The sequence below is a fragment of the Paenibacillus sp. J2R1T-4 genome (assembly GCF_059692235.1).
Window position 1 is genome coordinate 115,344 of record NZ_JCAUBA010000002.1, and the last position, 57,671, is coordinate 173,014.

Sequence of the window (57,671 nt, forward strand, 5' to 3'; positions counted from 1 at the left end):
CCCCGTTATCCAGCGGGCTTCCGAACGCGCGCTTAAGCACCGGATATCCATCCTGGATTGTATAAGCGCAGCTCGCCAAGCACGGGAAAGAGGAGTTAAAATCCCGTTCATCTTATTCACTTACTATAATCCTGTACTTCGACTAGGCTTGGAGCGCTTCTTCGATTTGCTGAAAGAAAACGACATCAGCGGGATGATCATCCCGGATCTCCCGATTGAAGAAGATGCGCCGGTTCGCAAGCTAGCGATTCAATATAACATTCACCTGATTCCATTGGTGGCACCAACATCCGAAGCTAGGATTGAAAAGATCGCTGCAAGCGCCACAGGATTCGTATACTGTGTTTCCTCACTCGGTGTTACAGGTGTTCGTTCGGAATTCTTCGCTGGGATCGACGAGTTCCTGAACACAGTGAAACGTTCCACATCGCTGCCAATTGCGGTCGGGTTCGGGATTTCCAATCGTGAGCAGGTGGCTCAATTCGCCAAAACCTGCGACGGTGTTGTCGTTGGCAGCGCCATTGTCCGTTGTATCGAGGACGCTATACCTTTATTAAGTGAACCTTCAACTCGCAAGCAAGGTCTATTGCAAATTCGCGAATTTGTGAGAAAATTAAGGGACGAGTAGGCGAGTCGTATGAAAATGATGGTCGTGATGAGATAGCAGGAGCGTAGAACGTCAATAACAGCTGGAAAGTTTACGTGCCTCATTTGAAAAGGTGTCGTAACCACCCTTCAATCAAGGGACACCTTTTCAAGAGAGGCTGGAAGCGTTATTGACGTTCGGAGCGCGGCTATATCATTACGGATGTTTTCTACTATGAAAGTATGATCACAATCCCGTTCAAGAGGTGAAATTGAAGTGAGACCAAAGCAAAATATAGTTCATTTACCAGTATACCAGCCAGGAAAACCGATTGAAGAAGTTAAAAGAGAGCTAGGACTGAAGGAAGTAACAAAGCTCGCATCGAACGAGAATCCGTTCGGCTGTTCGCCAAAGGCGAAGGAAGCCATCATTGCAGAAGTAAACAACACGAGCTTGTATCCGGACGGCGGCGCTGTCGAATTAACAAAAGCCGTTGCGGCTCATTTCAACGTCGAGACGAATCAAGTAATATTCGGAGCAGGCTCCGATGAAATTATTCTTATGATCGCACGGGCCTATCTGGTACAAGGCGATGAGAATATTATGGCGACGCACACATTCCCTCAATACAAACATAATGCCGAAATTGAAGGTGCAGTGTGTATCGAGGTTCCATTGATAGACGGTACTCATGATTTGCAGGGAATGCTTGCTCGCGTAACAGAAAAAACGAAAATTATCTGGGTATGTAACCCTAATAATCCTACAGGTACAATCGTTACGCATGATGAGCTGTCCACTTTCTTGAAACAAGTCCCTTCAAATGTGCTAGTCGTGTTGGATGAAGCATATGCAGAATACACTGTGGCAGGTGACTATCCTGACGGATTCGAGCTTATTCGTCAGTATAAGAATGTGATCCTTCTTCGAACATTCTCCAAAATTTATGGACTTGCATCCTTGCGCATTGGGTATGGCATCGGTCATCCTGAAGTCATTCATACGATCAATCAAGTGCGGGAGCCGTTTAACACGACTCGTTATGCGCAATCGGCAGCAAAAGCAGCGCTGGCTGATGAAGCCTTCATAACGGAATGCCGGACAAGAAACGCGGAAGGCATTCAATATTTGAAAGGCGAATTCAATCGACTTGGGCTTTCTTACTACCCTGCACACGGCAACTTCGTTATGGTTGATGTGCAGCGTCCTGCCAAGCTTGCATTCGAAGGTCTGCTTCGTAAAGGCTTCATCGTACGAGGAGGGCATAATCTGGACTTCCCAACCAAGCTTCGCGTTACGGTCGGCAGCCAGGAGCAGAATGAACAATTTATCAAAGCGCTTGAGGCCGTACTTGAGGAAGTTACAGTCCAGGCCTAATCCCACACTAGAAGAGTGAGTAGAAGAGTGAATCGAATGACTAAGATTTCTATTTTTGGAGTGGGTTTGATGGGGGGCTCCCTTGCGCTTTGCTTCAAGGGCAAGCCCGGCTTCCAAGTAATCGGCCATACACACGATCCTCTAGAAGCAGATAAGTTCATAAAGCGCGGTGTTGTAGATAGGGTTACTACATCCATGGAAGAGGCGGCTGAAGACGCCGACTTCATATTCCTTTGTGTACCTGTAGGGATACTGGAAGATTATTTTCTGCGAATTGCGGAATGTAAGCTGAAGCCAGGCTGTATTATATCCGATGTCGGGAGTACAAAGGCTTCAATAGCCCAATGTGCTGCACGTCTTGGTCGAACGGATATTCATTTTATCGGCGGACACCCGATGGCGGGTTCTGAACGATCAGGGGTCGAGGCTGCAAGCTCTCATTTATATGAGAATGCATTCTACGTTCTTACACCTGCTGAGGGTACGCCTGCTGAGATATATGACCGACTGGTCGAGCTTCTTCAACATACCAAAGCGCAGATTGTTCGGGTCGATGCCATGGAACATGATCTGATTGCAGGTGCGATTAGCCATTTGCCTCATATTATTGCTGCCGCGCTTGTGAATCAGATTGCCGACTATAAAGACACGAATCCGTTATATGAGAGTCTCGCCGCAGGAGGGTTTCGCGATATTACACGAATCGCTTCCAGTCATCCGGAAATGTGGCGTGATATTCTGCTGAATAACCGGGAAGTTATGTTGAAGCTGCTCGAGGACTGGAACGAACGGATTCATAAATTCCAAACCTTGCTCGAAGAGGATAATGGAAAGGGCATCGAAGACCAGTTCAGACGTGCTGCTGAGTTCCGCAGCCAGCTCCCTGAGCGTCGCAAAGGCATAATCACAGCCATCTATGATGTGTACGTGGATGTTCCGGATCATCCTGGTATTATCGGACAAATAGCATCCTTATTAGGCAATCATCGGATTAATCTAAGTAATATGCATATTATCGAGAGCCGTGCTGATGTTCCAGGTATACTTCGACTTTCCTTCCGAAATGAGAAAGACCTGGATGCCGCGATTCATGTATTAAAGAGCAATCAATATGAAGTGCGATTATAAAATTCAGTCGTGGAGCAAGCCTTGTGAATCAAGGGTTGCTCCATTTATTCCACTAAAAGAAACCGCTTGCAAATAAACATTGACAAAATGAAAACGGATACATTATAATCAAAGTACAGTATGGTTTCTCTCCACTCCTATCCGAATAATGGCACTATGTGCAGCCGCCGGTTTCCGGCGGTTATTTTTTTATTTAATTTTCCCGCCTTTCCAATATTTACATTTCGCCCCAGTTGGTCTATGGTAGGTAAGGAAGACTAAGCTGATTCAAAATGGAAACTTTTGGGGAAGGGTATTTGATAATAGACTTTTGTCGAATGAAGCAGGATTTTACCCTATATACTCAGAATTGTAATAGATAATAAGCCCTAAATATAAATGAAGTAGACTATAGATCGTTTTTTTTCATTAATATCGCAACTTTTCGCTCCCACGTCAGTAATAATTAGCAAACGTTGACTGGGAGACGTTTTCGGAAGCAGCAAGGAGGCCTCTTGCAATGACCGATTCCCAGTTAATCCGGGAGATCAAGGACGGCAACGTACAACTATATGAGGAACTCATGCGCCGCTACGAACGTAAAATTCTTGCGTTTATTTTCCACATGCTGAAGAGTTCTCGTATGGAGATCGTCGCGGAAGATTTATGCTCCGAAACTTTCTATAAAGCTTACCGCAGTCTGCACTCCTTCAGGGAAGTAGAGGCTTCTTTCTCAACCTGGCTATACACGATAGCTCGGAATACCGTGCTTAGCGAATTGAGACGGAACAAGGCGGTACATGTTTCATTGGAGGAGAACGGCCAAATATCGCATACATCTCTTGAAGCTACTCCTGAGCAAGCGATTTTGCGAAATGAGAAAGCATCCATGGTGAGGAATGCGATTAACAATCTGCCTGAGAAGCAACGATCGGCATTAATTCTAAGAGAATACGATCAATTGGATTATCAGGAGATTGCCAATATATTAGATCAGACTGTAAGTTCGGTGAAGTCGCTTCTTTTCCGAGCGAGAGCGAGCGTGAAGATGCAACTGGAGCCTTATTTAAGTGAACCGATTTTTCAAGAGTACGAGGGGATGAAGCAGCGATGAAGTGCACGGACATACAAGATGCGCTTGCCGGGTATTGGGACTTGTCAGATGAGGATGAGCGGCGGAAGAAGATAGACACTCACTTGGCGTCATGCGAATCGTGCATGGAGGAGTTCTCCATATGGCAGGAAAGCGCTCAGCTTATTCGAGATACGGTAGGCACATTGGAACGCCCTCCCCAATACGAGCCTATGACCAAGCAAGTAATGAATCGGATCTATGCCGGAGAGAATTGGCGGATGCCTGTTGCAGACAGGATGTATTCCATCTCCTATGTACTGCGAAGAAACGCATCGATTGCAATTGCATTCTGCATGACTTTATTCGTTGTGGGGCTGCTTCTTTCCATATTCCAGACTTCCCCGGCCAGCGATACATACTCAGCAGAAAGTAATGCAATCTACGGCTTAAAGCCCGTAGCAAGTGCAACTAGCGGAGCTGTATCAGGACCGGGTTCATCCGTATCGAAGTCCATGTCCTTATCCTCCGGAGCAGTAGCAACCGCAAGCATCAAAGAACCATCTATGATACGAATGGGTCCAATCCGGACGTACCCCGATTATTTCGTAGTCTTGTCATTACTTGGATTAACTAGTACACTGTTAATTATGAATTGGCTTTCCCGCACGAAGGCTTAGCATCCAATGAACGAATAGGAATAGCTTAGCTCTAAGCCTCTTTTTAAGAGGCTTTTATTATTTTATCTGGCAAGGTGGGATTGATTGTGGAATGGGGTTTCGTGCGTCACGGCAGTACAGATTGGAATGCAACAGGCAGGCTTCAGGGCCAAACGGACATTGAATTGAATCCAACCGGGAGAGAGCAAGCGCGAAGACTGGCTAAAAGGTTGAAAGGTGAAGGCTGGGAGGCCGTTGTGAGCAGTGATCTGAAGCGAGCTTATGAGACGGCATCCATTATTGCAGCAGAGATTGCTATTCCAGCTGTTCATATCGATGCCCGATTAAGAGAACGCACGCATGGTCGATTGGACGGTACCACAATGGCAGAACGTATTGCCAAGTGGGGTGAAGGTTGGAAGGAGTTGGATCACGGTGCAGAATCCGATGAACAATTGTTCGCTCGGGGCAAGCTTAGTTTGGACGAGCTGGAGAGTCTGTACGGTGCATCCAAAATACTTATTGTTAGTCATGGAGCATTCATCGGCACGATGCTGAACGGTCTGTTAGACGAGATGCCGCCAGGCTTGCTGCAGAATACTGCACTTAGCATACTTCGGAGAGAGACTGACAAATGGAATTGCACCATATATAACTGCACAGCTCACTTGCAATAATTAATTTGTGCAGCTTGTAAACTTTTTGCCGAAAAACGGAGACCAATCTATGCTTCTTTGCACATGATATAGCAAGCACTTAAGTTGCTTATACTCCGGAGATGACTAACCTGGAAGGTGTAATGCCTAAGAGAACGTTTCACATTCGCTTAGTTGATGCTTTCGATGTGCGAGTGTGTCACATTCGCTAAAGGAGGTATTTACCATGTTAGAACAAAGCTACAATGTACTGGATCGTCTGCGTTTGCCCCACGGATTGTATATTGCGAGCCCGTCGGAGCATTATTCCTATGTTTGGTTGCGAGATAGCGTTTACATGTCATTGCCTTATTTGAGACGCAATGGCGATGATTATGAGCGTGCTTACGCTAGAATGCTCGATTTGTTCCGACAGCTGGAATGGAAGCTGGATATTCTTTGTCAGGCCAAGCCGGTCTGGGAATGGGAATACATCCATGCTCGTTATAGAGCACATGATGTATCAGAGATTCATGATCAGAACTGGGGACATGTGCAGCATGACATGATTGGGGCTTTCCTGTTCGGTATGGGCGCGGGAGATAAAGCAGGGAAACAGATGTTTCGTGATGATAAAGATCGGGAAATTGTACAGAAGCTGGTCCGATATCTAGAAAATGTAGAGTACTGGCATGATCCGGACAACGGGATGTGGGAAGAGGGGAGAGAGGTTCATTCCTCATCGGTAGGAGCTTGTGTGGCTGGACTGAAAGCCATCCAACATCTTGTGCAAGTGCCGGAAGCACTGATTCAAAAAGGGCTGAAGACGGTTTTGAGTTTATTTCCTCGTGAGAGTGAGAATCGACCAGTTGATTTAGCGCAGCTGAGTCTTATTTATCCCTACCGGTTGTTCACAGGTGTACTGGCTGAAACCATCGTGCGTCAGGTAGAGCATGAGCTGCTGAAGGAACGAGGTGTCATCCGCTATGCAGGAGACAGCTATTACAGCTCACTGGAGGAGGTACACGGGCGCGGACATCCGCTAGCATTCTATTACGGGTATGAAGCGGAATGGACATTCGGTCTGCCATGGCTCGCCCTATGCTATCTGGAATTAGACCGACGCGATCAGGCAGAGCGATATATCAGGTGGACGGAGGATGTTATGCTTGAACCCGGTATATTACCTGAGCTCTACTTCAGTCGAACGAAAGAACCTAATCCGAATACTCCCCTCGGCTGGAGCAGTGCTATGTATATCCTTGCCAAAGAAGCCTATCGGAATAATTGAATAGTTGCTAATAAATTTCAATAACTCCGCATGTTCTCCAAGAGCAATCGCGGAGTATTTTTTCCACCAAACGGGAGAAGACGTTTATTTTTCTGGAAAATACCGATACTGGTTCTTAGATAAAACTCACATTCTTTCACTAGGAGGGCATCTATGAATCTGGCGGATATGTTGTGTTATGCCGATATTCAGCAGTTGAGCAGCATTGCCAACACGTATGACTGCCAATGTAACGGACACTCCAAGAACGAGCTCATCCAATCGATTCTGTCCAAAGTGAACCGAAGAGATGTGTTTGAACAGCAACTTACGAAGTTAAGTATTGAAGATATCCGGTTTTTGAATTCTATCGTTTTTGATAAGCGCGACCTATTCAGTCTCGAAGAATTGGTGGCCAGGGCACGATTATCGAACTTTGCAACAGCCGTTGTCGGGCAACCTGCTAATCAAGCTGCAGACTCATGGAATCCCAGAGAAATGATCTCCAAGTTCAAACATAGCGGTTGGCTTTTCAATGGATACTCCCAGCAAACGCGTTATTTATTCCAATTCCCGACTGATATGAAACACCGGTTCACAGAAACGTTAGTCAAACAATTTCAATCCGAGCTCAGCATTATGGATGAGCCATCAGCTTATAGGGATGAACAAGGATTGATTACAGATGACATCTATCATTTTCTTCACTATATGTACAATCAGGATGTACCTATTACGGCCGAAGGGTTCATGTACAAAAGACCGCTTCAGCAAATAATAGAGCGAATGTCTGTTATAGAAGAGCTTCCGAAAGGCGGATGGAGATTCGGTTATGGCCGCAATTTCAGAGATCATCCGAATCGATTTTCGCTCATTTATGACTATTGCTTTTACAATGATTTGCTCTATGAAGGTGACGGCTTGCTGCTATTAACAGACAAAGGCAAGCAAGCGGTCCTTTCGGGTAAACGAGAAGATCTTTCTCATGTGTACCGGCTATGGTTCAAATTATATAAGAATCCGATACCAAATCTGCAATCCATTGTGTATTGGATCGACCGGCTGGCTAGGGACTGGATTCAAGTCGATGCGTTGTCCAGGGTGCTTTGTACTCTAATACGCCCGTTTTATTACGACACTTCTGAATCGGTTTTTGAACAACGGATCCTTCAAATGATGATGCATCTGGGATTGCTTCGCCTGGGTGAAGATGAGGTTCAGGGGCGTGTTGTCAGGATGACTAAGCTCGGCAGCGGAATCGTATCGGGGACCTATGTGCCAGAGGAAGAAAAGATTGTCTTGCAGATTGACAATCCCCCCTTCCCTTGCTAAAATCACTCCTCAAAAGATGTAAATTTGTGGAACGGAGTGATCGCTTTGAATCATCCATACAATCAGATTCTTCCTTACGTTCATCCATCCGTTTTTACTGCCGCTGGTGTGCAGTTGATTGGAGATGTTCATGTGGAAGAGGATTGTTCTCTGTGGTATAACGCAGTGCTGCGAGGTGACCTGGCTCCCATACGAATTGGTGCTCGGACTAACATCCAAGACGGCTGTATCGGGCATGTAAATACGAATCAACCGTTAATCGTCGAGTCAGAGGTTTCAGTTGGACATGGGGCAATCATTCACGGCTGTGTTTTAGGCAGAGGCACATTAATCGGAATGGGGGCTATTGTACTTAACGGAGCAAACATCGGTGAATATGCTTTAATAGGAGCGGGTTCGCTCGTTACGGAGAACAAAGTCATTCCTCCTTACACTCTTTCACTGGGGTCACCGGCTAAGGTGATTAGGGAATTAACCGAACAAGATCTGCAGCGAATGAAACGTACAATGGAAAGCTACGTTCATAAGGGAAGAGAGTACAGGCAGGAACAAGCATAACGGCTGGCTGTCCTGAATGGGAGGGCACGTTACTTTAAAAGAAACACATATCCTGGAAGCTTAAGGCACTGCGGTGCCTCAATGGTAGGAGGTATGTCTTATGGAGAAGATGGACGTTTCTGGTTATTCGGCTATGTTAGGTCTTTTTGCAGAAATGATATTGGACGATGCTGTGCGAAAGCATAGAAGGCAAACCCTGTATCGGGAAATCGATAATGCGCTTGTCCGAGGAGACGAAGCTTCATTCCTTGATCTGACTAATGAACTAAGAAAGCTCACGTCTTGACTTACACCGGGTGCAGAACCCGGTTTTTTTTTGTGAATTAGTGACCTTTCATTTGCTAATTTGGCACATTTACATAGGTTTGAAACCGATCAAATAAGGTGAATTTTGTTATAATGAGGAAGACAGCATGGATACTTGTTCAATCTAACTTAGAAAGAAGGCCGGAAGGGCGTTATGAAGTTCAGCGAAATCGACCGTAAAGAATGGTTCAAACTTAAACCTTATCTGGATACTTGCTTGCTACCTGTAACAGGACTAGATGGTTCAGAAGAACCATGGGAAGCGGTACAAGAATTAGAATTTTTGCGTAACTTGCTTGATTTTATTGAGATTCCTTACAAAGGGAGAACCGTTACCTATCCAGCCTTTCATTATGTGGACTATGATTCGCCAGCCCCGGTGGCTATTGATCGGGTGTGTGCACGCTTGAAGCAATCCGGATTCCGTTACGTAATCGTGATGACAGGACAAGACGGTGCTATCGGGGGTCCGCTAGAGCATGCCGATCTGGTACTCAGTGCTATGGATGAGGAAGGACGAACAATGAACAGCGAAGCCTTCAAGGCGAGTGTGGATCAGAATGTGCAAGCGTTATGGAAATCAACAACAGTAACTGCGTCTGAAGCTGGAGAGGTATAATCCAATTGCGTGTATTAATGGAAAATAAATTGTAAACGATATAGAGGATGTCTACTGCAAGATGTGACAAATTCGCAACAAAGAGAGTCTCAAATTCGCAAGGGTTGTGAATTGTGTTCCATCCATTCTTGACGCCCTAGATGACGTAGGCTATTATAGTTATGTCCTAGTAATACGTGCGAAGTAATGTCGAATACGACTGTGATACAACTGTATAAAGGGGGTAGAAGACTCATGAATGAAGACAACAACCATACCGAGAAACCACGGACTCGGCGCGAGATGTCCCGCCGACAATTTCTTTCCTATACCCTCGGTGGAACTGGAGCGTTCTTGATGGCTGGACCGGTCATACCAATGATTCGATTCGCGGTAGACCCGATCCTCAAGTCGAAAGGCGAAGGGGCATTGGTGAAAGTTATTGAAGAGAGCAAAATTACAGCAGAACCGAAATCTTTCAAATTCCAAGTTCATCAGGTGGATGGCTGGTACGAAAGTGAAGTGGATCTGGAAGCATGGATCATGAAAAATGATAAGGGTGAGGTTTACGCATTATCACCTACATGTAAGCATTTAGGCTGTACGGTTAACTGGAACGCTGATTCCAGATTTCCGAATGAATTTTTCTGTCCATGTCACGAAGCGCATTATACGAAGGAAGGCAAGCAGCTTGCGATTGCTCCTGCGCCGCTAGACGAGTTTGATGTAGAAATCAAAGAAGGTTTCGTCTATCTTGGGAAAGTGAAACCGAACACGATTGTTGTGAAATAAGGAGGCGTTTCGATCAAATGTTGAAAAATATGTATAATTGGATTGACGAGCGTCTGGATATAACACCAATGTGGAGAGACGTCGCTGACCATGAAGTGCCAGAGCATGTTAACCCGGCTCATCATTTCTCAGCTTTCGTATATTGTTTCGGTGGATTGACGTTCTTTATTGTCGTCATTCAGATCTTGTCAGGTATGTTCTTGTCGATGTATTACACGCCGGATATCATCAACGCTTATCGCAGCGTCGACTACTTGCAGCATCAAGTTGCATTTGGTGTCATCGTTCGCGGTATGCATCACTGGGGAGCCAGTCTGGTAATCGTAATGATGTTCCTACATACGCTTCGCGTATTCTTCACAGGGTCTTATAAAGCTCCTCGTGAGATGAACTGGATTGTAGGGATGTTGATATTCTTCGTTATGCTCGGCCTAGGATTCACAGGATACTTGTTGCCTTGGGATAACAAAGCTTACTTTGCGACTAAGGTGGGTATTTCCATTGCTGCTTCCGTTCCGTTTGCTGGAGAATATATCAAGGCTTTGATGCAAGGTGGAGATATTGTAGGCGCAGAAACGTTAACACGCTTCTTCGCAATTCATGTGTTCTTCTTGCCGGCAGCATTGCTTGGCTTGTTGGGCGGCCATTTCTTCATGATCCGCAAGCAAGGTATATCCGGACCGCTATAATGAAAGGAGGAACCATTCGTGGCACACGGTCATAAGTCGAATGAAAAGATAGTGTATGTTGGGGATTCCCGTGTTCAGAAGAAGACGGAGACTATGATTCCTCGTGATTATTCCGCTTATCCAGGTAAGTCCGAAGCCTTCGTACCGAACTTCCTCCTTAAGGAATGGATGGTTGGTGCGGTAGTTCTTGTAGGAATCTTGGTATTAGTTATGCAGCATCCAGCGCCATTGGGATATCCTGCTGATCCATTGAACACGGCATTTATTCCGATGCCGGACTGGTACTTCCTGTTTATGTATCAGTTGTTGAAATACCCATATACATCCGGAAATTATGTAGTATTAGGTACTCTTGTGTTACCGGGATTGTTGTTCGGTGGTTTGATGTTGGCTCCATTCTTGGATACAAGCAAACACCGGAGATTCTACCGTCGTCCTATCGCTACCACGATCATGATTCTAAGCTTGGTGGCAACGATTCACTTGACTGTTGCTTCTTGGATGCATTATCAGCACGAGCTGGAAGATAAGAACATCATCCCTGAGCATATCAAGCGCGCAGAAGAATTGCATGCAGCCAAGGGTCAAGGCGGAGGAGCCGGGAAACCTGCGGGTGCTGCTCAGTTAGTTGCACAAGAAGATCCAGGATTCGAGATATACAAAAAATCTACTTGTGTTGCATGTCATGCTGCTGATCTAAAAGGTAAAAGCGGCCCAACTCTTCGAGGAGTCGGTGATAAGCATTCCAAGGATGAGATTATGAAGATCGTAAAAGAAGGTATTGGAATGAATATGCCTAAACAATACGAAGCTAATAAAGGCGCAGGATTATCCGACGCAGATATTGACACTATGGTGACATGGTTAGCTAAGCAGAAAGCACAAAAATAGGTAAGATACGAGTAGTACAACCTGGCCGGCTAACGGTCAGGTTTTTTTAAAAGGAACAGAGAGGGGAGTCTTGCTTGTCCGACTTGATCGTTTGGTCTAGAACGCTTCTGTACAGCCGTTCCATGATCGTTCTTCTGTTCATCGTGAACTTCCTGGGCACCATCGGGGGTTACATGTGGTATGGAGACCAGCTGGTTAGCACATTAGAGACACACGGGTTCTGGTACTTACCTTTTGTGCCAGACAGCCCTACGGCTTCTTTGTTCTTCACCATTGCGCTTCTACTATTGTTAATACCGGACCGAAGATTGAGGGATTCTTTTCTCGGCGGGTTAGCTGTAGCCTTTGGAATGATTACTTCGGTGAAATATGGCATTTGGGCTGTTACGATGATCTTCGCTGGAGCGGCACAAGGAGATATTCTGGTGTGGCAGGATTGGATGCTCGTCGTCTCTCATCTGGGGATGGCATTCGAAGCATTGTTGTTTGTTGGATTATTTCTTTTACGTCCGCTGCAAGTTGTCCTTGTGGCAATCTGGATGCTAATCAACGATCTTCTGGATTATCACCGAGAGATTTACCCCTGGCTTCCAAAAGTTCTAAGAGATGACCTTGGCTCCATTGAAGCATTCACATTATCCTTGAGCTTCTTTAGTCTGGTTGCGATTGTGATCGTACATAGATGGTCTAAAAGTGGACAATCCCCCATACGTTAATGGTAGTAGAACTTAAGCCATAATGGGGTTGTCCTGACGGACAAGTATTCGGTAGAGGGCATCCCCAAGATTCTTTATTAGGGGGATGCCTTATGTTTTTCAAGACGCGGAATGTGACGGTCTTATTTGTACTAGCTCTAACATTATTAGTAGTGTTATGCAGCGGCTGCTCAAAGGAAAAGACTCCGGAAACAGCTGCATCGGTTCAGCCGGAAGTGTTAAAGCAAGCAGAGCAGTTAAATACTGCAGCGGATGAATTATATACCAAAATTATGCAGGATGATGTAAACGGAGCCCGAACGAAGTTGAATGAACTAGGCGATCGCCTGACCCAAATGAGATTTGATGGAATGACTACGGTCGAAGGTGTACAAGCCTTGGCAGATTCTGTGGTTGCTGCTAAGCGAGAGCTGAATGCAGTCGCTTATTCCAAGTCGGAAGGACAAGCGGCTATTGCCAGAATACGTCTGGCGACCGATGCACTTACCCATAAGAACGAGCCAATGTGGTTGCAGTATTATAAAGGGATGAAGGAGAACATAAGCGTTCTGCAGCATGCGGTCCAAATGGCCAAAAAGGAAGAGGCGCAGAAGTCGTTAACGGCACTTTCCGACCAATATGATCTTATCCGGCCATCGGTTGTGATAAGCCGTAATGCTTCTGAAGTAGAACAAATGGAATCCTTATTTCGATTCATGAAGACACAGTTAAGCGAACCTAAGTGGGACACGAAAAATATTAGCAGCGGGATTATGAATATGAACGCTACCCTGGATCTAATCTTCCAAAAGAAAGATACCGAGGCCTTTTTACCGATTATGGAGCAACCTAATCCAGTCTTGTGGATCACAGGAATAGGTTCTATCATCATCGCGGTACTAACGTTTGCTTCGTGGCGAATATTCCGTGTGGAGCGGGACTTCGTCGGTGGAGGTAAAAGAGGGCGAAATAATGGCCGATTCCGATCTTAAGGCTTGGAGTCAACACGGAAGCCTTCTCCCAGAACATCATGGACATCGGTAATGATAATAAATGCGAGCGGATCAATGGCTTTCACAAGCGATTGCAACGCTCGCATTTCATGTCTCGCAACAACACTGTATACGACTTCTTTATTCGTCTGCGAATAAGCTCCTCTTGCAGCGAACAACGTTACACCTCGATCCAACTGCTTCGTTATCGCTTCTGCAACCAGAGGAGCATGGTCGGTAATGATTGTGAAGGCCTTGGCTGCATAGGCGCCCTCCGTAATAAAGTCAATGATCTTGGACGCTATAAACACCGCCACAAGCGTATATAAGACCTTCTCCTTCGGAATGTACAAGAGGGACAGTCCTATGACGGCAACGTCGATCATTAGTACGACCTGACCCATACTCCAGCCTTTTTTCATTGAAATAAGACGAACGATTATGTCCGTCCCTCCCGTAGTAGCCCCAAATCTTAATACAAGCCCAAGTCCCGTCCCAAGTGTAACTCCTGCATACAAAGTAGCCAGAAAATAATCTTGCTTCGACTCAAAGGGAACTAACCAATGTTGAGCAACAGCCATCTCCAGCAGCCATAGAAACAAAATTAGCGATAACGTGCCAATAATCGTGTAGATCATTCCTTTTCCGCCGAAAGCCCGCCAGCCTACAATAAAAAGGGGGATATTTAACACAAGGGTGGTCGCAGACGGAGGAATATCCAGAGCATAGTTTAGTAAAAGCGCTATTCCGGTTAACCCTCCTTCCATAAGCTCATTAGGAATCACAAAATAATAAAGCCCGAACGAGTAAATAGCAGTTCCGATAAATATCGGAAGCAGTGTTCTTAACTGTAACTTCGCTTGATTATACATGCCGGCACCTCATCTGACAGAAATGGTACGAACGATAGAAAAAAACTGTTACTTTCATTATATCGCTTTTCCCTATTTTCCATAAAAGTTGAACGTAAAAAAGATTTGTGTTCAAAACTCCGATGCGTTAACATGTTAAATAGAAAAAAACGATAACAGACTGGGGGGGGCTTATGGCGGATAAAACATTAAAAGACATGCAAGGTGAAGTCGATGCTTATATATCCCAGTTCAAGGAAGGGTACTTCAGTCCGCTAGCTATGCTCGCCAGAATGTCAGAAGAAGTAGGCGAGTTAGCGCGTGAGGTTAACCATACTTATGGGGAAAAGCCCAAGAAGTCGACTGAAGAGGCCAATTCCATTGAGCTCGAGCTCGGGGATATTCTGTTCATTACGATCTGTTTCGCCAATTCGCTTGGTATTGATCTGACGGAAGCTCATGACCGAGTCATGCATAAGTTCCAGACGCGGGATGCCGACCGTTGGACAAAAAGGAACACCGAAGATGGATAAGCGCCATATGCTATAGAGAGGTGAGCATATGAATGGGGAGCATAAAATAAGGCAGGCTTACAGATCAATTCTGCAGCATGATTTTGAGCAAGCAATAGATTGGTTCCACCAAGCGGTGAACGATGAGCCGGACAATGCTGACTATCACTATAGGCTTTCGATCACATACGCAAGAAGTAATAAGCTTCCTCCCGCGATTGAGCATGCCAAACAAGCAGTTGATTTACAGCCGGAGCAGCTCATTTTCAGATATCATTATCGCAACGTCCAAGCACGCAAGCTTGTGCAAGAAGCGGGAAGAAGAATGGAACAAGGGAATGGAGATTTGAATCGTGTTGTTGTTATGCTTAAGCAGGCGATTCAATTGGATTCTCTTTATCTGGAAGCGTATATGTTGCTTGGTGTAGCCTACACAGGATTGAGAAGATATTCATTGGCCAACGCTGCATTTCAAGAAGCATTGAAACTAGATCCGCATCGGGAAGATGTGAAAGCATTACTCCAACAGTTGGATCAGCATGAAAAATTAATGAACCATTAAAGGAGATCTACTAATGACTGCAATAATAAATGTAGCAGTAACCGGAGCAAGCGGCAGAATGGGTCAAGAGGTTGTCAAGATGGTATTAGCGGATCCTGCACTGAAATTGGCAGCCGCTATTGACCGGACGAACGAAGGCGTAGATGTGGGTCAGCTTGTAAGTAATCAGGAATGCGGAGTCAGAATTAGCCAGGATCTTGAATCAGCACTCATCGAATCGAAGGCTGAAGTGCTGGTTGACTTCACGACTCCGCATTCTGTGATGGCTAATAGCAGGATTGCTATTGCAAACCGCGTAAGACCGGTAATTGGCACTACAGGATTCAGCCCAGAAGATATTGCTGAATTGGACAAGCTATGCACGGAGAACGGGATTGGCGGAATTATCGCGCCAAACTTCTCGATTGGTGCTATACTGATGATGAAATTCGCGGCGCAAGCTGCCAAATATATGCCTCATGTGGAGATCATAGAATATCACGGGGATCAGAAGCTGGATGCTCCTTCCGGAACCTCCATCAAGACAGCTGAGCTTATTGCCGCCAATCGGGAAGAGTTCCGTCAAGGCAATCCGAACGAGGAAGAAACGATTGAGGGTGCGCGCGGAGGAATGTACAGCGGATTCCGCATCCATAGTGTTAGATTGCCAGGAATATTTGCGCAGCAAGAAGTTATCTTCGGGGGATTCGGTCAGACGCTTAAGATTAGACATGATTCCTATGATCGTGCAGGATATATGCCAGGTGTGAATATTGCCGTGAAGAAAGTAATGGACTTAAGCGGAATTGTGTATGGATTTGAACATTTTGTGGATTAATAGAAGCTGTTTATAAACCCCGATATTGAGATAAATATAGATAATCGGGAGCGGAGGAGATTTCCATGTTGAATATAGCGCTGATTGCCCACGATCGCAAGAAAGAAGAGATGGTCAATTTCGTCACAGCTTATCAGCAAGTTTTTCATGGTCATAAGCTGTTTGCTACGGGAACGACAGGGTTGCGCATAATGGAGGCAACTGATCTTGAAGTGCACCGCTTTATGTCTGGGCCGCTTGGGGGCGATCAACAGATTGGCGCGCTAGTTGCCAAGAACGAGATGGATTTGCTCATATTCCTGCGTGACCCGTTAATGGCGCAGCCGCATGAGCCGGATATTATAGCATTGCTGCGTCTATGTGATGTGCAGGGGATCCCGTGCGCCACGAATATTGCCACAGCGGAGCTGCTTGTCAAATCACTGGATCGCGGTGATTTCGGTTGGCGCGAGCTGGTGCACAAATACAAGCCAGGTGATTCAATATGAATGAGGATGCGTTAGATATATTGATATTCGGCGCTCATCCTGATGATGCAGAGATCGGGATGGGGGGTACTATCGGCAAACATACTGCTGCAGGCTATAGAGTAGGAATATGCGATCTGACCCATGCAGAGATGTCCTCTAATGGAACGGTGGAAATCAGAAAACAGGAGGCAGAGGCGGCAGCACAAGTGTTAAAGTTAGCCTCTCGGACGAATCTGGGGTTACCGGATCGAGGTCTTCTTGTTACTCCTGGCCACATCGAGTCGATAACTTTAACCATTCGCAAGCATCGTCCTCGTATTGTTTTTGCGCCTTATTGGATGGATCGGCATCCCGATCATATTGCTTGCAGCCATCTCGTGCAAGAAGCGGTGTTTAATGCGAAGCTGAGACGGTACTTACCAGAGTCAGGCCTTGCGGCTGTTACGGTAAGCCAGTTATATTTCTATTTCATCAATGATTTGTACGATGCCGACTTGATTGTAGATGTTACAGACCAATATGAGTTGAAGCGGCAGTCGTTGCGGGCTTACGGGACTCAATTCATTCAAGCTGGCACTGATAATGCTTTTGTCCAAACGCCTTTGAATCAGGGGTATCTGGAAAGAATTGAAGCCAGAGATTTGTTGATGGGGCAAAAAAGTGGTGTTCAGTATGCAGAAGGGTTTATAAGCAAGCTCCCCTATTCTGTTCAACTATTTTGAGAAGATACGGAATACTATATAGAATGCGGCAAGTTCAACTTAGGAGTTTGAACAATTGCGGCTATTAGGAGGGAACGGCATGAGCGACAGATTGAAAATCGGTATAACTTGTTACCCTTCGTTGGGAGGATCTGGAGTCGTCGCTACAGAATTAGGGAAGCTGTTGGCTGAAAAAGGCCATGAGGTTCATTTTATTACGCAAAGCGTGCCGTTCCGTCTCGGGAAATTTCATAAAAACATTTATTACCATGAAGTGGAAATAAGCAATTACTATGTGTTCAAGTATCCCCCTTATGATCTCGCGCTTGCCAGTAAGCTAGCCCAGGTTGCCAAAATGGAAAATCTCGATCTTCTTCATGTGCACTATGCGATTCCTCATGCAGTAAGTGCTTTTCTGGCAAAGGAAATGGTCGGATCGCAATTAAAGGTTGTTACAACGCTGCATGGAACGGACATAACTGTCCTAGGGCAAGACGAATCACTCAGCGATATCATCAAACTGGCGTTAGTCAAAAGTGATGCAGTTACGGCGGTTTCGCAAGATTTGATTCGGGAAACTCACCTCGCGTTGGAAACAGATTTGCCCATAGAGCTAGCCTATAATTTTGTCGATAAAAGAGTATATTATCCTCGGGATGTAGTAAGTCTCCGAAGGGATTTCGCCAGGCCGGATGAGAAATTGTTAATACATATTTCGAACTTCAGGCCGGTCAAACGTGTAGGCGATGTAGTCGATATATTCGCGGAAGTAAACAAAAAAGTGAAATCCAGGTTAATGTTCGTCGGCGAGGGTCCGGAGTTATCCAAAATGATCTGCAAAGTGAAGGAAATGGGGCTAACCGATCGGGTGTTGTTCTGCGGGAAGCAGGATGATATTGCTCAGGTGATCTCTTTGGCCGACGTGATGCTGCTTCCTTCCGAAAAGGAGAGCTTCGGACTCGTCGCTCTTGAGGCTATGGCTTGCGGCGTGCCGACGGTCGCATCGAATGCAGGCGGAATTCCTGAATTGATCACACATGGTGAGACGGGATTCTTAGCTCCTATCGGCGATATCCATCAGATGGCAGAGCATGCGATTGCGCTTCTGACTGATGAGCAGTTGTATCAGACAATGTCCAACGCTTGTCTGGACCGTGCCCGGACAAAGTTCTGCAACGATTTGATCACCATTCAGTATGAGGAAATCTATTATCGGGTGTTGGGCAGACCGATGCCGCTCTATAATCTGGATGAGCTTTGCAAGGCGTAAGGTAAGGAGTGTATTCCTGTGTCAGAAACAATGGAGAAGGTTGGCAGGCAGCTGTTGAAACAGCTTGTCTCTCACGGCTGCGAGGCTTATTGGGTCGGCGGTTGTGTCAGGGACAAGCTGCTTGGCCGACAATTGAAGGATATCGATATCGCAACTTCCGCCAAACCGGAGGATGTCATGCGTTTCTTTCCTCATTCCATCCCCACAGGACTCCAGCATGGCACTGTAACCGTAGTGGAAGAAGGTATTGCCTTCGAGGTAACTACCTTCAGGCGGGAAAGCGAGTATGAACAGCATCGCCGTCCCAGGACGGTCGAATACATATCGGATTTGAACGAAGATTTACAGCGAAGAGATTTCACGATCAATGCGATTGCGATGGATGCAGAGGGGCTCATTATCGATCCGTTTCATGGACAAGCTGACATGCAGCAACGAATATTGCGTTGTGTCGGTGATGCGCATACACGGTTCGAAGAGGATGCTCTTCGAATGCTGCGGTGTTTGCGATTTGCTTGTGAATATGAAATGACAGTTGAAGCGGATACATGGCAGGCATTGCTGGACTGCTCGCCCAAGCTTGTGCATATCGCAATGGAGCGTGTACATGCCGAGCTTGAAAAAATGATTAGCGGCTATGATCCGGATAGAGCAATCAGACTTATAGCCGAAAGCGGACTACTGAGGTTTACGAAGGAGAAACTGAGCTGGCCGATTGATAGTGTAAGCGGAATGTCCTCGTCGATGTGGGGAGGGTCATTGTCACAATTGGAAGGATCGGATCTGCGCTGGGCCTATTGGCTGCTGCGCATGGGTGTTACCGCGGACGAGGCGAAGGAGGGCTTCGGCCTGCTCCGCTTTGCGGCGAGCAAGAGCTCGACCATCAGCCGCCTGCTGCAAGTGCAGGAGTGGATGGCCGAGCGGCTGAGCGAGCTTGCAGATGCGCAAGCGGAAGGCGCTGCGCTTGCGCAGCCGCTGCGCGAGGCGCTGGCGCGCGCCAGCGTGCGCTACGGCGCTGACGCCGTGCGCGGCTGGCTGCGCCTGCTGGCGCCCGGCGCAGCGGCGCAAGCGCAGCCGCCGGCTGCGCCAGCGGCAAGCGCGCCGCACGCGGCTGCGCGCGCCCGCCTGCTCCAATCCGGTGCGGATTGGGTGCAGGCTTTGCCCGCGACGCGCGTGAGCGAGCTTGCGCTTACCGGCCGCGACGTGCTCGCGGCAGCAGGCCGCCCGGCCGGAGCATGGCTCGGCCGCATCTTGGACGGCCTGCTGCTGGAAGTAGCGCTCGGCCGTCTGCCCAATACCAAAGAGCGGCTGTTAGAAGCCGCTCTACAGCAGAGCGAGAGTGAAGCGATTTGAATGAACGCATCTTAACTATATTCGAACAGCATAAAGGCGAGTTCGTGTCGGGAGAGCAGCTTAGCGAACAGTTGCAATGCAGCAGAACCGCCATTTGGAAACATATAACGGCGCTTCGTGAGGCTGGCTATGAATTTGAGGCGGTATCCCGAAAAGGGTATAGGCTCATTAGCCAACCAGATCGCCTCTCAGCCGTAAAGATCATGACCAGCCTGCAAACTCGAGTGATGGGACGAAGCCTGAAGCTTTACGATGAAGTGGATTCCACACAGATTATTGCTCAACGGTTGGCTGAGGAAGGCGCGGGTGAAGGGACGTTAGTCATTGCCGAGCAACAAAACGCAGGACGCGGAAGAATGGGCAAACCATGGCATTCACCCAAAGGAAAAGGAATATGGATGAGTCTGGTCCTAAGACCGACCATTCCCATACACTTCACACCGCAATTAACGTTGTTAACGGCGGTTGCTGTATGCCGGGCGATTCGCAAGGTGACTGCTTTACCAGTAGCGATTAAATGGCCGAATGATCTCCTTATTGAGAAGCGCAAAATATGCGGCATCTTGTTGGAATCAACGGCTGAAGATGAGCGACTGCGTTATGTGATTGCGGGCATTGGGATCAGCGTCAATCTTGAAGAGGATGACTATCCCGAGGACTTAAAGGCGATTGCCACCTCGCTTAGGCTTGCTTCTGGACACAAGGTCGACAGGATTCAGATCATCAAACACGTTTGGGAAGAGTTTGAAGCCCTCTATGACCTGTATCAGGAGAAAGGGTTCGAACCGATCCGGACGGCCTGGGAAGCCCTTACCATGTCGTTAGGAAGCACTGTGCGAGCGAATTCCCCTAAGGGACCCATCGAAGGCACGGCGCTTTCTATTGATGAGATGGGAGCATTAGTGGTTAAATTAGCGGATGGCGATATTGTTAAATTGTATTCAGCAGAAATTCAATCCTGATGCGCGTTTAATTTTTTTATGAAAATATCATGAAAATTACATCGGAATTTGGTATACTATTCATTGAGGCGGTATCCACTTACTGGAACTGCACTCGCGCATTATCGCAAGTTTTCTTGAACACATTAGGTCATAATGAATGAAGTGTAGGTTGCAATTCTGCTTCGAGCCGAAGGGACGGGAGACAGAAAACAATCGAGAGATTGATTTTTGTTGTATTCGATAGCCTCCTTAGCGGTAACGCTGAGGGGGCTTTATTGGTTATATTGGGCCGGAGCCATCTTGAAGAAGAGTGGGTGGACAAGTGGAAGCGAAAAAAATGAGCACGACAAGAATGCGTAAAATGAAGCAGGACGGGATCCCCATCTCCATGATTACGGCTTATGATTACCCCTCAGCAAGATTAGCGGAACAAGCAGGGGTCGATGTTATCCTGGTCGGCGATTCGTTGGGCAATGTTGTGTTGGGGTATGAATCCACCTTGCCGGTAACGCTTGACGAAATGATTTATCATACCAAAGCTGTGACGAGAGCCGTACATCTGCCACTGGTCGTAACAGATATGCCATTTATGACTTATCACGGTACGATTGACAGTACACTGACACAGGTCGGCCGTGTAATGCGCGAGGGCCTCTGTCAAGCCGTTAAGATGGAAGGCGGAACAGAAATAGCGCGTTCTGTGGACGCAATCGTCAAAGCTGGGGTCCCGGTTATGGGACATATCGGACTTACTCCGCAATCTGTCTTTCAAATTGGGGGATATAAGGTTCAAGGCAAAACTTCCGCACAAGCCCAGAAGTTAATCGATGATGCCCAAGCATTGGAACAGGCCGGAGCGTTCGCCATTGTACTGGAGCTCGTAACGGACGAGCTTGCCGAGCTCATTACCAAACAATTATCGATTCCGACGATCGGAATAGGAGCAGGCAAGCATTGTGACGGCCAGGTATTGGTGTATCATGATGTGCTTCAATATACAGCGGACCCTTATCCCAAAAAATTCGTAAAATCTTACACGAACCTTGGGGATCATATACGGGAAGGCATCGCGCAGTATGTAAAGGAAGTGAAATCACGCAGCTTCCCGGCGGAAGAGCATTCCTTCCATACAGATCTTGAGCTGGATCATTTGTACGGAAACCATGATGACGATACAAAGAATAAGTCATAAGGGTACACACAAGGGAGAGTTTTCTACATGAAAGTGATTGATACAATAGCTGGGCTTCGCCAAGCTTTATTAGAAGCCAAACGGGATAGAAGAAGCAAGTCTTCCGTTGAACCAACTGTCGGTTTTATGCCCACATTAGGTTACATGCATGAAGGGCATGTCAGTCTGATCAAGCGGGCACGTCAAGAATGCGACATTGTTGTAGTGAGTATTTTCGTGAATCCGTTGCAATTCGGAGCCAATGAAGATTTCGATAAGTATCCGCGAGATCATGCTCGAGATACACAATTGGCCGAACAGGCGGGAACGGATTTCATATTCATTCCTTCGGTGAAGGAAATGTATCCAACTCCCATTCAGTCCAAAGTTGTAGTAACTGGATTAACGGATGTCATGTGCGGGGCATCAAGGCCAGGTCACTTTGACGGTGTAGCTACAGTTGTGACCAAGCTGTTCCAGATCGTCCAACCGGATCGCGCTTACTTCGGACAAAAGGATGCGCAGCAGGTAGCTGTTATTGAGCAGATGGTGGTTGATCTCAATATGCCTGTGCAAATCATTCCTTGCCCGACGCTGAGAGAAGCAGACGGTCTTGCGATGAGCTCGCGCAATGTGTATTTGAGCCAGGAGGAGCGTCAACAAGCTCTGGTATTGTCTCAAGCATTAAATATAGCGGAAGACCTGTATGCGACTGATTCATCCCTTACTCCTGAATCACTTAGGAATCGGATTATTCAACACATCCATTCTGCACCTATAGCTATTATCGATTATGTAGATATTCGAACTTATCCTTCTTTACAGCAGCTTGAAGCTTTTACCAAGGAACAACGGATTGTTATTGCGCTTGCAGTCAAATTCGGAAAAACACGTCTTATTGACAATACGATTCTTAACGGGAGGTGATCCACGATGTTTCGCACCATGATGAAGTCCAAAATTCACCGTGCAACAGTTACGGAAGCAAACTTGAATTACATCGGAAGCATTACGATTGATGAAGATTTGATGGATTTGGTCGATATTTTGGCTAATGAAAAAGTTCAAATCGTGGATAATAACAATGGAGCGAGGCTAGAAACGTACGTTATTCCAGGACCTCGCGGCTCAGGTGTCATATGCCTCAATGGTGCAGCAGCCCGACTGGTACAACCAGGAGATACAGTTATCATTATTGCTTATGCCCTTATGAGTAATGAGGAAGCTCTGCTGAACAAGCCGAAGGTAGCCATTATGGGCCCGGACAATCAAGTTCTTCATACATTGCACGAGGAAACACACTCGACCATTATGTAACATGTAGGGGAGAGTTGCTTGAAAAGTCGATACAACCTTCAGCTTAAGGTGGGATGTCATGATTAAGCAGCTATTCGAGACCATGAATGACGTTCTAGATGATATTGCTCTGCATTATCCGAATGCGGAACCCGCTCAAAAGCATGAGCTCAGCCAGAAACTGAATGCCCTGAAAAGCATGAGTGATCACATGATTGAAGAATGGCTGAAATTTGAAGAGAAGATGGGCAGCATCACGCAACATGTATCCTTACCTGCAAGCCAAGTTGAGAAGAAACAGTCCGGGCTCTTGACAGATCCTGGAGAACCTGGGTTCAAGTCCGATGACTTTAATAAGGGTCAAGGATATTTTCAACTCATGATGTTCGAGAATGCTGTGCGATCCTTTGAGCAAGTAGTGCGTCAATTTCCCGATTTCATGTTGGGTCGCTTGTATTTGGCAATGGGGCATATGAGAAACGGCAATGAAGCAGAAGCCTACCGGCATTTTAAATTTATTATTTCTATTTCTGATCATGCACCCATGAGAGCAATTTCTTACAACGCTATGGGATGTATCCAGGCTAAGAATGACAATTTGGAGCAGGCTCAGCAATTGTTTCAACTTGCGTATCAGGCAGATCCATCCTGCGTGCAGCCTGTCCATAATATGGAAGTTTGCGCCAAGCAAGCAGGCACGAATTTGCCTGGGCAAAACTTCTTGCATTAATTCCAGACGATGCCCGGGGAAAACTTTACCTTTCCATACGGTGCATCGTTTTGGTATGCTTAAGGTGCACTTGTTTAGAAAGGATTGAATACGTAGGATGAAATTTACGGTTATGGATTTTGAAACTACGGGAGACCAACCTTCGGATGACATCATACAGGTTGGTCTTGTTGTTATAGAGCAAGGCTTTATTACAGAGAAGTTCTCTTCGTTCGTCAAACCTAACAAAGCAATACCTGAATTTATTGCTCAATTGACCGGGATCTCTGATGAACATGTGAAGGATGCCCCGGATCTACAGGATGTCGTAGCTCGAATGCTTCCATATTTCGATGAGAATACTGTAATAGTGGCGCATAACGCTGTGTTTGATTTAGGCTTTCTTGCACGTGCTTTCGAGCAATGCGGATACAACGCTTTTGGAGGACGTGTTCTCGACACGATACCTTTCCTGCGTGTATTGTTCCCTGGACTGCCCACTTTACAACTTTCCATGGTCAGCAACTCCTTCGGGATTCCGCATGACCATCCGCATCGTGCGGACTCGGATGCTGAGGCAACGGCTCTGATTTGGCAAAGATGCCTGGAACGTATAGAAAATCTCCCGTTGATCACTCTTCAGAGACTCTCCAATCTGTATGAATCCGAGCTGACGGATTTCGCTTGGTTTATCCATGAAGTACGTCTATGGAAAGAAACATTAACCGCTCTCGACCCAGACACACATAAATATTTTCGTCAGTTCGCAATGAACGTTGATAATTGGGATGAAGAGAAGCCGGCAAGAGAAGAAGGAAAACCTGCGTTTCCAGCTGATCAAACCTTCGAGAAGTTTTATGAACAAATCAATCTTAATTTGCAGGAACGATTCACCGATTATGAATCACGTCCAGCACAGCGCCAGATGATTGAAGAGGTTCAAGCTTCGCTTGCCAGTGACCAACATCTTATTGTTGAAGCGGGTACAGGAACAGGCAAATCTCTAGGCTATTTGATTCCTTCTCTGTACCACGGTATCAAAGAAGAGAAAAAAATGATCGTCAGCACCCATACGATTAATTTGCAGGAGCAGCTGCGACAACGCGACATTCCTTTACTTCAAGACATTTTGCCTGTATCGTTTCGAGCGTCTGTACTAAAGGGGCGAAGTCGGTATTTGTGTCTGCGGAAGTTCGAGCAAAAGCTGCAGCACAATGATTATGCTAACGATCGAGACGATCGTCTTACAGCGGCGCAAATGATCGTCTGGCTGACCGAAACGAAACATGGCGACGAGGAAGAGATTTATTTCGGTAATCGCGGGAACGAATTCTGGAATACGGTTTCAAGCGATACTGACTCGTGTCTGAACAGGGCTTGCCCTTGGTTTAAGAAATGTTTCTTTCATAGAGCGCGCCATGAGGCTTCTATTGCAGATCTTGTCATTACGAATCATTCCTTATTGTTCACGGACATCCAGGCTGAGAATCGGTTATTACCAAGCTACAAGCACCTTGTAGTGGACGAGGCTCATCATTTTGAGGAAGTGGCTTCCAAGCTGCTTGGATCTGAGCTGAGCTACAATGCACTCCATAACGCTATACTAAGACTTTACAAAGACTCTAGAAGCGGTCAGCTTCCAACATTATTAGCGAGACTTCAGCAAGAGCCTGAGGGGGCATCAGCCGATTGGTTAAGCGGATTAGACAGTCTGTATCCCAAAATCATTCGCGTGAAAGAAGAATGGGATCAGCTCACGGAACTGTTATTTCAATTAACCGCTGAGCAGGTAGATCCTCTGGCTGGTGAAGGAGGGCAATTCGTTCGGCGAATGAAGCCGGATCAGCTGCCAAGCCAATGGAAATCGTTAGTGACCATGGAAGAGAACATCTATCTCGAGCTAACCGATATCACGAAGAAATTGGATCGAATCTCTTCTGAGATGAAAGACAAATCAGAGGAATATGCGACAAGCAGTCTGCTAACGGATTTGTCAGGAACGGTCAAACAGCTCACGCGCTGCCGAGATTCCCTACGTTTCTTCATGAAGATGGATAATGAGAATTATGTGTATTGGATGGAAGCTACCCCATATTTCCGGAGTAAATCGATCCAACTGATGGTGGCGCCATTCGATGTGAGTGATTTGTTGAAGGGATATTTTTTCGATGTGAAAGACAGTGTTGTTCTAACTTCTGCAACACTATCCGTGAATAAATCATTTCATTACAGCAGCAATCAGCTAGGCCTTGATACTTTTCAGGACACTCCAAAGCTCAAAACCGTATTACTGCCATCAGCATTCGATTATCGGAAGCAGGCTTTGCTATTAATTCCCCGCGATTTCCCAAGTATCAAAGGAAACTCGGGTGAAGCAGCATTCATAAGTGCTTTATCGGGTTCCCTAATTGATGTAGCTGTTGAGATGAAGGGAAGGATGCTGGTCTTGTTCACCTCTTACCGCATGCTTAAATTGGTGCATCAAGAGATCAAGGAACAGCTTAGAGCGGAAGGAATTCATGTATTAGGTCAAGGGATCGACAGCAGCAATCGAACCAAGCTTACGAGACTGTTCCAAGATCACTCTTTCTGTGTATTATTAGGCACAAGCAGCTTTTGGGAAGGGGTAGATATTCCCGGAGATGCGCTTAGCTGTCTAGCTATCGTAAGGCTTCCTTTCCAACCGCCGAATCATCCGATGGCAGAAGCCAAGAGTGACCACCTCAAGAAACTGCGACAGAATCCTTTTACAGCCCTTTCTGTACCTCAAGCTGTCATTAGATTCAAGCAAGGCTTTGGACGGCTTGTGCGGCGTTCTACGGATCGTGGAGTCGTTATTCTCTACGACACGCGTGTGTTGGAGACCACTTACGGGAGACATTTCTTGTATTCGTTACCGGGACCTAAGATTGAGCATCTAAGCTTAAACCAGCTCGTTCCGAGAATTCATAGCTGGATGGGAGATAATGCGAGTGAAAACGCCTAAGATTTCTGAAGCTGTAGTAAGAAGACTACCTGTTTATCTGCGTTTTCTTAACGAGATGAACAAAAGCAACATCTTAACGGTCTCATCGCAAGACCTTGGACATAAGCTGAATGCCAATCCAGCGCAGATTCGTAAAGATCTGGCTTACTTCGGGGAATTCGGCAAAAAGGGGATCGGGTATGATGTACCTTACCTGATTGAAAAAATACGTCAAATTTTAAAGCTCGATCAGGTCATACCTGTTGTTCTGATCGGGGCTGGCAATTTGGGGAGGGCATTGTGCAACTACAATGCTTACTTGCAGGATAATATGAAGATTGTAGCCATATTTGATGCTTCTCCCGTTCGAATAGGGGAGAAGATCAATAATCTCAAGGTTTCCCCCATACACGATTTGAAGGCTATTGTTGAGCAATATAAGGTCAGGATTGGGATTATTACGGTACCTGCACTGGAAGCTCAAATCGTCGCCAATCAGCTGGTGGAAACCGGAATTGAAGCTATACTGAACTTTGCACCTGTGATTATCAAAGTACCAGAGGCCGTCCGTGTGCACCATGCTGACTTTACTACGGAGCTTCAAAGTCTTGCTTATTATTTAGAGTCCAAGGGACAAATTGAATAATTATAATGAAAAAACCGTCCTACAGTGGACGGTTTTTTTTAGAAGATTTTGAACAACACCTCGTAAATGATAAATGCAAGGATCATGCTGATCGGAATGGTAATAATCCAGGTCATTATCATCCTTGTGACCGTCCCCCACTTCACGTCCTTGAATCGGATCACACTTCCTGTCCCGATTATAGAAGAGGTAATAACATGCGTAGTGGACAAAGGTTGTCCCATTGCTGTTGAAGTCTGGATAACGATGGATGATGCCAGATCTGAGGCGAAGCCGTTAGACGGCTCAATCTTCATAATCTTTTTACTAACCGTTTTGATAATACGCCAGCCTCCAACGGAGGTCCCTAACCCCATTGCCGTAGCAGCGGAGAGTTTGACCCATAACGGAACGTCCAGAGTATCCTGGAACCCACCGGCTACAAGGGCAAATACGATAATTCCCATTGCTTTTTGAGCATCATTTCCGCCGTGGGAAAAAGAAAGCAATCCTGCCGAAAAGATCTGGAACGTTTTGAATCCTCTGTTCAGCTTCGATCTCGACCGGTTACCGAAGAGCAGAATCGAATATTTGACGATCGTCATGATCAAGTAACCAACACCAAAAGCGATAATCGGAGACATGATCAGAATAATAATAATGGAGCCGAAGCCATCCCAGTTTAAGGCATCAAATCCTGCACCAGCAATAACCGCCCCAGCCAATGAACCGATCAAAGTATGGGAAGAGGAGGACGGGATCCCGTAATACCAGGTCAACAAATTCCAGGTGATTGCTGATATTAGAGCAGCAACAACAACCAGCATACCATTCTCGATATTAGCCGGGTTTGCAATCTTTCCTCCTACAGTTTTGGCAACTTCAGAAGACACAATTGCTCCCGCCACATTCAATAAAGCGGCGTATATAACAGCGAAACGGGGTGACATGGCTCTAGTGGAGATCGAAGTTGCAATGGCATTGGCTGTATCATGAAAACCATTGATGAAATCGAACAGGAGAGCAAGGATAACGACAAAAATAATAAGCGTAAGCATAATATCCTCCTACAGGGTGTTCTATTTAGTTATGCGTATCGAAGAACTACACTTTCAAGGATATCTGCTACATCTTCGCACTTGTCGGTCGTTTGTTCCAGACGCTCATACAGTTCCTTCAACTTAAAATCCTGGTAAGGATCAGTAGGGTTTGTGAAAATTTCGCGAATCCCTTCCCGCATTAAACGGTCGCCTTCATTCTCAAGCGAGTTAATATGTACCGTATGTTCGCGAATTTGCATGTATTTCTTCTTTGATAGCAGCTTAAACGCGGTTAACATATGCTCACAGGAATTAACAATGACTTCCGAGAAATCCTTCATATATTGGTTCGTGAAGGTGATGTTCAGATAGTCGAAGCGAGCGATGGAAGCCTCGATGCCATCCATGACATCGTCGAGTTTGGATGCAAGCTCCATAATATCTTCTCTGTCAAGCGGTGTAATGAACACTTTATTCAAGCCTTTGTATATTTCATGAGTTAAGGAGTCGCCTTTATTCTCCATTTCCTTCAATACATCGAAATAGCTTGCAGGGGGCTTGTCACCCATCATTGCGGTTCGGAACATTTGTGCACCCTTTAATGTGTTCTCCGCGCTCTGAATGAGTAAATTGAGGAAATCGATATCCCCTTTTTTGTTGAAAATCATCATTGTTGAAACCTCCATCATCGGCATAATGATTAAATGATTGCGTACCTGTCCATTTACACAAAATTAAAATTAACACACATGACTGCACAATTGCAACGCATTTTCATTTCATTTTCAACAATGCATTGGGAAGCGATAGAAAGGGAATCGTCCTTGATTTCTAAGCTGTGAAAAGGTACATTGAAACCATGACTTTATTCAAGAGAGGAATGTCTTTATTTATGCTGAAAAAAACACTGATTCGCAATGGGAAGTTTATTACCTTACAGGATTCCTCTCCTTACCTAGAAGGATACATGGAGATTGAAGGAGATCGAATTATTTACATAGGCACAGGTGATCCGGATCCGGCCAAATCCTACGATGAAGTAATCGATGGTAAAGGCAAGCTGTATATGCCTGGCTTAGTGAATACACATGGACATGCTGCTATGTCGCTGCTAAGAGGCTATGGAGACGACCTTGCCCTGCAAGTATGGCTCCAAGAGAAAATGTGGCCGAATGAGGCCAAATTTACTGCCGCCGATGTTCGAGCAGGTACATTATTGTCCATTGTTGAGATGCTGAAAGGGGGTACGACCTCGTTCCTGGATATGTATGACCATATGAATGAAGTCGCCCAGGCGGTTGAACTTTCAGGAATGCGTGCTGTGTTGACTCGAGGCGCCATTGGTTTATGTCCGCCGGATGTTCAGGATGCCAAGCTTGCTGAAGCCATTCAGTTCGCACGTGATTGGCATGGACAAGCTGGAGGACGTATCACTACTGTTATGTCGCCGCACGCACCTTACACGTGCCCGCCGGATTTTATTGAGAAGTTCGTACAAGCAGCACATGATCTGAATTTGCCAATGCATACACATATGTCAGAGACGCTCAGAGAAGTGTTGGAGAATGAGCAACAATACGGTCTTCGTCCTGTGGCGCATCTAGAGAAGCTTGGCATGTTCTCGAGGCCTTCTATTGTTGCCCATGCGGTTCATTTGACAGATGATGAAATTGCAATCTTAAGCAAGTACGATGTTAGAGTTTCCCATAACCCTGGAAGTAATCTGAAGCTAGCCAGCGGAGTTGCCCGGGTTCCTGATTTGTTGAGAGCAGGTGTACTGGTTTCTCTTGGAACAGACGGCCCTGCAAGCAATAATAATCTGGATATGTTCGAAGAAATGCGCCTTGCTGCTTTGATCCACAAAGGAGTGTCAGGTGACCCGACGGCTGTTCCAGCTGTCGAAGCGATTCGCATGGGTACCCTTACGGGGGCCAAGTCCATTTGGCTGGACGATGTGGGCGCTTTGCAAGCTGGCATGAAAGCCGATTTCATAGCTCTTGATATTGATCAAGCGCATTTTCTCCCTAGAACGGATTACAGCTCACATGTCGTGTACTCGGCTTCAGCCAAAGATGTGACGGATGTGTTCGTGGACGGCCGCTGTCTTGTGCGAAACGGACAATGCTTAACCCTGGATGAAGAGAAAATTAAGTTTGATGCCCAAAGCTCATTCGAAAGGCTGACGCAAGGATGAAGAAAAAGATAGCCGGACTAGTAGTTGGCTTGGTGCTGATCGGCGTCGTTCTGTTTCGGTTCTATCTCGCAGTCCAGAACGATGAGTGGGATGCTCATGCGCTAGCAACCGAGACGGTTACGCAGAACACTTATATTAAACAAGTAAGCCGTGTGGAAACATTCCGAGGCGAGCAACCCTACACGATTGTGTTCGGCAACGATGAAGCAGGCCAGGAAGCAGTAGCGTGGGTCGGTGGCGAGGAAGTTCACATGGAATATTTGGGAGGCACCCAGGGCGGTGTTACAGAACAAGTAATTCGTGACAAGGTGCTGCAACGCGGCGAGGATGTAGAGATTGAGCGGGTACTGCCAGGGAAACTGAATGACGAGTATGTCTGGGAAGTATTCTATAGACGTACAAAAGAAAAAAGATATTATTATGATTATTACCGATTCAGCGATGGGGTCGAAATCGATACCTGGAAGCTGAGTAAGCATTGAGATATATGAGCCGTCAGTGTAGTCATTCACTGGCGGCTTTTTATTTTAGATCATTAATTATTAATGGTCTAAATGATAAAAAATCATAGAAAGTACACGATTTCCACACATTTCAAAGGATTATAGTATATCAGATATGATATACTGTTCGTACATCTTAGAAAGGGGGACGACATGAATGAAATTGCGTCTTCTACCTATCGGAATTAGTTTAATAGTATCACTCACCGTACTTTTTGGTGGCTGGTTTTTATATGATAGTTATGCTATGGAAACACCGCTCAATGAGATTGTTAAGGAAACACCTGGAATTCAGGATGCCACAGTAGAAGTAGACCGGAACAAAGTTACTATTCATCTTACACCGGCTTCAGATGCTAATATGCGGGAGATCTATAAGTCTATTGTTACACGCGGGGCTTCTGTTATTGGATCACGGAGTGTGGAATTAGATATTAAGAATGATTCAAACGCAGCATTGGATGCTTGGTGGTCCAAGGCACTGTTCCATGTAGCGCAAGCCATGCAAACGAAGCATTACGGGGATATTCCTGAACGATTAGAAGACTTAAAAGGCTCCTTAGAAGGACTAAACGTGCAAACGGAAATGGATGATAAATACGTATATGTAACGTTGAGAGATCAATCCAAGAGCTTATACTTAATGCTTCCGCTCCAATCCCAGAAGATAGGGGTGTGGCCGAATGAGTAAGCTCGGGAAAGAAGTAATTGTAGGAATTATTCCAGCACTCGCAGCTTTTTTGTTGTATATGGGAGTTAATCTGCTTCCTGTTGTTTTGGTAGCTATAGTCGGTTTTTCCTTATTCTACTTGAGCCGGAATCGAGGCGGGAATGTGGGCTTATCTTCTAATTCAGGCTCACGTAAAGCGAATCTGAACAGGAGCCCTGCATACTTCACATTTGATGAGATTGGCGGCCAAGATCGCGCCAAGGGAGAGTTACAGGAAGCATTGGATTTCTTGATTCGATACGAAGAGATTCAAAAGTTCGGTATTCGTCCTTTGAAAGGAATACTGATGACGGGTCCTCCCGGAACGGGTAAGACCTTGATGGCAAAGGCAGCGGCTCATTATACTAACTCTGTTTTCGTCTCCGCATCAGGCAGTGAATTCGTGGAGATGTATGTTGGGGTGGGAGCTAGCCGTATTCGTGATTTATTCAAGGAGGCCCGTAACCGGGCAACCAAAGAAAACAAACAAAGCGCTATTGTTTTCATAGATGAGATTGATGTAATTGGCGGTAAACGTGAAGGCGGTCAACAACGTGAATATGATCAGACTCTGAATCAGCTTCTCACCGAAATGGACGGCATTCACACAGCGGAAACGCCTCGCATCCTCATTATGGCTGCTACTAACCGCAAAGAAATGCTGGATAGTGCTCTTTTGCGGCCAGGAAGATTCGATCGTCACATTGAAGTTGATCTGCCGGATAAGAAGGGTCGCCTTCATGTTCTACAGATTCATACCAAGAATAAGCCAATTGACACAGAAGCGAATCTAGACCGAGTGGCAATGGAGACATTTGGATTCTCAGGCGCACAGCTGGAAAGTGTGATGAACGAAGCGGCGATCTATGCTCTTCGCGCAGGGGACTTAACGATTCGCCAGTCGCACTTCTCTCAGGCAATCGACAAAGTGATGATGGGTGAGAAAATTGATCGGGAATCAACGATCGAGGAACGACGCCGTGTTGCGCTTCATGAATTAGGTCACGCAATTGTTGCGGAGGTTGTGAAACCTCTTTCCGTGTCAATGGTATCGCTTAGTCCTAGAGGCAAAGCATTAGGTTATGTAAGGCATAGCCCTCAACAGGACAAATATTTATATACCAAGAATGAAATCGAACATCAGATCATGATTGCACTTGGCGGATCCGTAGCGGAAGAACTGTTTTACGGAGGACGCAGCACAGGATCCAGGAATGATTTTGAACAAGCGCTTAACCTGGTAGGTACCATGATGGATTCCGGTCTGACCAGTCTTGGTATTATTGACCGACGTATGGTGACGAAGGAAGAATTGATGAAAGAAAATGCGGAGATCTTGCAACAGCTAACAGAACAAACACATGAGCTTTTACAAAAATATCGGGTCGTATTCGAGCAGTCGCTAGATATTTTAATTCGGGAAGAAGTATTGACTGGTGATGAATTCCGCATACTAATGGCATCGATACAGGAAAAAACTTCAGCTTGAGGCTGAAGTTTTTTTATTCCCAAAAGCCGAACACAGGATCCCGCATATCGACTCTGCGCTCCGTTTGAGGTATCATTTTGTATAGAACTAGTCTTATATGGAGGTTGAGTGAGATGGAACTATGCGCGATTCGTAACGTGAAGGATCACGTTGGACAGACGGTAAAGATCGGCTGTTGGCTTTATAACAAACGTTCCAGCGGAAAAATTCAATTCCTGCAGCTTCGTGACGGGAGCGGTTTTATTCAAGGTGTGTTAGTAAAGGCTGAAGTCAGTGAAGAAGACTGGAATCAAGCTGGGAAGTTGACCCAAGAAAGCTCTTTGTACATAACAGGCACAGTTAGGGCAGATGAAAGAAGTCAGAGCGGTTATGAATTGACCGTGACAGGAATTGAGACAATCCAAATTGCTAACGAATACCCGATTACGCCAAAGGAGCATGGGGTCGATTATTTGATGGATCACCGCCACCTCTGGTTGAGATCGCCTCGTCAACGTGCTATTATGGTTATTCGCGCTCAGATCATTCGTGCTGTTCAACAATATTTTGACACGAACGGTTTTTACTTGATTGATCCACCGATTCTGACACCGTCATCGTGTGAAGGCACGACAAATTTGTTCCATACCAAATATTTTGATGAAGATGCTTACTTAACCCAAAGCGGACAATTGTATATGGAAGCCGCAGCTATGGCGCTAGGACGCGTTTATTCGTTCGGTCCGACGTTCCGTGCGGAGAAATCCAAGACACGACGCCATTTGATTGAATTCTGGATGATAGAACCGGAGATGGCTTTCGTGGATCATGAAGAGAATTTGCGTGTTCAGGAGCAGTTCGTCTCCTATATCGTTCAATCGGTGTTAGAGCACTGTCCGCAGGAATTGCAGACATTGGAACGAGATATCAGCAAGCTGCAGAACGTGACGGCGCCATTCCCGCGAATTACGTATGATGAAGCTATCGATCTTCTTCATGAGAAGGGCTTTGATTTGCCGTGGGGAGAGGACTTCGGAGCTCCGCATGAAACTGAGATCGCCAAGAACTTCGACAAGCCAGTATTTATTACGCATTATCCTGCTTCCTTCAAGGCTTTCTACATGAAGCCGAATCCGGAACGGCCGGAAGTTGTCTTATGTGCAGATCTCATCGCTCCTGAAGGATATGGAGAGATCATCGGGGGCAGTCAAAGAATTGACGATCCTGAGTTGATGCGGGAGAGGTTCGAGGAGCATGAATTGGCTGAGGATGCATACCGCTGGTATTTGGACTTGCGAAAGTATGGAACGGTTCCTCACTCAGGCTTCGGTCTAGGTCTTGAACGAACAGTAGCCTGGATCTGCGGCCTCGAGCACGTCCGGGAGACGATTCCCTTCCCCCGTCTGCTGAATCGATTATACCCATAAAGAAAGGAACCGATGATGCGAAGAGATGACCAATGGAAGTGGACCCAGCAAGGACTTGCTGCTGCGCTTCGCGAAGGTTCGGTGTCTGTCCCCGTTCTGTTGTTACAGTCCTATTCAGCACTGAAGCTGTCAGAAACCGAAGCCATGCTGCTCATACATTTAATTGCCTTCCGTGAGAAGGGAGGTAAAGAGTTCCCGACTTTGGATGAGATTGGGTCGAGAATGACAGCCTCACCAGATACGGTGGTAAAAGCTTTACAAAGACTTGTCCAACAGCAATTTATTCAAATTGACGAGGAAACCGACCCAATAACAGGGGTTCTGTCTGAGCAATATAACTTGATGCCGCTATATATGAAACTGGCCGTCCAATGGACGGAGGAGCGTCAAGAAGAGCAAGTGCAAGCACTGCGCACCCCTGATACAGATAAAGACATATTCACTATCTTCGAAAAGGAATTCGCAAGGCCTTTGACCCCAATGGAGTGTGAGACCATAACCCAGTGGATCGATCAGGATCATTATCCAGAGCCGCTGATTCTCGCAGCATTAAAGGAATCTGTATTTGCCGGGAAGCTGCACTTCAGATATGTAGATCGTATCCTGCTTGAATGGAGCCGCAATCGGGTGTTCACTCTGGAGCAAGCCAGGGAATACACTCAGAAATTCCGCGGGGGGCGCCAGCAGACCAAATCTTATTGACATCATTCAACCGACATGATAGTTTTAGAATGCAATTCAAATAGGTAGACGAGTACTAATATAATAATTGGTTACATTAAGTGGAGGAGCCTGTCACCAAGGGCTCCTTTTTGCTATTTTCTGAATTGTAATTACAGTGTCTTTGTCAGGAGGAATAAGTAATGGAACAACAAGCGATTTGGGCAATTGGGATCTTCCTATTAATTTATGCACTGATTATTTCGGAGAAGATTCATCGTACGATTGTTGCCATGGTCGGCGGCCTGCTCATGGTTGCCTTCGGAATTGTGGAGCAAGAAACGGCCTTGCATCATATTGATTTTAATACACTGGGACTTTTGATTGGAATGATGATCATAGTTAGTATTACGGCTGACACAGGGTTATTCAAGTTTATTGCCGTATGGGCGGCCAAGAAATCGCAAGGGAACCCCACACGAATATTGGTTGCGCTAGTGCTCATAACTGCCGTAGGATCAGCCTTTCTAGATAATGTCACCACAGTACTGCTGATGGTGCCTGTCACCTTTAGTATTACCCGACAACTAGGGGTATCCCCTATGCCGTATTTAATCACGCAGATTATCGCCTCTAATGTGGGAGGTACGGCAACTTTGATCGGGGATCCGCCGAACATTATGATTGGCAGCGCGGTTAAGGAACTGACCTTTATGGCCTTCATTAATAATCTCGCACCTATAGCAATTATTATTATGATCGTTTACATCCCCATCTTTATTCTGCTTTTTCGAAAACATATTCAAACGACTCCTGATCGTATCAAGAGTATAATGGATTTGGATGAAAAGGAGCTGATTGTTGATCATAAGCTCCTAAAGAAGTGTTTAGTTGTCTTAGGTCTTACTATTATCGGTTTTTTTCTTCATCAAGCCTTGCATCTGGAGTCGGCAACCGTGGCATTGGCAGGCGCTTTCCTGCTTCTTCTGCTTACTGGAGAGCATATGATGGAGACCGCCTTCACCAAAGTCGAATGGGCAACCATTTTCTTCTTCGTAGGGTTGTTCGTTCTTGTTTCCGGTCTCATTGAAACCGGGGTAATAGCACAATTAGCTGCTCAAGCTATAGAATTAACGGATGGGAATCTGGTAGCTACATCTATGCTGATCTTGTGGCTTAGCGCAATCGCTTCTGCGTTCCTGGATAACATTCCGTTTGTTGCAACAATGATTCCAATGATCCAGGAAATGGGTAATATGGGGGTGAGCGACCTGGAGCCTCTATGGTGGAGTCTCGCACTTGGCGCTTGCTTGGGAGGAAATGGTTCTTTGATTGGCGCTAGCGCCAATCTTATCGTTGCAGGAATGTCGGGGAGAGAAGGACATCCCATCAAATTTTTGACTTTCTTGAAATACGGGTTTCCGCTAATGATTTTGTCGATTGCGTTTTCCAGTGTATACATTTATTTCAGGTATTTAATCTAACATACAAGGAGGGGTCATGTATGAAGGTGCTCACTTATCGCTTTAACAAGAATGTTGTACAAATTCGCGAAATAGCAAATGGACCCGATGTAGAATTTGAACTGATCCTATTAGAGACAAACCATTCCGCAGCAGCCATTAAAGAAGTTCAGCATAAATTTGAAGACAATCGGATTTATACCGATGTTTTATTTTATGCATACGAAAATTATCATTATCGAGTTATTGTAAGGAAGGACTACTATGTTGATTTTGTATTGGAGCTTATGAAGCACCGTCTTCTTGAAAGTGTGGAGTGGGTTGAGCAGAATTAAAGGTTGAAATCATACTTGATTAAACCAATTGAGATCCAGGGGTCTCTATTGGTTTTTTTGCGTTTTATTCGGAGGTCAGTGTCCCACATTTCTTAATGAAAGTAAAAATCAGGATAATATTATGTCGGATTGCGAATAATGTAATCGATTCATGTTTATTTCGACTTGAATGGAGCTGAGCAACAATGGTATTTTCACCGCGGTTCAAAATGAAAAAAAAGAGCATCAAGCGGCGGTCAACGCCTGAGGTTCACTCACCCGCATCTGTGTTGGAGGAGAACCCCGATGCAACTGTATCGGTTAACGTGGAGGAAACCATCTCATTTCTGCGTGAACTCTTAGGGGACAGCGACGATTTTATTATTCGTCCCTTTCATGTGATGGGGAACGTACCTGCTGTGATTGCCTTTTTTTGTAACATGACCGACAGCGCTCAGAAAGAGATCTTGAGGCCTATCATGGCGGTGGGGAGCCGTCGCGAGCATACGAATTTAGATGGAGAAGCGTTGCGCGATCTGTTGATGAACGATTTTTTGTATCCCAGCGAAGGGGTTACGGAAAAAAAATGGAGCATGCTGGTCGAGTCGCTTATGGGGGGCTGTACAGTCGTACATGTCCAGGGGATAGACGAAGCCTTTATGTTCGAGACTCGTTCTATCGATAAACGCTCGATCAACCAGCCTGAAACGGAGCAGGTCATTCGGGGGCCGCGAGAAGGATTCATTGAAATGCTGACCACGAACCTTTCTCTCATGCGCTACAGGTTGCAATCGCCGAATTTTCGAATTAAAACGATGAAGATAGGAAAGATGACACGATCCCTGGTAGCTGTTTGCTACTTGGAGGGTGTTGTCAATCCCGCGTTAGTCAAAGAAGTAAAAAATAGGCTCGAAATGATCGAGATTGACGGTATTCTGGATTCGGGCTATTTGGAACAGTATATTCAGGATAATCACTTCTCTCCTTTTCCACAAATCCAAAACACTGAAAGACCAGACAAAGCGGTGGCAAATTTGCTGGAAGGACGAGTTATTCTATTAGTAGACGGATCTCCCGTCGCATTAATCCTTCCAACGGTGTTTACCCAGTTTTACCAGACCAGCGAGGATTACACGGAACGGTTTCTGTTGGTTAGCTTCATTCGTTTCGCCCGTCTGCTTGCCCTTATTTTTTCGTTGATTTCGCCGGCCTTGTATGTTGCCGTCATTTCCTATAACCCAGAGCTTATTCCTACGGAGTTTGCGGTTGCGGTGGCAGGAGGACGTGCAGGTGTACCGTTTCCTTCCGTCATAGAGGTGCTCATCATGGAAATGTCTATGGAGGTGCTTCGAGAGGCAACGATTCGGCTTCCGCAGCAGGTAGGGGGTGCACTTTCTATCGTAGGCGTACTTGTTGTCGGACAAGCTGCGGTCTCGGCAGGCTTTGTCAGTCCGATCACAGTTGTCGTCATTGCATTGACGACCATTGGATCCTTTGCCACTCCAGCCTATAATGCTGCACTAGCGCTCCGGTTGTTACGATTCCCGCTTATCATCCTTGCCGGAATATTCGGCTTATACGGAGTTATGGTTGGGCTTATCTTGATCGTGAATCATATGCTTTCCTTGAAATCATTCGGTGTGCCCTATCTGAGTCCGCTCGTACCGGGAAATTTCCAGGGAATGAAAGATACACTGATGCGAGCGCCTTTAGGTTGGATGAAACGCCGTCCGGTCATGCTTCATCCTATGGACGATACTAGACTCAACAGTGAGAAAGAGGAGAAGCTTCTACATAGTAAAAATAATGTGCTGGATCCACTGTCGCCCGGCATTCAAAAGGAAGGGGATTCCGATGGACAATCCGCGTCAAGTAACAGCGATTCAAGCCGCGATCGTGATCATTAGCACTGTAATCGGGGTAGGGGTTCTTCCGCTGCCCCAATTTGCTTCCAAGAGCGGGGGGTCTGCTGCACCGCTAGTCACGATCATAGGAATTATCGTCGCCTTCGTAGGCATCCTTTTGATTACCAAGCTTGGTCAACGTTTTCCCAATCAATCCATCATTGAGTACAGCGAGGATATTGTCGGAAAGCTGCTGGGACGGATCGGGAGCCTGTTTATTATTATCTTTTTTGCCATATTGACTTCTCTTGCCGCAAGGGAGTTTGGTGAAGTGGTTGTGACCACCGTATTAAAGAAAACGCCATTAGAAGTTACGGTCATTGTAATGCTTCTGCTCGCTGCTCTATCTACACGCAACAGCATAACAACTTTCGCTTATATCCATCATTTCTACTTTCCTCTTCTTTTGTTCCCGGTCTTGCTCATCGTTGCATTATCACTGAAAAATGCAGATATTCTGTTTCTGCAGCCGGTGTGGGGAACTATGGAATGGGGGAAAATGTTCAATGGCAGTCTGACAGTAGCAGCCTTATTCCAAGGCTCATTCGTCATTACAATGGTCATTCCAGCCATGCGCAATCCAGCTCGGGCGATGACCTCCGCCTATTGGGCTATTCTCATTACTGGAGGATTGTACCTCTCCATTGTTACCGCTACGGTTGCCGTGTTCGGCTCAGAAGAAACGAACAAGCTGCTGTGGCCTACGTTGGAATTAGCGAAGGTGACCTCACTGCCTGCCAACATATTAGAGCGATTGGACGCCGCTTTTTTGGCCGTATGGGTTACAGCCGTTTTTACAACTCTCTTTTCCAGCTACTATTTGGTGATTCATTCCCTCAGCAAGCTGTTTAGACTGAAGGACCACCGTATGTTCTCCATGATGATTCTTCCATTTGTCTTCGTGTTTGCTATGCTTCCTCAGAATGTGCTTAATATGTACGATATTATCGTGTTGATCGGTCAGATCGGCCTGGTGATCACGGTTGGATATCCATTGCTGCTGCTCCTCATGGCAGGATTACGCAAAAAAAGGGGGGATTCAAATGGGGTTGAGAAAAAAATGGGGGACTCTACCGGCAACAAGTACTAAGTTAATTAGAAGCAAGCAGATTGCAGTGCTGCTTGTATTAGTCTCTTTGCTGCCGTTGGTGACAGGTTGCTGGGACCGACTCGAAATTGAAGAGCGGGCTGTTATTCTGGGAATTGGCATTGATGTAGCGGATCCGAGTGAAGAGAAGAAGGAAGGGGAAATCTCACATCTTCGCGGTTCCATCCCATCACCGGCAGGGGCGATGCTTAAAGTAACCGCTCAAGTTGCCATCCCTGGTCGAATCCCCTTGGGACCCGGTGAAGGCGGGGGAGGTTCCGGGGCGGGTCAGAAGCCTGTCTGGGTGTTAAGTGTCGTCGGTCACACCCTGGAAGATGCCTTTAATAACTTACAACAGCAAATTGCCGCTCAACTTTTTTTTGGCCATCTTCGGGTGATCGTCTTGTCCAAAAAATTGGCACAATCGAATTTATCGAACATCAGTGATAATCTGCGGCGGAATCCAGATGTTCGGCGTACGAACTGGATGGTAGTGTCGGAAGGAAGGGCAGAGGATTTGATGAAGATGGCGCCGCAGCTGGAGCGGGTGCCTACCCTTTACTTGTTAGCGACGATGGATCGTGCGGTTCAGATGGGTAAGCTGCCTAATGCATTTGTAGGCACGTTCTGGACAGCAGACTCTGCCCTTGGAATCGAGCCATTCCTTCCTTATGTAAAGTTAGTAGAGAACGGGAATATGCAAATATCAGGGTTAGCTTTTTTCAGTGGTCAGAAAATGGTGGGACATAGCGAACCGTTGGAAATCGGAGCGTACATGGGAATCAAGGGGCTTGAACCCGGCGGGTATAGCACGATTACGAGAATCCCGGATACAGAGACTGACGTCATGTATCAAGTAACAAGTAGAAAAGCAAGAACCGATGTTGACGTAAAGAACGGACGGCTCCATTTTCATATCAAACTGCATAATGAAGGCAACCTGAGGGAAAAATCGAACGAAAATACTAAGTTAGCAACGCGTGTCATTAGTAAAATTGAAGACCAACTGGCCGAGCAGTCAGACAAAGCTTATATGGGACTAATTAAGAAAACCCAGGATAATAGCTCCGATATATTCGGCTTTGGGGAGTATGTGCGAGCAAAAGAACCGAAATATTGGAATGAACATATTAAAACAAAAGAAAAATGGCGAGAAATTTATAAGGACGTGGATATTAAAGTGGAGTCAAGATTTAGTGTTCGCAGAATTGGCGGGAAAACGGAATAAAGCTTGAGAGGCGGCAGATCAATGGGGATGGCAACCAGCTATGTAGGATATTTAAATTACATTGTTTTTCTATTCCTAACCACGGGCGGTTACATTTTATGGGTGGATGTTAAGAATTATCGAGGCGATCAGTTCAAGAAGGAGAAAAAAGCTGCCAAGTTATTGGTTTGGATTAACTTTACATTTGGTGTCTCTGTGTTTATCGGCAGTTGGGTCTATAAAAGGTATATCTGGTGAGGCGCAAAAGCTGGAAGGGGCGCGGTTCACGCCCTTTCCAGCTTTTGCTCATTCACTAGGACCGATTCAACTGCTCCCAACGAACAGCATACTCGAACAAAAACTCAAACGCCTCAAGGTGGCGTTTGGCTTCGAATGCGTTGGCGCCCCAAGCATAAATCCCGTGCTTGCGCAGAACAATTCCTGGGATGTCGGGGATCAAGCTTCCTTCAACCAATGATGCGATTCTTGAAATGTCTGTGTAATTCGGCAAGATCGGAATATTAATCGAAGCTTCCTCCTCCCAAATGTTGAACGCTTTAATCAGTTCAACGCCTTGAACAGGAATGCTCCCGCGCTCCCAAAACAACTCAGAAATTAAATTGTTAAATACCGTATGCACATGAAATATAGCTCCGCAACCGGTTAATCGGTAAATTTCACAGTGAATTAACGTTTCGGCGGATGGCTTCAAGGAAGTGGGTTCAATTGGCTTGCCTTGACCGTTTACGAGCAAAAAATCTTCTGGTGTTTGCAACGATTTGTCCTTGCCGCTGGCCGTAATCGCAAAGGCGAATTGGTCAGGATCGAATTCTCCTAAACGTACGGATAAATTACCGCTCGTCCCTGGAAACCAACCTCTGGCTGCCAAGTTTGTTTTAATGTCACGAAGTTCAGCGAACACACGCTGTTTATCCTCCAAGTTATACTCCGGTCGATTCATCTTTACCCTCCAAATTCCGTGATCTCAATTTGTTCGTCACATCGTCAAACGTCGTATAAGGAACGAAAGGAATCCCGAGTTCTGTACATTTATCCTCCAGATGGGAGCGGGCGAATACCAGATCTGCGAGCTTAGCCCCTTCGAAATCGGTTATGCTGTCGCCAATAAGGATACGCTCATATCGGTCCGCAGGAAAACGTCGGATTATCGTGGTTTTACACATTCCGCAATCAACCTGACAATGCTCGTCACAAGGATGCGGCCATTCGATACGAATGTTATCCCCAGAGAAATTGCTGCCATTGCAGTATATAAGGCTTGGGTCAATCGGATATGGAGCGAGTAGAGGATAGACAAAGAAATCGATCCCTCCGCTCGTCACGTAAAAAGTGATGTTATGCTGTCGACAATAGTCCAACAGCTCAGGAAGCCCTTTACGAATGACCGCATTGTTTATCGCATAGTGGACGATCTCTTTCTTCCTGGAGGAAGGAAAAAGATTGAACATCGATCCGACGCCTTCACGGATGCTGATCGAGCGATCGAGAATCCGCTGCACGATATCGCTCCAGCCAGGCGGATCGAAGTGTTTCATAATGGCAACGATATTATCGTTCTCAGTAATGGTTCCGTCAAAGTCGCAGAAAATAACTTGTTGTCTATATCCGGTCATTGTCATTGGCGGATTCCCCATAAATCTATGGCTGCTTTCAATTCACGATTAGTTGCTGAATTAGCCGCATCTGCCAGCGGAATACCTTTCACGGTTGCCTCCATGGCTTGACGGAATGCTTGTCCGCCTGCCGCTGTCCCCATAGGGTGACCGTGGATCCCGCCGCCAGCATTAACGACAACATCCAGGCCGAAATCTCGCAGAATGAGCGGGACAAGTCCTGGATGGATTCCGGCTGAAGGCACAGGAAAACTCTTGCGAAGCTTAAGTTCGTTAGCAGGATTGCCTTCATATAAGTATTCTGTCAGCAGTTGCTCGGTTACGAGCGCATGCTGTATCGCCAAGTTCTCTTCACGAGGCATTACGACCGAACCGTAAGGTGAAGGGAATAACACTAGATCGGCTCCCGCAAGCCTCATCAGCTTGCCAAGCAAGACTGATGCTGCAATACCATAATGCGGCGAAGGGTAAGTAGCGCCGGCGAGCGCAGGATGCGCGGCGATGGGCACCGTTATAGCGGGATCGCTGCTCAGTTCGTGCAGCACATCGAAGCCGTAGGCCAAGACGTTGAAGAGCAGGGCATTCGCACCCGCATCAATCGCTTGCTTGGCCTGAGCAGCAAGCTTAGAGGTTGGCCCTGTTAGGTTGACGGCATAGAGCAGCTTTTGACCGGTCTCAGCCTGCGCTTGCGCTGCAGCAGCCATGCAAACTTCAACACGCTTGCCAATAGGGGTGAGCGGGTTCTCGAACAGGATCTCGTCATCCTTAATCAGATCAACGCCGCCTAACGCTTGACCGTAGAATTGCTCACGAAGCGCAGGCAGATCGTGACCGATGACAGATTTGAAGATGCTCATAAGTAGAGGTCTGTCATGAACCCCAAGCAGGTCACGAACACCGGATATCCCGAATTTAGGACCTGGAAAGTGATTAAGGAAAGCGTCAGACACATGCAGGTCCAATAGTCGGATTCTGCCATCCATCGATAATTTACCGAATATGGTGACGAGCAGGGCGGGAATGTCGGCGCTGAAATTGATATCGGGATATGCAATTCGAATATCCGCATATCGCTCTTCAGCTGACTCATCAGAGCCATAAGACTTATCTGGTTCATGAACTTCAACGGATAATACGCGGCCCAGATGTTTCTCCATCTCAGCTTTCTTGGCGTCTGGAAGCTCGGTCCAGCTGCCAACTGTCAAGCCAACGGCAATAGATTGAGCTTTCTTGTAGAAATCTGCTTTCTCATCAAAGCACCGGTATGACGCTACACAATAACTCATGATTCCAATCCCTACTTTCCTGTACCTTGCGTATATTTAGCAGCAATTTCCGCCCCCATCTCTTGGGACCGTTCTGCTGAACGTTGGACAGCCTTGATGACTCCAAGTGTAAATTGGTGATCGTCCAGTGTCGATAGGGCGGCTTGCGTTGCCCCATTCGGTGAAGTGACCTTGCGGCGAAGCTCGGCAGGATCCTCTTCTGTTGTTTGAACCATCTCAGCAGCACCTAGGACTGTCTGAATTGTCAGCTGTCTGGCTGTATCTTCGGTCAATCCGCCGCGTACACCAGCCTCAATCATCGCCTCCATCATATAGTAGATGTAGGCTGGGCCGCTTCCAGACACGCCTGTTACGATCTCAAGAAGCGTCTCCTCAACTTCAACAGCAATGCCAACGGCTTGGAACAATTCAAGTCCCATTTGTCGTTCCGCTGGAGAGACAGAAGAGGAGAAGCTAACCCCAGTTGCGCCAAGCCCAATTGTACTGGAAGTGTTGGGCATTGTGCGAATAATGCGGTAAGTTCCTTTTAGTAAGGATTCGATTGTGGACATAGAGAGTCCGGCTATTACAGAAACGATTAGCTGCTTCTCAGTCAATAAAGGTGATAGCTCGGCAATTGCACTGCCCGCATCCTTTGGCTTCATTGCGAACACAACAATATCTGCATTTTGAATAAAACGGTCCTTCTCAGCCTGCTCTTCGCTAACGGAGACACCGTATGTTTGTTGCAATTCTTGTAAACGTTCGTTATCCTGGCGATTAACTACACTGATTTGGTTCGCTGCAATAAATCCTCGGGTAATTAACCCGCGGAATATCGCTTCTGCCATGGAGCCGGCTCCGACAAAACAAATATGACGATCAGACAACACACTCGAGTTGGTATTATCGCTTATCATTTGTAATCCTCCTGGAAATGTTGTAGTGGAATATTGGCAATCTTATCCTCGAATTTGGCCATTCCCGACAATCGTATACTTCGTTGATGTGAGAACAGGTAGTCCCATTGGTCCGCGGGCATGGAGCTTCTGTGTACTAATACCGATCTCTGCGCCATATCCGAATTCGAAGCCGTCTGTAAATCGTGTGGATGCGTTATGATATACTGCTGCTGCGTCCACTTCCTGCAGGAATCGCTCAGCCGCTGCTGCATTCTCCGTAACAATACACTCCGAATGCAGAGTACCGTATGTGCGAATATGCTCCAACGCCTCATCTATTCCGCTCACGATCTTGACGTTCAGGATCAAATCGTTATATTCCGTATTCCAATCTTCCTCGCTTGCCTTCGTCATCCAGGGTACAAGCTCATGTGCAGCAGGACAACCGCGAAGTTCTACTTGAAGCTCACGGAATTGCTCTGCGAGCCCAACTAGTTCACGGGATGCATAATCTTGATGAACGAGCAGGGTTTCCATTGAATTGCAGACTGAAGGACGTTGTACCTTGGCATTAATGGCAATTGAAGCTGCAAGCTCTGGAATAGCCTCGATATCAATGTAAGTGTGACAAATCCCTTCGCCTGTTTCAATGACTGGAACGGTTGCATTTTTGATGACATTCTGGATTAAAGAACGCCCTCCACGTGGAATGATAACGTCCAATAATCCATTCAAAGTAAGCATCTCATCCACAGAAGACCGGTCTGAGCTTATGATGAGCTGAAGCGCTTCTGGCGGCATGGAGGTGTGGCTAAGAGCCTCCTGCATCGTCTCGACGATACGTCGATTCGATTCTAGAGCTGCCGACCCGCCGCGCAATACGACGGAGTTGCCTGATTTCAAGCATAATCCAGCTGCATCTACGGTCACATTAGGTCGGGCTTCGTAGATCATCCCAATGACTCCGATCGGAACGGTCCACTTGCGAATATGCAGACCATTTGGTCTTCGTGAGTCTTCAATGAGATGGCCTACTGGATCAGCGAGTTCTGCCACTTGACGCAATCCGTCCGCGATGGCTTCAATTCGCTTCTCGTCTAATGCAAGGCGATCCAGAAGGGAGGCGCTTGTGCCATTATCTCTGCCTGATTGAAGATCAACTGCATTGGCCTCCATTATCGCTTTGCTATCTTTTACAAGCGCGTCAGCCATTTGCAGTAGAGCATCATTTTTCTGCTCTGTCGTTAGTAAAGCCATTTTTCTTGCTGCTGATTTGGCCAGGCTAGCTTTTTCTTTAACTTCACTCATAGAGTAGACCCTCCTTGGTCATGATCATTATTGGATTCAAGTGCGATTGCAACAGGCTGCGGCGCGAGAGTGATCCATTCGTCTCGATGAATAACTTCCATCCGACTAACTTCCACTCTTCGCTGAACTTCCTCGGATGACAATCCTGCTGCGGCTCGCAGCTGCCACGACGCATAATTGACAACGCCTCTGCCGATCGTAAATCCGGTTAGATTCACCACTTCTATCACGTCACCCGGATGGAAGTCACCTTGCACTTCCACAACACCGGCAGGCAGCAAGCTGCGTCCGCCAACAACTAATGCTTTCTCCGCACCCGCATCGACGACAACTTTGCCTTGGGATAAGGAGTGAAATCCGATCCATTGTTTCTTAGTGGATAATGTCTGAAGACTGGTCTCGAAGTAAGTTCCCTTGCCCTTGCCGTCAACGGCAAGCAGCAGATCCTCGGGTTCAGCGGATTTGCCTATGAATACCGGCACTCCGCCTCGAACTGCAATCCGGGCAGCTTCAATCTTCGAACGCATCCCGCCCGTTCCGACAGAGGAGCCTGATCCCCCAGCCATCTGGAACAGCTCATCGCTAATGGTGCCAACTCTTTCTATACGTCTGGCTTCGGTGTTCTTACGAGGGTCATCGGTATATAGTCCGTCTGTATCCGTTACGATCAATAATTGATCGGCCTTCATAAGATTGGCAACTAACGCTGACAGTTTATCATTATCGCCAAATTTCTGCTCGAGTTCATCGATCGCTACAGTATCATTCTCATTGATAATTGGAATAACATTGTGATGTAATAATTCCTCTAATGTTCGGAGCGCGTTGTCAATCCGCTTGCGATTCGAGAAGTCTGAGCGGGTGAGCAAGATTTGGGCAACGGCGTGGTCGTGGCGATCGAACGCTTCGTTGTAACATTGCATAAGTAAAGCTTGACCTACGGCAGCAGAAGCTTGCTTTTCGTGCACTAGCTTAGGTCGTTTGGTGTACCCAATACGTCGGAAGCCAGCTGCAACGGCGCCTGATGTAACTAGCAGCACCTGATAACCAGCTTTACGCAGACTGGATAGCTCAGCAGCAAAATATTCAACCTTAGCCCGGTTGAGACCGCCTTCGTCTGATGTGAGAGAGCTGCTGCCGATTTTGACCACAATTCGTCGGTTCATAGGGGGACACTCCTTCATATATACCCTTGAATAAATAGAAAAGACTCTCGTCCAGTTAAGGACGAAAGTCTATAGCTTCCGCGGTACCACCTTAGTTGATGATTGCTCATCCGTCTTAAGAATCCCTAATAACAGTGGGAATGGCTGTCCGACTCTTCGCCGGCCGTTCAGGGATAGGTTCGGTCAGGCAACGTGGTAAATTATCGCAGCCAAGAAATTTACTCTCTGTCACGTCTTATACTGTCCTACTGGTCCCGTCTTCACGTTAATGTGAATGCATATGATTTCCTTATAGAATAGCATGGTGGAAGCGGGTTGTAAAGAAATCCATTAACCAATTTCGGAACGAATGACCCTACATTTTACGAAAAATCTTGCTGGATGAACATACGTCTCGAATACGTTCCAATCGGATTGGTCTAAGAATAAATTTATTTAAATAGGTTCAATGCACCAATTCTCCGAACGGCTTCTTGGAGCCGCTCTTCAGAAGAGAGCAGACCGACCCGCACATAACCTTCACCGCTCTGGCCGAATCCAATACCTGGAGCAACCATAACGTGGGCTTTCTCCAATAACAGATCAGCTAAGGCCGCGGATGTATAGCCCTTCGGAACAGGCAGCCAGGCGAAGAAGGAGCCTTGAGAAGGAGTCGCTTGCCAGCCAATCTCAGCAAGCGCACCGAAGAGCGCATTACGGCGGCTTTCGTAAGTTTGCACTAGCTGGTCCACACAAGCTTGCGAAGAAGTAAGCGCGATTGCGGAGGCGGCTTGGATCCCGCCGAACAGGCTGACATAATAGTGATCCTGAATCAGGTTAATAAGTCGAATAATCTCTGGATTCCCTAATGCGAATCCAACTCTCCAGCCAGCCATATTGTACGTCTTGGATAGAGTGTAGAACTCAACTCCAACTTCCTTTGCTCCTGGCAGCTCGAGGAAGCTGATTGGACGTTGCCCGTCAAAGCCGATCGCTCCGTAGGCGAAATCGCTAGCTACCACAATCCCATACTGTTCTGCAAAGCGGATCGTTTCTTCATAAAAGGAAGCAGGTGCATTAACACCTGTCGGGTTGTTCGGATAATTGATGAACATAAGCTTGGCTCTGTCCAAGTCTGCTGCAGATAAGCTGGAATAGTCAGGCAAAAAAGCATTTGTTTCCTTTAAGGGCATGAACACCATCTCGGCCCCCGATAATGCGACTCCCGACCAGTAGTCCGGATATCCAGGGTCAGGAACAAGGCACACATCGCCAGGATTCAATAAACATTGACTTATTTCAACTAGACCAGTTTTTCCGCCGAATAGGATAGCTACTTCCGTATCGGGGTCAAGATCGACATTGTAATCCAGCTTGTACCGCTCAGCAATGGCTTCTTTCAGGAACCTGTAACCGCTAAAGGGCGGATATTTGTGATATAAAGGATTCGTGGCGGATTGTTGCAGGGCTGCTACAATATGAGGGGGTGTTGGTTGATCAGGATTTCCTTGCCCCAAGTTTATTACGTCATGTCCCATCGCGATTTGACGGGTAACTTTACTCACAAGTGAAGCAAAGAATTGCTCAGGCAATCGCTTCATACGTTCTGCTGGTTCAAAGGTTGTTGAAGAGGTAGGTCGAGCAGGTAAATTCATAGTTTCTCACTCCGCTTAGTTGTATTGATTTGATTATACTTCGAACTGCTGCATTTTCCAATCTGAATGGTTGTTGTCCAGGAGAAGTTGGTCTAAAATAGAAGGAAACGAACAGGAGGTATGCAGGAATGACAGGATCACAACAACATTTGCAGATCGCCATCTTACAGATGGATATTGCAATAGGTGAACCAGACCGCAACTACGACAATCTATTCCGTATGCTTGAGCAGGCTGTGCATGTTCAGCATAAACCGGATCTAATCATATGCCCGGAAATGTGGAACACAGGGTATGCGCTCGACCGAATTCAACAATTGGCCGACCTTGAGGGTGCGAGAACTAAAGCAATGATTAGTGAATTCAGCCTGAAACACGGTGTTCATATTATTGCAGGTTCAATCGCAGAGAAAATAGATGATGATATATGGAATACCCTTTATGCATTCGACAGGGAAGGGCAGGTTCATAGTAAGTACTCGAAGATACACCTGTTTCGTTTAATGGACGAGGAGAAGCATTTAAAGGCAGGGACTGCTCTGGGTGAGTTGAATATTGACGGTATTCCCGCAGGTGCCATGATCTGCTACGACATTCGTTTCCCGGAATTATCACGCAAGCTAGCATTAAATGGTGCCAAGCTGCTGATTGTCCCTGCAGAGTGGCCGCATCCGCGACTGCACCACTGGAGAACATTACTGATGGCAAGGGCCATTGAGAATCAAATGTATGTGGTTGCTTGCAATCGAGTTGGGCGCAGCGGCAATACAGACTTCTTCGGTCACTCTATGATCATTGATCCTTGGGGAGAAGTGCTGGTCGAAGGGGACGAAAGCGAACGAATAATTACGGCCCAGATTGACTTGAGTCTAGTAGATAAGGTACGGGAGAAAATACCTGTATTTAAAGATCGCAGGCCAGAGCTGTATTAATTCATTTTTACACTTGTCAACGGTAAGTTAGTATGTTTGAATAGAGACAAGTTCGAAACATGTATTAGAAAAATTTGGGTAATTTACGCTTGTATACGTATAAGATGGAGGGCATACCTATGAGCATCTTGCAAACGAATACGAATGAACAGTGGAACGAGAGGTTGAATCGGACCATTCCTTGGGGCTCCAGCACATGTTCAAAAGCTCCGCAATTCCTGCCGGATGAGCCTGCCGTCATTGTCAAAGGACAAGGCTGCCGTGTCTGGGATGCAGATGGCAATGTGTATATTGATTATCGCAACGGTTTGGGCCCGATCACGCTTGGCTATCAATTTACCGAGGTAGATGAGGCTATTCGTACACAATTGGGGAACGGTATTATCTTCGGTCATCCTCATCCGCTTGAAGCAGAGGTCGCGGAGCTTTTATGCGAAGTTATTCCTTGCGCTGAGCAGGCTCGGTTCCTGAAGACGGGGGGAGAAGCACTGGCAGCCGTTATCCGTATAGCTCGAACGTATACGGGGCGTGATCGGATCGTGCAAGTTGGATACAATGGTTGGGTGAATTCATTGGGTTCTGGCGGTCTATCTCTACCAAGCCAAGTAGCAACTGGCAGCACTGTCCCAGGCGTACCTGCGGCGCTTTCTGCTCTTCATCACGTGGTTCGATGGAATGATCTGGCTGCAATGGAACAAGTGTTCACTGCCCATCCAGGAGAGATTGCTGCAGTCATTATTGCTGCTGATTATGCAGCAATGGCGGCTGGAGCTGAATTCTATCCTGCCGTAAGAGAGCTTACGCGCAAACATGGAGTTCTCCTTGTTTTTGACGAGATTGTGACTGGTTTTCGGATGTCGATTGGCGGAATTCAAGAGTATTTCGGAGTGACTCCTGACTTGGCTGTATTCAGTAAAGGGATGGCTAACGGTATGCCGATCTCTGCTTACGTTGGAAGTAAGGAAGTCATGTCTGCGTGTGATCGAGGGAAGGCTGTTATTTCGTCTACATTTGCAGGGGAAACACTATCCTTGGCTGCATCCAAAGCTACAATTCAAGTATACAAATCTCGAAACGTTATTGGTCATATATGGAGACAAGGCGAGACATTGTGGAGCGGGCTCAGCGAGAAGTTCATTCGATATGGAATTCCGATGGAAATCAAGGGCTATTGGCCTTGTCCGACATTCTCACCCAACAAAGATGCTGAAGCAGGACTTCTGAACTCATTCCTGAGAGAGTCTTACAAGCAAGGCGTGTCTTTGTATAATGTTTCCTATGTGAATTTCAGTCACACCGATGCAGACATTCAAGAAACATTGGAACGTCTGGACGAGGCATGCAGAGCCCTGTCTGCTCGATAAGAATAGGAGAATTGAGTGCAATGATTATTGATGCTCATGCACACGTATGGGGTGACCAATACAACGAAAGTACGAGAATTTTACTCCAAGCTTGTGAACAGTATAATATATCGAAGCTGTATGTTTCCGGCCTCAAGAGTCACTATCCTGATACTTCTGAAATAGCCATGCTGAATAATGATGTGAATCGATTCATGAAGGAGCAGCCTGGCCTTGTCGAGGGCTACTGCTATATCAATCCGAACCATGACAATGCCTTGGATGTATTGAAGCGAGGGATAGACGAGTTTGGAATGTCAGGTATGAAATTATGGGTCGCAACATTATGTGATGATCCTCTTGTGTATCCGTTAGTGGAGCAATGTGCGGATTACAATGTGCCTATTCTGATACATTCCTTCCACAAAGCAGTCGGCCAATTGGAGCATGAATCAACAGGTGTCCACGTAGCCAGGCTTGCGAATCGTTATCCGGAAGCGAAATTTCTAATGGCGCATTTTGGAGGGAACGGCTATCACGGGATCAAGGCAATTCGAGATTGCCCGAATGTATGGAGCGACTTCTCAGGAACCTATTTCCGCAGAGATGAAGTAGATTACGCGATCCGTCAAATCGGAGTGGACAGAATCGTATTCGGATCCGACATCACGATAACGTATCTGGTTAATGTTGGTCAAGTGGAAGAGGCGGAACTAACACCGGAACAAAAACAAATGATTTATTATCATAACGCAATAAAATTGTTCGATCGAAATATTAGGGTTGGGGAATAATGTTTTCCTGAAGATTGGAAGCGGAGGTACACAAGTGTATACAGATGTCAATGTTCTGCTCGGCCAGTGGCCTTTTCGTAAAATATATAAAAATAAGCTTGAGGATTTACGCAAGGTTCATAGCGATAACCATATTTCATCCGGGTATGCAGCATCCTTGAATAGTGTGTTTTATAACGATCCGTTCGAAGGGGACGAGGAGCTTCACGAGCTGATCATAGGAACTGAGTATAAGCATATTTTGACCGTGAATCCGGATCTGCCTGGCTGGGAACGAGATATTGAAGAGGGCATTCGTCGCTTCGATATTCATGGGGTGCGCATCTATCCTTCCTATCATCCGTTTGATCTGAATGGCGAATCCATGGTCAGGCTGAGCGAGGTGCTGATTGATCATAATCTGCCTCTATTCATTTCCAAACGTATGGAAGATGAGCGTCTTGATTACTTGCTTTTGCAGCAACCGCTCGCTGTAGATAAGCTGCAGCAGTTCATTGTTAGTCAACCGAACTTGACGATTGTCCTGCTTACTGTTCGTATTGGTGAAATTGAAACGATGAAGCAAGAGATATTAGCCCATCCTCGCGTATATATGGATACTTCCGGTTTGAAGGATCGTGTATTTGTTATTGAAGATCTGCTTAAAACCATTCCGATTGAGCGGGTATTGTATGGTTCCAATCATCCGTTGTTCACGCTTAAGAGCTCTTATTTGCTAGTCGAGATGGCAGCGATTGAACAGGAAAAGAAGGATCAAATATGGGGCACTAATGCAGATGTGTTAAAAAAAGAATCTTTATCTATTTAGCATGTAATAAAGCCGGACCAAGCCTTGTGCTAGTCCGGCTTTTGTTATTATATGTAAGAATATATAACATATAACTAACTTTTAATGTAATGAACATTAACACAATAGAAAATATTCATTAAAAATAATCGATTATGTGTTAGTTATATTAACATAGACTATTGATTTTGTGAAAAATCCGATATATACTTGGAAATGTAGAGAGAAAAGATAACAAACCTTACTTAGCATGGCCAAGTACATTATTCGGAGGGAGCGGTTGTTATGAACGTTGCATTAATTGCTCATGATGTGAAGAAAGAAGAAATGATCAACTTCGTCATCGCTTACAAGCATGTTTTCGAGAAGCACACCGTCTTTGCAACAGGCTCAACAGGCACCAAATTGATAGATGACACAGGCATTCATGTATTTCGACTGAAATCAGGACCGTTGGGCGGCGATCAACAAATCGGTGCGCTTGTGGCCCAGAATGAAATCGATCTTGTCATTTTCCTGCGCGATCCACTGATTGCCCTTGCTCACGAGCCTGATGTTACGGCTTTGCTCAGACTGTGTGATGTACAATGTATCCCGGTAGCGACGAATATTGCTACAGGAGAGATGCTTGTTAAGGCGTTGGATCGCGGTGACTTAGGTTGGCGTGATGTGATACACAAATATAAGACTTACAAACGCAGCGGGACAGAAGGCTAAGCTTCTAATTTTATTCATTTAATACTAAGAGCTTGATCTTGCCTCTTCATCCTCTGGACACATTATTCCCCAACTCGACGCGAAGTCCGTGGTGAGCCAATCTGACATTAACGGGCAATGCATAAGGCTCATTCTGATCAACCCCGTGTGATAAATGTGTGAAATATACACGCCCCGGTTCCAATTCCTCTATCAAATGAAGCGCTTCGACCATATCATAGACAGAACGAGAGCTCGGTTCAGCATTCTCCTTGTAGAAATTAGTTCCGAGTATAAGCAGATCAAGCCGCTTAAGCGGCTCTTTTTGTGCATCTGAAAGCGAAATAGCGTCTGAACAATAGACGAAGCGGAAGCTGGGTTTCTCGAAGATATAGGCATAAGAGTAGCCGTTCTTGCCGTGACAAACTTTCCAGGGCCGAATCAACCATTCTCCGAATATACAGCCTTCGTCATTATGGACAAATATTAGCTGTCTTTCTAACCATGGGTATTGCTTGCGAATCGTATCAAATACATCTGAAGGAGCGTAAACCGTTCCTTTTTGTCCAGTCCAACGACAGGAATCAGCCCATTCAGGAAGACCAGCTATATGGTCATGATGCGCATGTGTAATAAGAACCTTGTGCATGCTTCTTGCTCCAATAAATCGCATTTGTTCTAACCAATCTGGACCGCAATCAACGAACAATTGCTCTCCTGTGGGACGGGTAATCATAGCGGAAGAGCGATACCGTCGATTAGATCCAGTCGTTCGCGCTTCTGTACAAATGCTGCAATCGCAATAAACTCGAGGGACTCCCATTGAGTCACCGGTACCGATAAAAGTTAGAATATCCATTATTCCCGCACCTTTGATTGAGGAATTTGTTGATTTTGTTGAGTTTGCAGCACCTCTTTCATCGTAGCGATGAAGGCTTCGGCAGCCTTGGACAAATATCGCCCTTTACGATGAGAGATGACAAGCGTTCTCGTTGGATTGCTTGCTAATGCAGCATATGACGGTGTGATCTCGCTCCACTGTCCGCGTGCAACCATGGCAGGCACAAAAGCAATTCCCATCCCTGCTGCAACTAGTGATTGCACGGTTTCGATGTTGCTGCTTTCGAACACGATTCGCGGAGAGAAGCCGGCTTGGCTGCACAAATCAAGTGTCAGCTTGCGAAAGCCTTGACCCTTTTTCAGAATAATGAAAGGCTCATGCTCGAGTTGCTTCACTTCTACAGGAACACCATCCGATAGTTGTAACGGGTGTTGCGGCGGGAGCGCCAACCAGATTTCTTCTTCGATTAATATGTGATAGGATAAAGCCTCCTCGACTAACGGTAAGGACAATAGTGAGAGATCGGTTTGTCCATTAGCGGTTAGCTGCTCCAAGCGTGCGGATGTTTCTTCAACTAATACAATTTCTATTTCTGGAAAACGCTTTTGAAACACCGGCAGCACCATGGGCAAAATATGCGCGCCTGTAATAGGCAGGCTGCCAATCGTTAGTCGGCCTTTTCGTGTATGAGAGATATCATCCATCTCTTGCTTGATCTGCTCCATCATATCGATTACCTTTTGGGCTTTCTCGATGAATAGTGCTCCTGCATGGGTAAGCTCCACAGCGTTAGTGTTGCGGTGAAACAACAGGACGCCGATCTCCTTCTCGAGCTTGGACAATTGTTGGCTAAGGGAAGGCTGGGCGATATGAAGCTTTTCTGCTGCGCGGGAAAAATTTTTGTCTGCCGCAATCTGAATCGCATATTGCAGCTGCCTGAGTTCCATGTGGTATTGCTCCTTTGCTTGTTACTCATTGTGAAATGATCTGGCTTATAGCTAAAACCTATCACGCTTATAGATATTATATAGTGGATCAATGAAGGAGTAAATGTTATGATCGATTCAAAGAACGGACGAGGTGAGAACATGGCGAAGAAAACGATGTTTGAGAAAATTTGGGACAATCACGTTATTCAGCAAGAGGAAGGCAAGCCAAGCATTATTTATATCGATCTCCATTTGGTTCACGAGGTGACATCCCCTCAAGCTTTTGAAGGTCTCCGTCTATCAGGCCGCAAGGTGCGCCGCCCTGAGCTTACATTTGCAACAATGGATCACAACGTACCAACAAAAGACCGTTTTAACATTACGGATCCTATCTCCAAGCAACAAATCGATACGTTGTCACAGAACTGCAAGGACTTTGGCGTTATGCTATTCGATCTGGATCATGTCGACCAAGGTGTTGTGCATGTTATGGGGCCTGAGGTTGGCTTGACTCATCCAGGCAAAACAATCGTCTGCGGCGACAGCCACACTTCGACTCACGGAGCATTCGGCGCCTTGGCATTCGGGATCGGTACGAGTGAAGTTGAGCACGTGCTTGCCACTCAATGCTTGCAGCAATCCAAAGCCAAAACGCTTGAGATTCGTGTGAACGGGGCCTTGAAGCCTGGGATTACCGCTAAGGATTTGATTCTTGGAATTATCGGTAAATATGGTACGGATTTCGCAACAGGATACGTTATTGAGTACACTGGACAAGCGATCCGTGACTTAACCATGGAAGAACGTATGACAGTATGTAACATGTCGATTGAAGCTGGAGCGAGAGCAGGTCTTATTGCCCCGGACGATACTACATTTGATTACTTGCGCGGTCGTGACTATGTTCCTCAAGGCGAAGCGTTTGATCAAGCCGTTGCAGAGTGGAAAAAGCTGGTCACAGATGATGGCGCGACTTATGATTGGGTTGTTGATTTTGACGCCGAATCCCTAGTGCCGCAAGTCACATGGGGAACTAGTCCGGGCATGGGCACGGATGTAACAGCGAAAGTACCTGTACCAAGTGAATTCCCGACTGAGAACGAACGTAAAGCAGCCGAAAAGGCGATTGAATACATGGGTCTTGTTCCTGGAACACCTATGACGGAATTGAAAGTGGATCGTGTCTTCATCGGTTCCTGTACAAACGGCCGGATTGAGGATCTTCGAGCAGCAGCAGCCGTGGCAAAAGGATACCAAGTATCCTCCCATGTTAACGCGATCGTTGTCCCGGGTTCTGGACGTGTAAAGCTTCAAGCGGAAAAAGAAGGTCTGGATAAGATTTTCTCCGAAGCTGGATTCGAATGGCGTGATGCAGGCTGCAGCATGTGTCTTGCAATGAACCCGGATGTTCTGAGTCCAGGTGAGCGCTGTGCATCGACTTCCAACCGTAACTTCGAAGGCCGTCAGGGCCGTGGTGGACGTACACATCTCGTATCCCCGGCTATGGCTGCAGCTGCAGCTATTGAAGGTCGATTCGTCGACGTGCGCGACTGGAAATTCAAAGTAGAAGCCGGCGTGTAACGAGCGGCCGAGAGGAGAAGCTAACGATGGAAGCATTTATTAAACATACAGGTCTTGTAGGTCCCGTTGACCGTGTCA

Annotated in this window: 61 protein-coding genes (2 of these 61 cut by a window edge); 49 read left to right on the forward strand and 12 right to left on the reverse strand. The window is 46.3% G+C overall.

Annotation, left to right across the window (positions count from 1 at the left end; all coding sequences use genetic code 11):
* The 16 genes from trpA to AC58QD_RS04200 all read left to right on the forward strand — a co-directional run.
* Positions 1 to 628, forward strand: partial view of a tryptophan synthase subunit alpha gene (gene trpA, locus AC58QD_RS04125; protein ID WP_497330322.1) — the 3' portion only. It extends 182 nt beyond the left edge of the window; the window shows 628 of its 810 coding nt (coding positions 183–810); its start codon lies off the left edge, out of view; its stop codon occupies positions 626 to 628.
* Positions 629 to 862: 234 nt separating this feature from the next.
* On the forward strand, positions 863 to 1,963 hold the full coding sequence (gene hisC, locus AC58QD_RS04130) for a histidinol-phosphate transaminase (RefSeq protein ID WP_497330324.1): 1,101 nt from the start codon (positions 863 to 865) through the stop codon (positions 1,961 to 1,963).
* Between the two features lie 36 nt (positions 1,964 to 1,999).
* On the forward strand, positions 2,000 to 3,091 hold the full coding sequence (locus AC58QD_RS04135) for a prephenate dehydrogenase (protein ID WP_497330326.1): 1,092 nt from the start codon (positions 2,000 to 2,002) through the stop codon (positions 3,089 to 3,091).
* 499 nt (positions 3,092 to 3,590) lie between these two features.
* Positions 3,591 to 4,184 (forward strand): RNA polymerase sigma factor, encoded by a 594-nt coding sequence (locus AC58QD_RS04140; protein WP_497330328.1) that lies wholly within the window; start codon positions 3,591 to 3,593, stop codon positions 4,182 to 4,184.
* On the forward strand, positions 4,181 to 4,822 hold the full coding sequence (locus tag AC58QD_RS04145) for an anti-sigma factor family protein (protein ID WP_497330330.1): 642 nt from the start codon (positions 4,181 to 4,183) through the stop codon (positions 4,820 to 4,822). The genes AC58QD_RS04140 and AC58QD_RS04145 overlap by 4 nt, the downstream gene beginning before the upstream one ends.
* An 86-nt stretch (positions 4,823 to 4,908) precedes the next feature.
* Complete coding sequence (locus AC58QD_RS04150) at positions 4,909 to 5,478, forward strand: histidine phosphatase family protein (RefSeq protein ID WP_497330332.1); 570 nt, start codon at positions 4,909 to 4,911, stop codon at positions 5,476 to 5,478.
* A gap of 205 nt (positions 5,479 to 5,683) precedes the next feature.
* Complete coding sequence (locus tag AC58QD_RS04155; RefSeq protein ID WP_497330334.1) at positions 5,684 to 6,727, forward strand: glycoside hydrolase family 15 protein; 1,044 nt, start codon at positions 5,684 to 5,686, stop codon at positions 6,725 to 6,727.
* Between the two features lie 153 nt (positions 6,728 to 6,880).
* Entirely contained in the window at positions 6,881 to 8,038 is a 1,158-nt protein-coding gene (locus tag AC58QD_RS04160; RefSeq protein WP_497330336.1) for a hypothetical protein, read from the forward strand.
* Positions 8,039 to 8,083: 45 nt separating this feature from the next.
* Positions 8,084 to 8,596 (forward strand): gamma carbonic anhydrase family protein, encoded by a 513-nt coding sequence (locus AC58QD_RS04165; protein ID WP_497330338.1) that lies wholly within the window; start codon positions 8,084 to 8,086, stop codon positions 8,594 to 8,596.
* A 100-nt stretch (positions 8,597 to 8,696) separates the two neighbouring features.
* On the forward strand, positions 8,697 to 8,882 hold the full coding sequence (locus AC58QD_RS04170; RefSeq protein ID WP_497330340.1) for an IDEAL domain-containing protein: 186 nt from the start codon (positions 8,697 to 8,699) through the stop codon (positions 8,880 to 8,882).
* 174 nt (positions 8,883 to 9,056) lie between these two features.
* Complete coding sequence (locus AC58QD_RS04175; RefSeq protein WP_497330342.1) at positions 9,057 to 9,521, forward strand: DUF2487 family protein; 465 nt, start codon at positions 9,057 to 9,059, stop codon at positions 9,519 to 9,521.
* A 234-nt stretch (positions 9,522 to 9,755) separates the two neighbouring features.
* The gene (locus tag AC58QD_RS04180) at positions 9,756 to 10,292 is read left to right on the forward strand and encodes a Rieske (2Fe-2S) protein (RefSeq protein WP_497330344.1); all 537 of its coding nucleotides are present in this window, start codon (positions 9,756 to 9,758) and stop codon (positions 10,290 to 10,292) included.
* A 17-nt stretch (positions 10,293 to 10,309) separates the two neighbouring features.
* Positions 10,310 to 10,981: a menaquinol-cytochrome c reductase cytochrome b subunit gene (qcrB, locus tag AC58QD_RS04185; RefSeq protein WP_497330346.1), complete on the forward strand. Its 672-nt coding sequence runs from the start codon at positions 10,310 to 10,312 to the stop codon at positions 10,979 to 10,981.
* A gap of 18 nt (positions 10,982 to 10,999) precedes the next feature.
* Entirely contained in the window at positions 11,000 to 11,872 is an 873-nt protein-coding gene (locus AC58QD_RS04190; RefSeq protein WP_497330348.1) for a c-type cytochrome, read from the forward strand.
* Between the two features lie 74 nt (positions 11,873 to 11,946).
* Positions 11,947 to 12,588 (forward strand): DUF1405 domain-containing protein, encoded by a 642-nt coding sequence (locus AC58QD_RS04195; protein ID WP_497330350.1) that lies wholly within the window; start codon positions 11,947 to 11,949, stop codon positions 12,586 to 12,588.
* Positions 12,589 to 12,680: 92 nt separating this feature from the next.
* Positions 12,681 to 13,559, forward strand: coding sequence for a sporulation protein YpjB (locus AC58QD_RS04200; protein ID WP_497330352.1), 879 nt, complete (start codon positions 12,681 to 12,683; stop codon positions 13,557 to 13,559).
* On the opposite strand, the gene AC58QD_RS04205 is transcribed toward AC58QD_RS04200, so the two are convergent.
* Positions 13,556 to 14,431, reverse strand: coding sequence for a YitT family protein (locus AC58QD_RS04205; RefSeq protein WP_497330354.1), 876 nt, complete (start codon positions 14,429 to 14,431; stop codon positions 13,556 to 13,558). The two genes, AC58QD_RS04200 and AC58QD_RS04205, sit on opposite strands and share 4 nt — an antisense overlap.
* Before the next feature lie 173 nt (positions 14,432 to 14,604).
* On the opposite strand from AC58QD_RS04205, the gene AC58QD_RS04210 reads away from it, so the two are divergent.
* From AC58QD_RS04210 to AC58QD_RS04275, 14 genes are all read left to right on the forward strand, one after another.
* Positions 14,605 to 14,943: a nucleotide pyrophosphohydrolase gene (locus tag AC58QD_RS04210; RefSeq protein WP_497330356.1), complete on the forward strand. Its 339-nt coding sequence runs from the start codon at positions 14,605 to 14,607 to the stop codon at positions 14,941 to 14,943.
* Between the two features lie 28 nt (positions 14,944 to 14,971).
* Positions 14,972 to 15,484 carry a tetratricopeptide repeat protein gene (locus AC58QD_RS04215; protein ID WP_497330358.1) on the forward strand — a complete coding sequence of 171 codons (513 nt, stop codon included), beginning with the start codon at positions 14,972 to 14,974 and terminating at the stop codon, positions 15,482 to 15,484.
* Between the two features lie 13 nt (positions 15,485 to 15,497).
* A complete protein-coding gene (dapB, locus tag AC58QD_RS04220) occupies positions 15,498 to 16,301 on the forward strand; it encodes a 4-hydroxy-tetrahydrodipicolinate reductase (RefSeq protein ID WP_497330360.1) in 804 nt (267 codons plus the stop codon).
* Positions 16,302 to 16,366: 65 nt separating this feature from the next.
* Complete coding sequence (locus AC58QD_RS04225; protein WP_497330362.1) at positions 16,367 to 16,789, forward strand: methylglyoxal synthase; 423 nt, start codon at positions 16,367 to 16,369, stop codon at positions 16,787 to 16,789.
* Positions 16,786 to 17,493 carry a bacillithiol biosynthesis deacetylase BshB1 gene (gene bshB1, locus AC58QD_RS04230; protein ID WP_497330364.1) on the forward strand — a complete coding sequence of 236 codons (708 nt, stop codon included), beginning with the start codon at positions 16,786 to 16,788 and terminating at the stop codon, positions 17,491 to 17,493. Before AC58QD_RS04225 ends, bshB1 begins: the two co-directional genes overlap by 4 nt.
* A 79-nt stretch (positions 17,494 to 17,572) precedes the next feature.
* A complete protein-coding gene (gene bshA, locus AC58QD_RS04235; protein ID WP_497330366.1) occupies positions 17,573 to 18,742 on the forward strand; it encodes an N-acetyl-alpha-D-glucosaminyl L-malate synthase BshA in 1,170 nt (389 codons plus the stop codon).
* An 18-nt stretch (positions 18,743 to 18,760) separates the two neighbouring features.
* Positions 18,761 to 20,095: a CCA tRNA nucleotidyltransferase gene (locus AC58QD_RS04240; protein WP_497330368.1), complete on the forward strand. Its 1,335-nt coding sequence runs from the start codon at positions 18,761 to 18,763 to the stop codon at positions 20,093 to 20,095.
* Complete coding sequence (locus AC58QD_RS04245; RefSeq protein WP_497330370.1) at positions 20,092 to 21,057, forward strand: biotin--[acetyl-CoA-carboxylase] ligase; 966 nt, start codon at positions 20,092 to 20,094, stop codon at positions 21,055 to 21,057. Before AC58QD_RS04240 ends, AC58QD_RS04245 begins: the two co-directional genes overlap by 4 nt.
* A gap of 319 nt (positions 21,058 to 21,376) precedes the next feature.
* Positions 21,377 to 22,231, forward strand: coding sequence for a 3-methyl-2-oxobutanoate hydroxymethyltransferase (panB, locus tag AC58QD_RS04250; RefSeq protein WP_497330372.1), 855 nt, complete (start codon positions 21,377 to 21,379; stop codon positions 22,229 to 22,231).
* 27 nt (positions 22,232 to 22,258) lie between these two features.
* Positions 22,259 to 23,137 carry a pantoate--beta-alanine ligase gene (panC, locus tag AC58QD_RS04255; protein WP_497330374.1) on the forward strand — a complete coding sequence of 293 codons (879 nt, stop codon included), beginning with the start codon at positions 22,259 to 22,261 and terminating at the stop codon, positions 23,135 to 23,137.
* Positions 23,138 to 23,143: 6 nt separating this feature from the next.
* Positions 23,144 to 23,527 (forward strand): aspartate 1-decarboxylase, encoded by a 384-nt coding sequence (gene panD / locus AC58QD_RS04260; RefSeq protein ID WP_497330376.1) that lies wholly within the window; start codon positions 23,144 to 23,146, stop codon positions 23,525 to 23,527.
* 58 nt (positions 23,528 to 23,585) lie between these two features.
* Positions 23,586 to 24,236, forward strand: coding sequence for a tetratricopeptide repeat protein (locus tag AC58QD_RS04265; protein WP_497330378.1), 651 nt, complete (start codon positions 23,586 to 23,588; stop codon positions 24,234 to 24,236).
* A gap of 97 nt (positions 24,237 to 24,333) precedes the next feature.
* Entirely contained in the window at positions 24,334 to 27,201 is a 2,868-nt protein-coding gene (dinG, locus tag AC58QD_RS04270; protein WP_497330380.1) for an ATP-dependent DNA helicase DinG, read from the forward strand.
* A complete protein-coding gene (locus tag AC58QD_RS04275) occupies positions 27,188 to 27,826 on the forward strand; it encodes a redox-sensing transcriptional repressor Rex (protein ID WP_497330382.1) in 639 nt (212 codons plus the stop codon). Before dinG ends, AC58QD_RS04275 begins: the two co-directional genes overlap by 14 nt.
* 38 nt (positions 27,827 to 27,864) lie before the next feature.
* Here the strand turns inward: AC58QD_RS04275 and AC58QD_RS04280 are convergent, their stop codons facing one another.
* Complete coding sequence (locus AC58QD_RS04280; RefSeq protein WP_497330384.1) at positions 27,865 to 28,863, reverse strand: inorganic phosphate transporter; 999 nt, start codon at positions 28,861 to 28,863, stop codon at positions 27,865 to 27,867.
* A gap of 29 nt (positions 28,864 to 28,892) precedes the next feature.
* Positions 28,893 to 29,516 carry a DUF47 domain-containing protein gene (locus AC58QD_RS04285; protein WP_497330386.1) on the reverse strand — a complete coding sequence of 208 codons (624 nt, stop codon included), beginning with the start codon at positions 29,514 to 29,516 and terminating at the stop codon, positions 28,893 to 28,895.
* Between the two features lie 221 nt (positions 29,517 to 29,737).
* Between AC58QD_RS04285 and AC58QD_RS04290 the strand changes: the two genes are divergently transcribed.
* From AC58QD_RS04290 to AC58QD_RS04345, 12 genes are all read left to right on the forward strand, one after another.
* Positions 29,738 to 31,039 (forward strand): amidohydrolase, encoded by a 1,302-nt coding sequence (locus tag AC58QD_RS04290; RefSeq protein ID WP_497330388.1) that lies wholly within the window; start codon positions 29,738 to 29,740, stop codon positions 31,037 to 31,039.
* On the forward strand, positions 31,036 to 31,521 hold the full coding sequence (locus AC58QD_RS04295; protein WP_497330390.1) for a cell wall elongation regulator TseB-like domain-containing protein: 486 nt from the start codon (positions 31,036 to 31,038) through the stop codon (positions 31,519 to 31,521). Before AC58QD_RS04290 ends, AC58QD_RS04295 begins: the two co-directional genes overlap by 4 nt.
* Before the next feature lie 178 nt (positions 31,522 to 31,699).
* A complete protein-coding gene (locus tag AC58QD_RS04300) occupies positions 31,700 to 32,233 on the forward strand; it encodes a hypothetical protein (protein ID WP_497330392.1) in 534 nt (177 codons plus the stop codon).
* Positions 32,226 to 33,740 (forward strand): AAA family ATPase, encoded by a 1,515-nt coding sequence (locus AC58QD_RS04305; RefSeq protein ID WP_497330394.1) that lies wholly within the window; start codon positions 32,226 to 32,228, stop codon positions 33,738 to 33,740. The genes AC58QD_RS04300 and AC58QD_RS04305 overlap by 8 nt, the downstream gene beginning before the upstream one ends.
* Before the next feature lie 113 nt (positions 33,741 to 33,853).
* The gene (gene asnS, locus AC58QD_RS04310; RefSeq protein ID WP_497330396.1) at positions 33,854 to 35,146 is read left to right on the forward strand and encodes an asparagine--tRNA ligase; all 1,293 of its coding nucleotides are present in this window, start codon (positions 33,854 to 33,856) and stop codon (positions 35,144 to 35,146) included.
* Between the two features lie 12 nt (positions 35,147 to 35,158).
* Positions 35,159 to 35,848, forward strand: a complete 690-nt coding sequence (locus AC58QD_RS04315; protein WP_497330398.1) for a DnaD domain protein — start codon at positions 35,159 to 35,161, stop codon at positions 35,846 to 35,848.
* A 161-nt stretch (positions 35,849 to 36,009) separates the two neighbouring features.
* Entirely contained in the window at positions 36,010 to 37,290 is a 1,281-nt protein-coding gene (locus tag AC58QD_RS04320) for an ArsB/NhaD family transporter (protein WP_497330400.1), read from the forward strand.
* 20 nt (positions 37,291 to 37,310) lie between these two features.
* A complete protein-coding gene (locus AC58QD_RS04325) occupies positions 37,311 to 37,604 on the forward strand; it encodes a hypothetical protein (protein WP_497330402.1) in 294 nt (97 codons plus the stop codon).
* A 185-nt stretch (positions 37,605 to 37,789) separates the two neighbouring features.
* Entirely contained in the window at positions 37,790 to 39,490 is a 1,701-nt protein-coding gene (locus AC58QD_RS04330) for a spore germination protein (RefSeq protein WP_497330404.1), read from the forward strand.
* Positions 39,438 to 40,577, forward strand: coding sequence for a GerAB/ArcD/ProY family transporter (locus tag AC58QD_RS04335; protein WP_497330406.1), 1,140 nt, complete (start codon positions 39,438 to 39,440; stop codon positions 40,575 to 40,577). The genes AC58QD_RS04330 and AC58QD_RS04335 overlap by 53 nt, the downstream gene beginning before the upstream one ends.
* Positions 40,531 to 41,802, forward strand: coding sequence for a Ger(x)C family spore germination protein (locus AC58QD_RS04340; protein ID WP_497330408.1), 1,272 nt, complete (start codon positions 40,531 to 40,533; stop codon positions 41,800 to 41,802). Before AC58QD_RS04335 ends, AC58QD_RS04340 begins: the two co-directional genes overlap by 47 nt.
* Positions 41,803 to 41,823: 21 nt before the next feature.
* On the forward strand, positions 41,824 to 42,039 hold the full coding sequence (locus AC58QD_RS04345; RefSeq protein ID WP_497330410.1) for a CLC_0170 family protein: 216 nt from the start codon (positions 41,824 to 41,826) through the stop codon (positions 42,037 to 42,039).
* 55 nt (positions 42,040 to 42,094) lie between these two features.
* Here AC58QD_RS04345 and mtnB read toward each other — a convergent pair whose 3' ends face one another.
* From mtnB to AC58QD_RS04380, 7 genes are all read right to left on the reverse strand, one after another.
* Positions 42,095 to 42,742: a methylthioribulose 1-phosphate dehydratase gene (gene mtnB / locus AC58QD_RS04350; protein ID WP_497330412.1), complete on the reverse strand. Its 648-nt coding sequence runs from the start codon at positions 42,740 to 42,742 to the stop codon at positions 42,095 to 42,097.
* The gene (locus tag AC58QD_RS04355) at positions 42,723 to 43,415 is read right to left on the reverse strand and encodes a 2-hydroxy-3-keto-5-methylthiopentenyl-1-phosphate phosphatase (RefSeq protein ID WP_497331385.1); all 693 of its coding nucleotides are present in this window, start codon (positions 43,413 to 43,415) and stop codon (positions 42,723 to 42,725) included. Before AC58QD_RS04355 ends, mtnB begins: the two co-directional genes overlap by 20 nt.
* Positions 43,416 to 43,417: 2 nt before the next feature.
* On the reverse strand, positions 43,418 to 44,704 hold the full coding sequence (locus AC58QD_RS04360; protein ID WP_497331387.1) for a 2,3-diketo-5-methylthiopentyl-1-phosphate enolase: 1,287 nt from the start codon (positions 44,702 to 44,704) through the stop codon (positions 43,418 to 43,420).
* Between the two features lie 8 nt (positions 44,705 to 44,712).
* Positions 44,713 to 45,600 (reverse strand): pyrroline-5-carboxylate reductase, encoded by an 888-nt coding sequence (gene proC, locus AC58QD_RS04365; RefSeq protein ID WP_497330414.1) that lies wholly within the window; start codon positions 45,598 to 45,600, stop codon positions 44,713 to 44,715.
* 42 nt (positions 45,601 to 45,642) lie between these two features.
* A complete protein-coding gene (locus AC58QD_RS04370; protein WP_497330416.1) occupies positions 45,643 to 46,890 on the reverse strand; it encodes a glutamate-5-semialdehyde dehydrogenase in 1,248 nt (415 codons plus the stop codon).
* Positions 46,887 to 48,056, reverse strand: a complete 1,170-nt coding sequence (proB, locus tag AC58QD_RS04375; protein ID WP_497330418.1) for a glutamate 5-kinase — start codon at positions 48,054 to 48,056, stop codon at positions 46,887 to 46,889. Before proB ends, AC58QD_RS04370 begins: the two co-directional genes overlap by 4 nt.
* A 431-nt stretch (positions 48,057 to 48,487) precedes the next feature.
* On the reverse strand, positions 48,488 to 49,690 hold the full coding sequence (locus tag AC58QD_RS04380) for a pyridoxal phosphate-dependent aminotransferase (protein ID WP_497330420.1): 1,203 nt from the start codon (positions 49,688 to 49,690) through the stop codon (positions 48,488 to 48,490).
* 128 nt (positions 49,691 to 49,818) lie between these two features.
* Between AC58QD_RS04380 and AC58QD_RS04385 the strand changes: the two genes are divergently transcribed.
* The 5 genes from AC58QD_RS04385 (at position 49,819) to mgsA (ending at position 54,263) form a co-directional block, all read left to right on the forward strand.
* Positions 49,819 to 50,622: a carbon-nitrogen family hydrolase gene (locus tag AC58QD_RS04385; protein WP_497330422.1), complete on the forward strand. Its 804-nt coding sequence runs from the start codon at positions 49,819 to 49,821 to the stop codon at positions 50,620 to 50,622.
* A gap of 119 nt (positions 50,623 to 50,741) precedes the next feature.
* The gene (locus AC58QD_RS04390; RefSeq protein WP_497330424.1) at positions 50,742 to 51,986 is read left to right on the forward strand and encodes an aspartate aminotransferase family protein; all 1,245 of its coding nucleotides are present in this window, start codon (positions 50,742 to 50,744) and stop codon (positions 51,984 to 51,986) included.
* 20 nt (positions 51,987 to 52,006) lie between these two features.
* Complete coding sequence (locus tag AC58QD_RS04395; RefSeq protein WP_497330426.1) at positions 52,007 to 52,759, forward strand: amidohydrolase family protein; 753 nt, start codon at positions 52,007 to 52,009, stop codon at positions 52,757 to 52,759.
* 34 nt (positions 52,760 to 52,793) lie between these two features.
* Complete coding sequence (locus tag AC58QD_RS04400; protein ID WP_497330428.1) at positions 52,794 to 53,567, forward strand: amidohydrolase family protein; 774 nt, start codon at positions 52,794 to 52,796, stop codon at positions 53,565 to 53,567.
* A gap of 264 nt (positions 53,568 to 53,831) precedes the next feature.
* Entirely contained in the window at positions 53,832 to 54,263 is a 432-nt protein-coding gene (gene mgsA / locus AC58QD_RS04405) for a methylglyoxal synthase (protein WP_497330430.1), read from the forward strand.
* 46 nt (positions 54,264 to 54,309) lie between these two features.
* Here the strand turns inward: mgsA and AC58QD_RS04410 are convergent, their stop codons facing one another.
* Together AC58QD_RS04410 and AC58QD_RS04415 are read right to left on the reverse strand one after the other, a co-directional pair.
* Positions 54,310 to 55,101, reverse strand: a complete 792-nt coding sequence (locus tag AC58QD_RS04410; RefSeq protein WP_497330432.1) for an MBL fold metallo-hydrolase — start codon at positions 55,099 to 55,101, stop codon at positions 54,310 to 54,312.
* Positions 55,101 to 56,030 carry a LysR family transcriptional regulator gene (locus tag AC58QD_RS04415; RefSeq protein ID WP_497330434.1) on the reverse strand — a complete coding sequence of 310 codons (930 nt, stop codon included), beginning with the start codon at positions 56,028 to 56,030 and terminating at the stop codon, positions 55,101 to 55,103. The genes AC58QD_RS04410 and AC58QD_RS04415 overlap by 1 nt, the downstream gene beginning before the upstream one ends.
* Positions 56,031 to 56,171: 141 nt before the next feature.
* Here AC58QD_RS04415 and leuC point away from each other — a divergent pair, with 141 nt between their 5' ends.
* Complete coding sequence (leuC, locus tag AC58QD_RS04420; protein WP_497331389.1) at positions 56,172 to 57,593, forward strand: 3-isopropylmalate dehydratase large subunit; 1,422 nt, start codon at positions 56,172 to 56,174, stop codon at positions 57,591 to 57,593.
* 26 nt (positions 57,594 to 57,619) lie between these two features.
* A protein-coding gene (leuD, locus tag AC58QD_RS04425) for a 3-isopropylmalate dehydratase small subunit (RefSeq protein ID WP_497330436.1) crosses the window boundary here: on the forward strand, positions 57,620 to 57,671 show its beginning. Its footprint extends 554 nt past the window's final position; 52 of the gene's 606 nt are visible here — the first part of the coding sequence; the start codon lies at positions 57,620 to 57,622; its stop codon lies beyond the right edge, outside the window.

Excerpts from the sequence above, each read along its gene's own strand:
- AC58QD_RS04280 (WP_497330384.1), bottom strand. The coding sequence starts at position 28,863 with ATGCTTACGCTTATTATTTTTGTCGTTATCCTTGCTCTCCTGTTCGAT.
- AC58QD_RS04285 (WP_497330386.1), bottom strand. The coding sequence starts at position 29,516 with ATGATGATTTTCAACAAAAAAGGGGATATCGATTTCCTCAATTTACTC.
- mgsA (WP_497330430.1), top strand. The coding sequence starts at position 53,832 with ATGAACGTTGCATTAATTGCTCATGATGTGAAGAAAGAAGAAATGATC.
- asnS (WP_497330396.1), top strand. The coding sequence starts at position 33,854 with ATGGAACTATGCGCGATTCGTAACGTGAAGGATCACGTTGGACAGACG.
- AC58QD_RS04345 (WP_497330410.1), top strand. The coding sequence starts at position 41,824 with ATGGGGATGGCAACCAGCTATGTAGGATATTTAAATTACATTGTTTTT.
- AC58QD_RS04340 (WP_497330408.1), top strand. The coding sequence starts at position 40,531 with ATGGGGTTGAGAAAAAAATGGGGGACTCTACCGGCAACAAGTACTAAG.
- AC58QD_RS04410 (WP_497330432.1), bottom strand. The coding sequence starts at position 55,101 with ATGGATATTCTAACTTTTATCGGTACCGGTGACTCAATGGGAGTCCCT.
- AC58QD_RS04160 (WP_497330336.1), top strand. The coding sequence starts at position 6,881 with ATGAATCTGGCGGATATGTTGTGTTATGCCGATATTCAGCAGTTGAGC.
- bshA (WP_497330366.1), top strand. The coding sequence starts at position 17,573 with ATGAGCGACAGATTGAAAATCGGTATAACTTGTTACCCTTCGTTGGGA.
- AC58QD_RS04385 (WP_497330422.1), top strand. The coding sequence starts at position 49,819 with ATGACAGGATCACAACAACATTTGCAGATCGCCATCTTACAGATGGAT.
- panB (WP_497330372.1), top strand. The coding sequence starts at position 21,377 with ATGAGCACGACAAGAATGCGTAAAATGAAGCAGGACGGGATCCCCATC.
- AC58QD_RS04415 (WP_497330434.1), bottom strand. The coding sequence starts at position 56,030 with ATGGAACTCAGGCAGCTGCAATATGCGATTCAGATTGCGGCAGACAAA.
- AC58QD_RS04135 (WP_497330326.1), top strand. The coding sequence starts at position 2,000 with ATGACTAAGATTTCTATTTTTGGAGTGGGTTTGATGGGGGGCTCCCTT.
- bshB1 (WP_497330364.1), top strand. The coding sequence starts at position 16,786 with ATGAATGAGGATGCGTTAGATATATTGATATTCGGCGCTCATCCTGAT.
- qcrB (WP_497330346.1), top strand. The coding sequence starts at position 10,310 with ATGTTGAAAAATATGTATAATTGGATTGACGAGCGTCTGGATATAACA.
- AC58QD_RS04205 (WP_497330354.1), bottom strand. The coding sequence starts at position 14,431 with ATGTATAATCAAGCGAAGTTACAGTTAAGAACACTGCTTCCGATATTT.
- AC58QD_RS04355 (WP_497331385.1), bottom strand. The coding sequence starts at position 43,415 with ATGACCGGATATAGACAACAAGTTATTTTCTGCGACTTTGACGGAACC.
- AC58QD_RS04395 (WP_497330426.1), top strand. The coding sequence starts at position 52,007 with ATGATTATTGATGCTCATGCACACGTATGGGGTGACCAATACAACGAA.
- panD (WP_497330376.1), top strand. The coding sequence starts at position 23,144 with ATGTTTCGCACCATGATGAAGTCCAAAATTCACCGTGCAACAGTTACG.
- AC58QD_RS04305 (WP_497330394.1), top strand. The coding sequence starts at position 32,226 with ATGAGTAAGCTCGGGAAAGAAGTAATTGTAGGAATTATTCCAGCACTC.
- proC (WP_497330414.1), bottom strand. The coding sequence starts at position 45,600 with ATGATAAGCGATAATACCAACTCGAGTGTGTTGTCTGATCGTCATATT.
- AC58QD_RS04315 (WP_497330398.1), top strand. The coding sequence starts at position 35,159 with ATGATGCGAAGAGATGACCAATGGAAGTGGACCCAGCAAGGACTTGCT.
- AC58QD_RS04300 (WP_497330392.1), top strand. The coding sequence starts at position 31,700 with ATGAAATTGCGTCTTCTACCTATCGGAATTAGTTTAATAGTATCACTC.
- AC58QD_RS04390 (WP_497330424.1), top strand. The coding sequence starts at position 50,742 with ATGAGCATCTTGCAAACGAATACGAATGAACAGTGGAACGAGAGGTTG.
- AC58QD_RS04180 (WP_497330344.1), top strand. The coding sequence starts at position 9,756 with ATGAATGAAGACAACAACCATACCGAGAAACCACGGACTCGGCGCGAG.
- AC58QD_RS04170 (WP_497330340.1), top strand. The coding sequence starts at position 8,697 with ATGGAGAAGATGGACGTTTCTGGTTATTCGGCTATGTTAGGTCTTTTT.
- panC (WP_497330374.1), top strand. The coding sequence starts at position 22,259 with ATGAAAGTGATTGATACAATAGCTGGGCTTCGCCAAGCTTTATTAGAA.
- AC58QD_RS04200 (WP_497330352.1), top strand. The coding sequence starts at position 12,681 with ATGTTTTTCAAGACGCGGAATGTGACGGTCTTATTTGTACTAGCTCTA.
- AC58QD_RS04140 (WP_497330328.1), top strand. The coding sequence starts at position 3,591 with ATGACCGATTCCCAGTTAATCCGGGAGATCAAGGACGGCAACGTACAA.
- leuC (WP_497331389.1), top strand. The coding sequence starts at position 56,172 with ATGGCGAAGAAAACGATGTTTGAGAAAATTTGGGACAATCACGTTATT.
- dapB (WP_497330360.1), top strand. The coding sequence starts at position 15,498 with ATGACTGCAATAATAAATGTAGCAGTAACCGGAGCAAGCGGCAGAATG.
- proB (WP_497330418.1), bottom strand. The coding sequence starts at position 48,056 with ATGAACCGACGAATTGTGGTCAAAATCGGCAGCAGCTCTCTCACATCA.
- AC58QD_RS04265 (WP_497330378.1), top strand. The coding sequence starts at position 23,586 with ATGATTAAGCAGCTATTCGAGACCATGAATGACGTTCTAGATGATATT.
- AC58QD_RS04295 (WP_497330390.1), top strand. The coding sequence starts at position 31,036 with ATGAAGAAAAAGATAGCCGGACTAGTAGTTGGCTTGGTGCTGATCGGC.
- AC58QD_RS04370 (WP_497330416.1), bottom strand. The coding sequence starts at position 46,890 with ATGAGTGAAGTTAAAGAAAAAGCTAGCCTGGCCAAATCAGCAGCAAGA.
- AC58QD_RS04330 (WP_497330404.1), top strand. The coding sequence starts at position 37,790 with ATGGTATTTTCACCGCGGTTCAAAATGAAAAAAAAGAGCATCAAGCGG.
- AC58QD_RS04210 (WP_497330356.1), top strand. The coding sequence starts at position 14,605 with ATGGCGGATAAAACATTAAAAGACATGCAAGGTGAAGTCGATGCTTAT.
- AC58QD_RS04290 (WP_497330388.1), top strand. The coding sequence starts at position 29,738 with ATGCTGAAAAAAACACTGATTCGCAATGGGAAGTTTATTACCTTACAG.
- AC58QD_RS04145 (WP_497330330.1), top strand. The coding sequence starts at position 4,181 with ATGAAGTGCACGGACATACAAGATGCGCTTGCCGGGTATTGGGACTTG.
- AC58QD_RS04320 (WP_497330400.1), top strand. The coding sequence starts at position 36,010 with ATGGAACAACAAGCGATTTGGGCAATTGGGATCTTCCTATTAATTTAT.
- AC58QD_RS04155 (WP_497330334.1), top strand. The coding sequence starts at position 5,684 with ATGTTAGAACAAAGCTACAATGTACTGGATCGTCTGCGTTTGCCCCAC.
- AC58QD_RS04325 (WP_497330402.1), top strand. The coding sequence starts at position 37,311 with ATGAAGGTGCTCACTTATCGCTTTAACAAGAATGTTGTACAAATTCGC.
- mtnB (WP_497330412.1), bottom strand. The coding sequence starts at position 42,742 with ATGAATCGACCGGAGTATAACTTGGAGGATAAACAGCGTGTGTTCGCT.
- AC58QD_RS04225 (WP_497330362.1), top strand. The coding sequence starts at position 16,367 with ATGTTGAATATAGCGCTGATTGCCCACGATCGCAAGAAAGAAGAGATG.
- AC58QD_RS04215 (WP_497330358.1), top strand. The coding sequence starts at position 14,972 with ATGAATGGGGAGCATAAAATAAGGCAGGCTTACAGATCAATTCTGCAG.
- dinG (WP_497330380.1), top strand. The coding sequence starts at position 24,334 with ATGAAATTTACGGTTATGGATTTTGAAACTACGGGAGACCAACCTTCG.
- AC58QD_RS04175 (WP_497330342.1), top strand. The coding sequence starts at position 9,057 with ATGAAGTTCAGCGAAATCGACCGTAAAGAATGGTTCAAACTTAAACCT.
- AC58QD_RS04380 (WP_497330420.1), bottom strand. The coding sequence starts at position 49,690 with ATGAATTTACCTGCTCGACCTACCTCTTCAACAACCTTTGAACCAGCA.
- AC58QD_RS04335 (WP_497330406.1), top strand. The coding sequence starts at position 39,438 with ATGGACAATCCGCGTCAAGTAACAGCGATTCAAGCCGCGATCGTGATC.